This window comes from Rhizobium sp. RU36D (assembly GCF_900176345.1).
Taxonomy (GTDB): domain Bacteria; phylum Pseudomonadota; class Alphaproteobacteria; order Rhizobiales; family Rhizobiaceae; genus Allorhizobium.
Window position 1 is genome coordinate 56,968 of the sequence record NZ_FWXU01000002.1, and the last position, 56,854, is coordinate 113,821.

Consider the following 56,854-nt stretch of genomic DNA (forward strand, 5'->3'; position numbering starts at 1 on the left):
ATCGGCCTGTCAGCAAGGCGGAGGCCCGCGCGCAGACCATCCACCTCATGGAACGCGTCCGCATTCCCTCGGCGGCCAGCCGTTTCAACGAATATCCGCACCAGCTTTCCGGCGGCATGCTACAGCGGGTCATGATCGCGATGGCGCTGGCCTGCCGCCCGAAACTGCTGATCGCCGACGAACCGACCACCGCGCTTGATGTGACGGTCCAGGCCGAGATCCTGCAGTTGATCAAGATCTTGCAGGATGAAGAGAACATGGCGGTGCTGTTCATCACTCACGACATGGGTGTCGTCGCCGAAATCGCCGACCGAACGGTGGTCATGCTGCGCTCGCGCGCGCTGGAGACGGGCACGACCGAACAGATCTTCGCGCAGCCGGCCAATGCCTATACCAAGGCGCTGCTGTCTGCCGTGCCGCATCTCGGATCGATGCAGGGACGCGCCCATCCGGCCACCTTCCCGCTGACCGATACCGATACAGGTCTGGTATCGGCGGAGCGCGACATGGCCGGCAGCATTGACCGGCAAAAAGCGCCCGTTCTCGAAGTTCGCAATCTCGTCACCCGCTTCGACGTCAAGTCCGGCCTGCTCGGCCGCGTCAGTGGCCGGGTCCATGCCGTGGAAGGCGTGTCGTTTGACCTGCATGCGGGCGAAACCTTGTCGCTGGTCGGTGAATCCGGCTGCGGCAAGTCCACAACCGGCCGCTCGGTGCTGCGGCTGGTCGAGCCGGTCAGCGGCACGATCCGGATTAACGGCGTCGACTTGCGGCAAATGGACAAGCCGGCCCTGTCGCGCCAACGCCGGCATATGCAGATGATCTTCCAGGATCCATTCTCCAGTCTCAATCCGCGCATGCGCGTGGGCGAGGCCATCATGGAGCCGATGATCACCCATGGGCTGGCGAGCCGCAAGGAGGCCCGGGACAAGGCCGCGGACCTGCTGCAGCGCGTCGGACTGCAAGCCGACATGGCGCAGCGCTTTCCGCATGAGTTCTCCGGCGGCCAGCGCCAGCGCATCAGCATAGCGCGTGCGCTCAGCCTCAACCCCGAACTGATCGTCGCAGACGAGGCCGTCTCCGCGCTCGATGTCTCCGTCAAGGCGCAGGTCGTCAACCTGATGATGGAATTGCAGGAGCGGCTTGGCATCGCCTATCTCTTCATCAGCCACGACATGGCGGTGGTCGAGCGCGTCAGCCATCGGGTGGCGGTGATGTATCTTGGCGAAATCGTCGAGATCGGCACCAGGGCGCAGATCTTCGGCAATCCGCAGCATGCCTATACGCGCCGCCTGATCAGCGCCGTCCCCATTCCCGATCCCGCCCGCCGGCATCTGCGCCTCGTGCCGGAAGGGCGCGAGATCGGCAGCACGGTCCGCCCTGTCGATTATGTCGTGCCGCCGGCGCGCTATGCGGAAGCGGCACCCGGCCACCTCGTCAAGGTGGCGTGACGGACCTTGGGTTCAGAGGGTCAGCCAGCCATGGCCGCTGGCCACAAGCGCGCCCAGAATGCCGGCGCGGGTGTTTTCATTGTGGGCAACGATCGCCTCGCGCGCCTTCTCCGGATCACGGGCGCGCAATGTCGCGACGATATGATGGTGGTCGTCATTGGTCTCGGGATTGATGTCCCGCACCCTGGCGCCCATGTAGAAAAGGCGCGCACATTCCTCCAGATGGCTCATGACCAGCGCATACAGGCGCGGATTGCGCGAGCCGCGCGCAATGGCGGAATGGAATTCCTGGTTGGAATCGATGAAGGTCTTTGTGCTGACCTCCTCGCCGATGACATAGGTCACATCCGCCAGCCGGTCGAGGCCGTCCAGTTCGTCCTCGGTCAGGTTCTTCGCTGCCATCGCCGCGGCCGTGCCCTCCAGCATGCCACGTATGGCAAACAGGTCGTTCATGTCCTTGACCGTGACGGGCGTGACCCGGTAGCCGCGGCGAGGATAGGCTTCCATGAAACCCTCGACGCACAGCCTCGCCAGCGCTTCGCGGACCGGGGTCTTGCTCACCTTGAGCTGCTCGGCAAGCTCCGGCTCCGAAACCTCCGTGCCGGGCGCCATCTCGCCGGTGATGATGCGATTGCGCAGAACGGCATAGGCCTGTTCGGTCAGTGATTCCCGCTTTTCGCCCGGCGCATGCGCCCTGCTGACAATGCCTGCCTCGTTCAAAGCCAATCTCCAGTTTCGCATGCTTACTGGGCACACCGATGTTTGCACCTTATGCCAGCGACACGATGAATTCCAAGCGTCGATCGTCTCGCGTTGCGGTAGCCAACAGAGTTTTGACAGCCGCCCAGTTATGATATATTACGTAATATATTTTATGAATACAAATGGTTCGGCTGCATCGACTGCCGGCATATCGCAGGTATCGCCTTGTCTGAAATCCTCGTCATCAATCCCAACAGTTCCGTCGCCGTGACCCAGTCCATGCAGGATTGCCTCGGCCCCGTGCGGCAGGCCACGCGCCACGATATCCGCTGCATCGAACTTGCCAAGTCGCCGCCAGGTATCGAAACGGATGCCCATGTCGGTGAAGTGATCCCGAACATCCTGGAAGCCGTTGCCGCCACCGCCGCGGATGCCATCGTGCTCGCCTGCTTTTCCGATCCCGGCATTGCCGCGGTTCGCAAGGCCACGCGCCGGCCCGTCATCGGCATTGCCGAGGCAGCCTATCTGGCGGCGCTGGGGCTGGGCAGCAAATTCGGCATCGTTTCGCTGGGACAGTCCTCGATCGATCGCCACCTGCGCTATCTCAAGACGCTCGGTTTCGACGGACGCCTTGCCGGCGACCGCTCGATCGACATGACGGTCGTGCAACTCATCGCCAGCGACGTGATTGAAACGGTGGCGCGCACCGGCCGGCGCCTGCGCGACGAAGACGGTGCCGATGTCATCATACTCGGCTGCGCTGGGCTTGGCGGCTATCGCCAGGCCATGCAGGAGGCGCTCGGGCTCCCGGTCATCGATCCGGTTCAGGCCGGCGTCGCCCTGGCCTGCACCACGCTCGACCTGCGCTATGGCCCGCAGCAGCACAAGGGGATCCCGGCATGACCACCTATGACACTGTGATCCGCGGAACCCTGGTCCTGCCGGACGGCCCACAGGAAGGCGCATGGATCGCCATTCGCGAGGGCCAGATCGCTGCGATCGGCAGCGGCGAGCATCCGGCATCGGCGGCCTATTTCGATGCGGGCAGCGACCTGGTCATTCCAGGCGTGATTGATGGACAGACCCACGCCTGCAGCTATGGCGGCCTGCCGGGCATTCGCTCGACCACCCGCTCGGCGGTGGCAGGCGGGGTCACCACGATCGTGGATATGCCTTATGACAATCCGGCACCGCTCGACAGCGTCGCACGGCTGGACGCCAAGGTCGCAGCGATCGCGGAGCACGCCCATGCCAATGTGGCGCTCTATGGCACCGTCATGCCCCAGCAGTCGACGGAGGAGATCCAGGCGCTGATCGATGCCGGCATCGTGGCCTTCAAGATCTCGACCTTCGAAAGCAGCCCGACGCGCTTTCCGCGCATTTCCGCCAACCAGATCCTGGAGATCTTCGAGGTGCTGGCTGAGACGGATATTCCGCTCGGCGTGCACAATGAAGACCAGGAGATCGTCCGCGCTCGCATTGCGGCGGCCAAGGCAGCCGGTCTCAACAGCATCGAGGCCCATTCGCAGAGCCGGCCGCCGGCTGCCGAACTGGCTGCCACGGCGCAGTTCCTGGAGCTTGGCGCTGCCGCTGGCGCCCATGCGCACATTGTTCATCTGACGACCACGCGCGGTTTCGACCTCGTCGAGAATTACCTGTCGGATGGATATCGCGCCACCGGCGAACTCTGCGTCCATTACCTCTGGTTCGACCCCGAAATCGACGGTCCGGCACTGGGCGCCAGGATGAAGGTCAACCCGCCCATCCGCCCCGGACAGATCGAGGAGCTCTGGGATGATGTCGACTCGGGCCGGGTGGCCTTTGTCAGTTCAGACCATTCCAGCTGGCCGATCGACAACAAGCTGACGGACTCCATCTTCGACGCCGGCGCCGGCGTCCCGGGCCTCGAAACGCTGCTGCCGGCCTTCTTCACCGGTGCCGAAATACGCGGTTTCGATGCGGTCCAGATGACAGTCGAGCAGCTCTGCGAGAGACCCGCCAAGTTCTTCGGCTTGTGGCCGCAGAAGGGCGCCTTGCGGATCGGATCCGATGCCGACATCACCATTGTCAGGCGCGAGCGCCAGGTTTGGGATTCGGCCCAGGCGCATGACGAGCTTTGCTGGAGCCCGTTCGACGGCCGCGAATTCTCGGTCCGCGTCGCCCGCACCTATGTCGGCGGCAAACTGGCCTGGGATGGTGCTGAGATCGTCAACTCGCCTGGTGACGGGCGCTATGTGGCGCGGGGTACTTCCGCCTGGTTCTGATTGCCTGAGCCTTTTCCCTCCAAAATTTCAATTCTGCCAAGGAGCAAGACATGGCCCTGATCAATGCCCAGACATCGGGTGTTTTCGTCATCGCCTGCACACCCTTCAGGGATGACGGGGCAGTCGATACGGCGAGCATCGACAGCATGGTGGATTTCTACTTTGACAAGGGCGCCGATGGCCTGACCATTCTCGGCATGATGGGCGAAGCGCCGAAGCTGACCCAGGCCGAATCGATCGACATCACCCGCCAGACCCTGAAGCGATCCGCCGATAGGCCCGTCGTCGTCGGCGTCTCGGCGCCCGGCCTTGCGGCTTTGGGCGAGCTGACCAAGGCGGTCATGGACATGGGCGCGGCCGGCGTGATGGTGGCTCCGCCCGCCAGCCTGCGCACCGATGAGCAGATCATCACCTATTATCGCAATGTCGTGGAAACCGTAGGCCCTGACGTGCCCGTCGTACTGCAGGATTTTCCGCTGTCGACGGGGGTGCAGATTTCGTCCAAGACCCTTGGCCAGATCTTCGAGACGCATCCTGGTATCGTCATGCTCAAGCATGAGGACTGGCCGGGGCTGCAGAAGATCACCGACCTGCGCGATGCCGAGGCCAAGGGCCGCCGTCGCGTCTCCATCCTCTGCGGCAATGCCGGGGTGTTCCTGCCGGAGGAGATGCAACGCGGTGCCGATGGTGCCATGACCGGTTTTGCCTATCCCGAGATGATGGTGGATGTCTGCCGGCTGGCGAGGGAAAACCAATATGATGCAGCGCGGGATCTGTTCGATGCCTATCTGCCGCTGATGCGCTATGAACAGCAGCCGGGTCTTGGCCTGGCGGTGCGCAAATATGTGCTGGCGAAGCGCGGTGCCATTGCCAGTGCCGCCCAGCGGCGTCCGGGAGCAGCCCTTTCGCCTCTCGCCGTGGCCGAGGTCGAAACGCTGATCGCCAGGCAGGAGCGCCGGCTTGCACAAGCATAAGATCGGAAGGATCTGAGAGACATGTTGGATTTCGACAGGATCATCGAGCGGCGTGATACCGGAAGCTCCAAGTGGAGCCGGTATGGCGCCGACGTGCTGCCCATGTGGGTTGCCGACATGGACTTTCCATCCGCTCCGGAAATCTTCGACGCCATCCGCCGCCGCTTGGACCATCCCTGTCTTGGCTATGGCGTAGGCCGCGACGAACTGCGCCACCAGATCGTTTCCGACATGCAGACGAAATACGGCTGGTCGATCGAGCCCGAGGACATCGTTTTCCTGCCGGGTGTGGAACCTGGTTTCAACATGGCGCTCAAGGCGATGCTGCAGCCCGGCGATGGCGTTGTCGTTCAGACACCCGCCTATCGTCCGATGCTGAATGCGCCATCCCATTGGGACATGAAGCGCATCGACGCACCGCTGCTCGCAACGGACGACGGCTACAAGATCGACCTCAACGATTTCGACAAGAAGCTTGGGCAGGCACGCGCCTTGCTGTTCTGCAATCCCCATAACCCGACGGGCAAAGTCTTCACCCCGGATGAACTGCAGGTGATCGCCGCCCTTTGCGAGCGGAACGACACGCTGATCATCTCCGACGAGATCCATTGCGAGCTGCTTTTCGACAATCGCACGCATGTGCCGGTCGCCACACTCTCGCCCGAGATCGCCAACCGCACCATCACCCTCATGTCGGCGGCCAAGACCTATAACATCGCCGGCCTGAAGACCGCTTTCGCCATCGTTCAGAACAAGGCGATGCGGGAGCGCTTCATGGCCTCGAAACTGGGCATGGTGGACAGCGTCAATATCCTGGGACTGGAAGCAACGCTGGCCGCCTTCCGCCATGGAGAGGCGTGGAAGACGGCGATGCTGGCCTATATCCAGTCGAACCGGGACTATCTATCGCAGGAAGTTGCCAGCCGCTTTCCGGAGATCCGCCTGATCAAGGCCGAGAGTACCTTCCTTGCCTGGCTGGATTGCAGCGCCCTTGATCTCAAGCCGGACCCACAAGCGCACTTCTTGAACCACGGCAAGGTTGGCTTCAGCGCCGGCGCCGAGTTCGGAGCGGGCTATGAGAGGTTCATCCGGCTCAATTTCGGCTGCCCGCGCGCGATGTTGTCAGATGGGCTTGATCGCATAGAGCTGGCGCTTTCGAAGCGGCACGGCTGACGCCAAATGCGGCATTGCCTATCTGCTGGGATCGGCGCTGCCCTCGTTAATTCCCTGCGCGTGTTTGATCGAAAATCGGGGCGATCTCGATCAGCTTCTGGCCGTCGCTGCTCCCCTTTTCAACAATATCGAAGGCCGCGCCCAGCATGCCCGGAACATTCTGGCGCGCCATTTCAATATCGTGACCGAGAAGTGCCACGAACGGGTCCCAGTCGAAGCAGCCGATGATGGGTTGCTCTCGTTCAAAATGCGCTGATGTTTTGATCCACCGCATGACACCTTCAAGCGAGATTGTCGAATTGACAAACATGCCGCGGGGCACGCTACCTTCCCGTTCCGCCATGACGCTCAGCGCCTGGGCGGCCTTTTCCGGCGCGTAGCCGCAGGCAAGGATGTGATGCTCTTCGATCGGCACGCCCAGATCCTGATGCGCCGTGCGGAAGCCGCGGATACGTTCGGCCGTGTTGTGGTCGGTCCCGCGACCTCCGATGAAGAGCAGCGGCGCCATGATGCCGGTCTTGGCCTGATGGTTGACCAGCGTGCGGCGCGTGAGTTCGCGTGCGCCGGCGAAGTTGTCTGAGATAATCGACGTGGCCTTCGTTCCGGGAAGGTCGAGATTGAGGCTGCGCGTGCCGGCGGCAAGGCAGATGTCCGTGATGCGATCCGGATTGGTGGCGCCGGTCGAGATCAGCCATTCGACCTGATAGGACAGCATGGTCCGTGCCGCTTCCACCTCCAGCTCGGGATCGCGCAATGTGCAGGTGATGATCGGGAAGAGCCCGCGCTCGCGCGCCATGATTTCGAAGGTCTCGACGATCGAGCCGAAATAGCGGTTATCGTATTTCGGGACGATCATGCCGATGATGCGGGATTTTTCCCGGCGCAGAAGGCTCGCCTGCATGTTGACGGCATAGCCCTGCTCCTCGGCAATACGGGTGATTTTCTCCGCGAGCTGGGTGCTGATCCTGCGCTTTTTCCAGTTGCCGTTCAGGACGGCGCTGACGGCGCTTGCGGAGGTTCCTGCCAGTTCTGCCAGATCATAGATCGTCGTCTTTTTTTGCGGGCGCTGCTGATTCACTGACTTCCTCCTGAGAGACCTAACTTGACATCAAACGCGAGAAGTGGCAATTCTTGCTTCATCGATTGAGCAACGGTGCTCAATCGATGATACGGTTTGGCTGTGGAGGGTCGACCGGGAGGCATTCTGTCTGTGCCCATGTCTTGCGGCGCCGATGTGTTCGGCGACGAACGACCTCCTGCGCGCTCAATTCAGGGCGACGCGGATAGGGTGTGGCGAGTGAAGGTCCGGACGGGTTTCTCAAAGCAGATTGTTCCCATTCAAGGAGGAGAGTTAGATATGAAAATTCGTTCCATGCTGCTGGCAACTGTCGGTCTCGCCGCAATAGGGTCCGGTGCCGCCCTGGCGCAAGAGGGGGCGACCGTCGCCTTCCTGATGCCCGACCAGGCGTCGACGCGCTATGAACAGCACGACTATCCCGGTTTCAAGGCTGAGATGAGCAAGCTATGCTCGAGCTGCACCGTGATCTACCAGAACGCCAATGCTGACGTCGCGCTTCAGCAGCAGCAGTTCAACTCGGTGATCGCCCAGGGCGCCAAGGTTGTCGTGCTCGACCCCGTCGATTCGGCTGCGGCCGCGGCGCTGGTCGAAATCGCCCAGTCCCAGGGCGTCAAGGTCATCGCCTATGATCGCCCGATCCCGGACAAGGCTGCCGACTACTATGTTTCCTTCGACAACGAAGGCATCGGCCACGCCATCTCGAAGTCGCTCGTCGAGCATCTGAAGGCCAGTGGCGTTCCGGAAGGTTCCGGCGTGCTGCAGATCAACGGTTCGCCGACCGATGCAGCGGCTGGCCTCATTCGTGACGGCATCCATCGCGGCCTCAAGGACTCCGGCTACAAGACGCTGGCCGAATTCGACACGCCGGAATGGGCGCCGCCGAAGGCACAGGAATGGGCTGCCGGCCAGATCACCCGCTTCGGCGCCGAGATCAAGGGCGTGGTTGCCGCCAATGACGGCACCGGCGGTGGCGCGATCGCTGCCTTCAAAGCTGCCGGCGTGAACCCGGTCCCGCCGGTCACCGGCAATGACGCGACGATCGCTGCCCTGCAGTTGATCATCTCGGGCGACCAGTACAACACGATCTCCAAGCCCTCGGAAATCGTTGCCGCCGCTGCCGCCAATGTCGCCGTCAAGCTGCTCAAGGGCGAGACCGTCGAAGCCAAGACCACGCTCTACAACACGCCGTCCGAACTGTTCGTGCCGGCTGTCGTGACCCAGGAAAACATCAAGGCAGAAATCTTCGACAAGGGCATCCAGAAGCCTGAGGAAGTCTGCACCGGCGAATATGCCGAGGGTTGCAAGAAGCTCGGCATTATCAAGTAATGTCTCCCAAGGCGCTCGGTCGGGGCTTGCCCCGGCCGGGCGTATTCCATTTGCAAAGAAGAGCGCCGCGTCATGCAACGAAATGACATCGGTCTGCCCCCGAAGGGTACGACCATCCTGAAGCTGAGCAATGTCTCGAAGAACTTCGGTGCCGTCTCCGCACTGAGCGATATCGAGCTGGACGTGAAGGCAGGCGAGGTCGTCGCGCTGGTCGGCGACAATGGTGCCGGCAAGTCGACCCTGATCAAGGTTCTCGCCGGCGTGCACCAGCCGAGTGCCGGCCGCATCGAGTTCCTCGGCCAGGAGGTCTCGCTCGACAGCCCGAGCCGCGCGCTCGAACTGGGTATTGCGACCGTGTTCCAGGATCTGGCGCTCTGCGAAAACCTTGACGTGGTGGCCAACCTGTTTCTCGGGCATGAACTGTCGCCGTGGAACCTCGATGAGGTGGCCATGGAAGTGCGCGCCTGGACGCTTCTGCGCGAACTTGCTGCCCGCATCCCCTCGGTGCGCGAGCCGATCGCCTCGCTGTCCGGCGGCCAGCGCCAGACGGTGGCGATTGCCCGTTCGCTGCTTCTCGACCCCAAGATCATCATGCTCGACGAGCCGACGGCAGCCCTTGGCGTTGCCCAGACGGCGGAGGTGCTGAACCTCATCGAGCGGGTGCGCGAGCGCGGCCTCGGCGTGATCATCATCAGCCACAATATGGAAGACGTGCGCGCCGTTGCCGACCGCATCGTCGTGCTCCGGCTGGGCAAGAACAACGGCGTCTTCACACCTGACGCCTCCAATCAGGAACTTGTGGCGGCCATCACCGGCGCCACTGAAAATTCCGTGTCGCGCCGTGCCGGCCGCAAGAGCGGCGAGCAGGCAGCCACCGGTGGGAGCCACGCATGAGCACTGACATGTCCCCCAATTCGAAGCCTACCTCGCTTGCCCTCGATCGCAGCGACGAGCGTGTCAGCCATGCCGACGGCATCGGCGGCATGGTCCGTGCCTTCATCAGCCGCGTTCGCTCCGGCGATCTCGGCATGCTGCCGGTGGCGATCGGCCTGATCGTCATCTCGACGGTGTTCAGCATCCTGAACCCGATCTTCCTGGCGCCGAACAACCTGGTCAATCTTCTGTTCGACTGCGCGACCGTCGGCATCATCTCGCTCGGCATCGTCTGCGTGCTGATCCTTGGCGAGATCGACCTCTCGGTCGGCTCGATGAGCGGTCTCGCTTCGGCGATCATCGGGGTGCTCTGGGTCAATTCCGGCATGTCGCTGCCGCTCGCAATCGGCGCGGCGCTGGTGACCGGTGCAGCCGTCGGTGCGCTCTATGCCATGCTCTACAACAGGCTCGGCATGCCGAGCTTCGTGGCCACGCTTGCCGGCCTGCTCGCACTTCTCGGCATGCAGCTCTACATTCTCGGGCCGACCGGCAGCATCAACCTGCCCTATGCCTCGCCGCTCGTGCGCTTCGGCCAGATCCTCGTCATGCCGGACTGGCTGTCCTATCTGCTGGCGCTGGTGCCTGGCACGGTGCTGATCGTCACCGGTATCGTCATTCGCAACCGTAGGCAGTCGGTCAATCTCTCATCGCAGCCGCTCAGCAGCCTGGTGATCAAGGCCGCCGTCCTTACCCTCGTCCTCGAGGCGGCCGTCTATTATCTCAATCTCGGCCGCGGTGTGCCGTGGATGTTCGGCCTGTTCGTGGCATTGGTGGTGATCCTCAACTATGCGCTGACCAAGACCCAATGGGGCCGCTCGATGTTTGCCGTCGGTGGTAATCGCGAAGCCGCGCGCCGCTCGGGTATCAATGTCCGCCGCATCTACATGAGCGCCTTCATGCTGTGCTCGACGCTCGCCGCCCTTGGTGGCACGCTGTCGGCCGCCCGTCTCGCCTCGTCCAGCCAGCAGGCGGGTACGGGTGACGTCAACCTCAATGCGATCGCGGCAGCCGTCATCGGCGGGACCAGCCTGTTTGGTGGGCGTGGCAGTGCCTATTCCGCGCTGCTTGGCATCATCGTCATCCAGGCGATCTCGAACGGCCTGACGCTGCTCAACCTCAGCTCGTCGCTTCGCTACATGATTACCGGCGCCGTTCTTGCCATTGCCGTCATCGTCGACTCGCTTGCGCGCCGCTCGCGTGTCAGCCACGGCCGCGCCTGACAAAAGAAGACTGGAGAAAGACATGACTGAACTCATGAAGGGCAAGGTTGCCGCCATTACCGGAGCTGCCTCGGGGATCGGCCTCGAATGCGCCCGCACGCTGATTGCCGAAGGCGCGACGGTTGTCCTGATCGACCGCGCCGGGGACAAGCTTGAGACATTGTGCCGGGAGCTCGGCGAGCGCGCCAAGCCTCTGGTGGTGGATCTCTTCGACGGCCCAGCCGTCTCCGGCATGCTTCCGCGCATCCTTGAGCTCGCTGGAGGCCTCGACATTTTCCACGCCAATGCCGGTGCCTATATCGGCGGTCCGGTGGCCGAGGGCGATCCGGATGCCTGGGACCGGATGCTGAACCTCAACATCAACGCCGCTTTCCGCTCCGTGCATGCGGTGCTGCCGCACATGATCGCGCAGAGGTCGGGTGATATTCTTTTCACCAGCTCTATCGCTGGCGTCGTGCCGGTCGTCTGGGAGCCGATCTACACGGCCTCGAAATTTGCCGTCCAGGCCTTCGTGCATTCGACCCGCCGCCAGGTGGCGCAGCATGGCGTGCGTGTTGGCGCCGTCCTGCCGGGGCCGGTGGTAACCGCGCTGCTCGATGACTGGCCGAAGGCCAAGATGGAAGAAGCACTCGCCAATGGCAGCCTGATGCAGCCGAAGGAAGTGGCCGATGCCGTGCTCTTCATGCTGTCGCGCCCGCGCAACGTGACCATCCGCGACCTCGTGATCCTGCCGAACAGCGTCGATCTCTGACGCCGGCAAGATCCCACAAGCCCGCCCATAGCCAGTCGACAGCAGAGCATGAGATCATGAGCCCAGTTCAAAACTCGCCCGAGGGGGCCTCGCACTACGTCATCGGTGTCGATGTCGGGACGGGCAGCGCGCGTGCGGGTCTGTTCGACCTCAATGGCAACATGCTCTCGGTGGCCAAGCGCGACATCACGCTCCACCGCGAGGCGGGCTCGATAGTCGAGCAATCGAGCACCGAGATCTGGAATGCCGTCTGCACGATCATCCGTGAGGCCGTGCAGACAGCCGGTGTGCCGCCCGAACAGGTGGTCGGCCTCGGCTTCGATGCAACCTGCTCGCTGGTGGTGCTGGGCGAGGGTGGTGCGCCGCTTGCCGTCGGGCCTTCGGAAGAGGCCGAGCGCGACATCATCGTCTGGATGGATCACCGCGCGGTTGCGCAGGCCGAGCGCATCAACGCGATGGGCCACGACGTGTTGCGTTATGTCGGCGGTCGCATCTCGCCCGAGATGGAAACGCCGAAGATCCTGTGGCTCAAGGAAAACCGCCCGGCGACCTTCGCCGCCGCCTGGCAGTTCTTCGATCTGGCCGATTTCCTCACCTGGAAATCAACAGGCGATCTCGCCCGCTCGACCTGTACCGTGACCTGCAAATGGACCTATCTCGCCCATGAGGCGCGCTGGGACGACAGCTATTTCAAGAAGATCGGCCTTGAAGAGCTGGCGGCTGAAGGTTTTGCCCGCATCGGCACTGAGATCGTCGAGCCCGGCACGCGCCTGGGGCAGGGGCTGACGGCAGAGGCCGCCCAAGCCATGGGGCTCAAGCCCGGCACGGCCGTGGCGGCCGGCATGATCGATGCCCATGCCGGTGGCATCGGCACGGTCGGCATCGGCGGCAAGCCCGCCGAGAACCTGGCCTATGTCTTCGGCACCTCCTCCTGCACCATGACGTCGACGACCGAGCCAGTCTTCGTGCCCGGCGTCTGGGGCCCCTATTATTCGGCCATGGTACCCGGCATGTGGCTGAACGAGGGTGGCCAGAGTGCCGCGGGGGCCGCGATCGACCAGCTTCTCTCGTTTCATCCGGCTGCTGCCGGGGCGTCCGCCATGGCTCGGGCCAAGGGTCTTTCCTTGCCAGCCTTCATGGCCGAACAGGCGGCATTGAAGGTGGCGAATGCCTCGGAGACCGTCGACCTTGCGGCCGGCCTGCATGTCGTGCCGGAATTTCTCGGCAACCGTGCACCCTTCGCCGACCCGCATGCCCGTGCCGTGATCGCGGGCCTGGGCATGGAGCGGGACTTCGACAATCTCATCGCGCTCTACATCGCCGGTCTCTGCGGCATCGGTTACGGCCTTCGCCAGATCATCGAAACGCAGGCAAAATCCGGCGCCTCGGTCGAGCGGGTCGTCATCAGCGGCGGCGCGGGTGCAAGCCCGCTGGTGCGCCAGATCCTGGCCGATGCCTGCGGCAAGCAGGTCGTGGCGACCGTCGCGGACGAACCTGTCCTGCTCGGCTCGGCCATCCTCGGCAGTGTGGCGGCAGGCGTCTACCCGGATGTTCGCGACGCCATGAACGCGCTTTCCGCGATTGCTTCCGTCTATGCACCTGTTGGCGATGGCATCGCCGAAATCCACGGGAGACGTTACCAGGCCTTTCTCGGCCTCCAGGATGTATCGAGGACGATACGGGATTTCTGAAACAGCTAGGCGACCCTGACTGACCGCTGGCGTATCTGCGGCAGGCGAATACGCGATCAAGAACGTACACGCCATGCTGGGGCAAACCGTCTGCAGGCGCCCGATGGTGTCAGCGCTTGCCCTCGGTAATCAGCAGTTCCAGGGCGCGCACCGCCATCGGGTAACCCTTGGCACCAAGGCCGGCCATAACGGTGGTTGCGGTCATCGATACATAGGAGCGATGATAGATCGGCTCGCGCCGATGCACATTGCTGATGTGATATTCGATGATCGGCCCCGGAAACATCTTCAGGGCATCCAGCAGCGCCAGCGACGTGAAGGTGAAGGCGGCGGGGTTTATGATGATACCGGCGCCCTCGTCGATTGCCTCGTGCACGAGGTCGATCAGCTTTTCTTCGCTATTGGTCTGCCGGAAGACCAGGGGGCGATCGCCCGCCGCCTCCCGGCACCATGCCTCCACATCGGCCAGGGTGTCGTGACCGTAGATCTCCGGCTCGCGCTTGCCCAGCCGGTTGAGGTTGGGTCCGTTCAGCACATATATTGGCTTCAGGGTGTTGGTGTCCATCATGTCAACCCTGGTAGCCCAGCAGTCGTGGCAGCCACAGCACCACGTCAGGCACGAAGGTGATCACGATAAGGCAAACCACCATGCCTGCGAGGAAAGGCAAGGCATCGCGGATGATGTCTCGCACCGGTACGCCCGAGATGTTGGTCATGATGAACAGCAGCAGTCCATATGGCGGTGTCACCAGCCCGAGCATGATGTTGACGACGACCACGACACCGAAATGCACCAGGTCGATGCCCAGCGCCTGGGCGGTGGGAATGAAGACCGGCACGATGATCAGCAGAATGGCGGTGCCTTCGAGCACGCAGCCAAGCAACAGCAAGAGCACGTTGACAAGGATCAGAAACCCGGTCGGCGACAGATCCCAGCTCGTCAGCACGACACGCAGCGTATCGGGGATGTTTTCGATGGTGACGACATAGTTGAAGACAAGGGCACCCGCGATCAGCAGACCGATGGAGGTCGATGATTTCGCGCTCAGCAGCAGCGAGTCGTAGAAGGCGCCCCAACTGATGCTGCGATAGATGCCGATGGAAATCACCAGCGCATAGGCGGCAGCGAGTGCTGCGGCCTCGGTCGGTGTGGTCACGCCGGAATAGATGCAGCCCAGCAGCAGGACCGGCATCATCAAGGCCGGAAAGGCGCGGATCGTGATCTTCGGGATTTCCCGGACAGGAACAGGCTCTTCGATGGGGAACTTGCGGCGGCGGGCGTCATAGGCAACCTGCGCCATCTGCATGACGGCCATCAGCAGGCCCGGCACCATGCCGGCAAGGAACAGATAGCCGATGGAGGCGTCCGAGACGAGGGCATAGATGACCATCGGAATGGATGGGGGAATGATCGGGCCGATCACCGACGTTACCGCCGTGAGGGCCGCCGCGTAGCTCGCGGGGTAGCGACCGTCGCGCGTCATCATGTTCTGCATCATCCGGCCGCTTCCGGCCGCATCGGCCACCGCTGACCCTGACATGCCGGCAAAGATGATGCTCTGCACGACATTGACCTGTGCCAGACCGCCGCGGAAACGACCGACGAGCACGTTGCAGAACGCCAGCAGGCGCTCCGTCATGGAGCCGACATTCATGAATTCGGCAGCGAGGATGAAAAGCGGCACCGAGAGGATGACGTAGTTCGAATACATGCCGTTCAGAAACTGTTCGGCCACCGTGCCCATGTCTGCCCCGACAAGGTAGAGGTAGACGATGGAACCGGTCATCATCGAAAGGCCGATCGGCAGGCCCAGAAAGGCCAGCGCCGTGATGAGGACGATCGAAATCGAAAATGGACTTGTGAGATTCATACGCCTGAGCCCGCTTTGGTGGGGTCGAAGGCTTCGGGCGCCTTGCCACGGATGGCGGCGAAACCGAGCCAGAGGTAGCGGACGATCATGGCGACCGCGAAGACCACATAGATGGAATAGAGATAGTCGAAGCGGATCTTGAGATAGGCCGTGCTTTCAACCTTCATGAAGGCGACGTAGTCGATCACCGCCGGCAGCGACACACCGAAGGCGACCACCAGGGCCACCGCACAGATGATCTGCATGATCCGTCTGGCACCGGAACTGGCGCTGGCCCAGAAGAAGTCGAACCGGATCTCCTCAACTTCGCGGATGACGAAAGCCGAGCCGAACAGCACGATCCAAATCCACAAGGCAACGCTTGCCTCATGGGTCCAGCCAATCGATAGATTGAGCGCATACCGGAACAGGATCTGCAAAATGAAGATGACGAACATGCTGAAGAGCATGAATGCAATCAGGTTCTCGGCGCGGGCCCTGAGCCAGGCGCCCCACGACATTAAATTGGATTTCATCCGGTTCGCTTTCGAGAAGAGGGGCACCGCAGGCCGATCGCGTGACCAACCTGCGGCGCCGTCCCGTTGAGGGGTTAGAGACCTGCGACCTTTTCAAGGATTCCGGCAGGCCAGCTCTTTGCCAGGTCGGACGCCAGGTATTTCTCCTGGGCGAACTTGCGGAAGGCGTCGATGTCAGGCTGATAGACCTGCAAGCCGGCCGCCTTGAATTCCTCGACCAGCTTGGCTTCCTGCGCCAGGTGCTGCTCCTCGCTCCACTGCATCGCCTTGTCGGCCGCCGCCTGGATCTTGGTGCGCTGTTCGTCCGAAAGGCCCTTCCAGACCTCGCTGGAAATCGTCAGCAGGTCATAGCCGATCAGGTGGGAGGTCAGCACGATCTGTGACATCACTTCGTAGAACTTCATGTTCTTGACGTTGGGAAGCGGATTGTCCTGGCCATCAATGGCGCCGGTCTGCAGGCCCGTATAGACCTCGGCATAGGCCATGGGCACCGGATTGGCCCCGATTGCCTGGCCGAGGAACTGCCAGGCGTCGCCACCGGGCATGCGCAGCTTGACGCCGGCCAAATCGGCTGGAGTCGCGACCTTCTTGTCCAGTTTCAACCCGACCTGGCGGGCGCCGAAATAGGTGGGACCCAGAATATGGATGCCGGCCTTTTCCTCGGCCATTTTCTTGAACTCGGCGCCGACGTCGCTGGCGAAGAAGGCGCGGACATGGGCGGCATCACGGAACAGGTAGGCCGATGTCAGCACGGACCATTCCGGGATCTGCTTGGAAATATCCTGCGGGGCGATATTGCCCATCTGCAGGTTGCCGCGCTGCAGCGCTACCAGTTCGGTTCCCTGCTTGAAGAGCGTGCCGCCGTAGAAGGGTTCGACCTTGGCCGTATCCTTAAGCTCTTCCGCGAACATCTTGACCATGCCGGCGCGGATGTCCTGCTCCGAAAAGACGGCAGAAAATTTCAAGACCGGCGCATCCTGGGCGAGCGACTGGCCGGGCAGGGCGAGCGCAGCAGACACACTGGCGACCGCCAGGCAGGCGCCCATCAGGAAACGTCTCGTGAATGTGTTGGGCATTTTGATTCCTCCTCAAAACCCTGACCGCCTCCACGGACCAGGAATTCCCTCTGAATAACAGGTCAAAACCCGTCACCATCATTTTGTACTAAACGGTTCGTTTATGTCAATACATGATTAGGAAATCTGTGGAAGCTGATATCATAATTCATCTTGCATTTCATCTGGTATTTTGCATTTTACCTTACATAGGGAACGGGAGCTGAATTTTTGGATCCGCATCGCAACGGAGAGACGGTTGGGGATGTGGCATCCCGGCTGATCCGGCAGGATATCCTTGCCGGCGTTTTGGAACCCGGCGCTAAGCTTCGGCTTGAACACCTGAAGGATCGCTACGGCGTGAGCGTGCCGACGCTGCGGGAGATCCTCAGCCGACTGTCAGCCGAAGATCTTGTCATTGCCGAGGGACAGCGCGGCTTTCATGTCAGCCCCGCCACGCCGCAGGAACTGATGGAGCTTGGTGAGTTGCGCGCGCTGCTCGAATGCCACGCGGTCTCTCTCTCGTTTGCTGCGGGCGATCTGGAGTGGGAGGCCGGGGTGGTTGCCGCACACCACAAGCTGATGGCCGTCGAGGGACGACTGATCGGTGGCGACATGCAGCGCACGGCGGACTGGGTGCGCTATGACTGGGAGTTTCACCGCGCGCTGGTCTCCGCCTGCAAATCCCAGACCCTGATGAACACCTTGTCTTCCGTGTTCGACCGCTTCCTGCGCTACCATCTTCTGGCGCGCAGCTTCCGCGGGAAGGCCGTATCGGATGATCACCGCAAGCTCTTCGAATTTGCTTTGGCCCGTGACGTGGCTGGAGCAACCGCCATGCTGAAGCAGCATGTGGACCACGGCATTGCCCATGTGCTGGCAACCGGCCGCTTTAGCTAGAAGCGGCCGGTGAACTGATATCGATCAGAGGGCGTTGATGCGCTCGAGCATGCCTGCGGGCCAGGATTTGGATAGCGGCGATTCCAGATACTGCTTCTGCGCATAGGTGCGGAACGCCTCAACGTCGGGCTCATAAACCTCAAGCCCTTCGCCCTTGAAGAAGTCGATCAACTCCTTCTCCTGCTTCAGATATTCCGCGGTGCTGGAGGCGAAGGCCTTCTTGGCCAGCGAGCGCATACGCTCCTGCTCGTCCTTGGGCAGCGCATCGAAAATCTTGGAGCTCACCAGGAACATGCCGAAGCCGATATTGTGGCTGGTCAGCACGATCTGGTCCGTGACTTCGTAGAATTTCATCAGCTTGTCGTTCGGCAGGGGATTGTCCTGGCCGTCGATCGCCCCGGTCTGTAGTGCGGTATAGGTTTCGGCATAGTCCACCGCCACAGGATTGGCGCCGATTGCCTTGCCGAGGAACTGCCAGCTTTCGCCGCCGGGCATGCGCAGCTTCACGCCGGCCAAGTCCTCCGGCTTCATGATCTTCTTGTCGCCCTTCAGGTTGACCTGGCGCGCGCCGTAATAGACCGGTGCCAGAATTTCGACCTTCAGCTTCTCCCGCGCGATCTTGCGGAACTCCTCGCCGATCTCGCTGTCGAAGATCGCATTCAGGTGGTCGGGGCTGCGCACCACATAGGCAGCGCCCAGGATGTCGAATTCCGGTGCCTGCTTGGCAAGATCGGCCGGCGGCAGGATTGCCATGTCGAGATTGCCGCGCTGGATGGCGACGAGTTCGGTCCCCTGCTTGAACAGCGTCGAGTTGAAGAAGGGCTCGAATTTGTAGCCGTCACCCAGTTCCTTGGCGAAGATATTGACCAGTGCCACCGAACGGGGTGCATCCGCGGTGGTCACATCTGCAAAGCGCAGCGCTTGCTGGGCGAACGCTGCCATTGGCATTGCCGCGAATGCGACGATCGCAACACCGGCAGCAAGCAAACTACGTCTTGTCGTGGAAATCATGTCATCCTCCTCCTTGCTCCTCTTTGGAGCGTCTTCAAATTGCAAACTTGTTTTCCGGCAGGCCCTGGGCGATGCCCTGCACCGCGAACACGGAGCCTGCCAGAGGTTCCGCAGCCAGCTGTTCCGGCGACAGGAATTTCGCCGCCGTGGTTATGAACAGCGTGTCCAGCCTCTCGCCGCCGAAGCAGACGCAGGTCGGATTGGTGACCGGTAGCGGTATAATCGTGTCGATGCGGCCGTCCGGTGCGTAACGGACCACCCGTCCGCCGGCGAAAAATGCCGTCCAAAGCCCGCCATCGGCATCGAAGCAGGCGCCGTCAGGCCGATCGCCTGTCGCGGAATAGTCGGCAAACATCCGCTTGTTGGAGATCTCGCCGCTGTCAGGATCCATGTCGAACACGTAGCTCTGGTACCGCCGCGTATCGGTGAAGTGGAATCGGCGGCGATCCGGTGACATGGCAATGCCATTGGCCACGATCACATCGCCGAACAGTTTCTCGACATGGCCATCGGGATCCACCCGGTACAACCCGCCATTCGGACGATGCAGGGCATTGTCCATGGTGCCGATCCAAAGCCGTCCCCAGGCATCGACCCTGCCGTCGTTCAGCCTGTTGTCGAAACCGTGCTCGACGGTGGCAAAATGCGTGATGGAACCATCCGGATGGCGCGATACGAGGTCGGTATCCCGTGCCAAGAGGTGACCGCCGGAGCGTGTCAGCGCCTGGCTGCCCAGGAATGCGCAATCGGAAGCCGGGAATACCTGGTGATCGTCACCTGAGGCCGTCACGCTTTGCAGCTTCGGCTTTTCGATGTCCAGCCACCACAGCCGTCCGGTTTCAGGGCACCATAATGGGGTTTCTCCCAACTGGTCCTGCCCGCGCACCAGGCACTCCACCCGGCTTGCCTCGATCGTCTTGGTCGTGCCGCTCACGTTCCCCTCCCTCATGACGAACAGGCGTTCCTCGCGCCGGCCGTCAACATCAAGCGCGCGAGCGCGCTGCTTCCGTCAAAGTCTGAAAATGTGCCCGCATGCGCTCGGCGTCCGGCTCGATGCCTGTGAACAGCGCAAAGGCGCCGACCGCCTGATAGACGGCCATGCCTCCTCCATCCGCCACGCGGCAACCGCGCCGGCGGGCTTCGGCCAGCAATGCCGTCTCCAGCGGGAAATAGACGATTTCAGCCACCCACAGGTCCGGCCGCAGCAACTCGGCTGGCAGCGGCAGGCCGGGATGCTTGTCCATGCCCGTCGGCGTGGCGTGGACAAGCCCGGTCGCAGCCCCAAGTGCTGCATCCGGCGTCACGGCGCTGACGATCGAAGCCGATGGAAAGTGCCGTGCCATGCTCATGGCCAGGGTCTGCGCCCGGGCCGGATCGACGTCCACGATCGTCAATGCGCGAGCACCCAGCTTGAGAATGGCAAATGCCGTCGCCGCGCCCGCACCGCCAGCGCCCAGCTGAACGACATGGGACAGATCGGCATCGGGCAATTGCCGCCGAAAGCCCTCGGCAAACCCCCACCAATCCGTATTGTGGCCGATCCGCCGGCCATTGCGCAGGACGACGGTGTTGACCGCGCCCAAGGTTGCCGCCTCATCCGACAGCTCATCGAGGAGCGGCATGACGGTCTGCTTGCAGGGATGCGTGATGTTCAGCCCGAGGAAACCGCGCTGTTCAGCCTCTGCCAAGAGCTGCGGCAACTGCTCGACGCCGACACCAAGGACGTCGAGATCAAGCAGCTCATAATCGTAGCGGTAGCCGTGTGCCGCTCCTTCAGCCATGTGCATGGCCGGTGTCAACGATCGCTGAATGCCTGATCCGATCAAGCCAACGCGCATCAAGCTTGTGAGATGATCCATATGCTTCTCCACGCCCTGTCGAACACGGGCGTGTACTCCTCCTGCCGCGAGCTGCCGCTCTCTCCAACAGCCGCCCCATTCACTAAGGCAAGAGATATTGTACTAACTAGTTCGTGTCAATCCGATCCAGAGATGGTTCTGGATTGTCACATGAGGCGGAGGCGGTTCATGCGAAGCCCCCAAAACCATGCGGATCGCTTTTTGCCGGATCGGACAGACGACCGCGATGGCTAAGCTCACGCGGCGTCCGGCTGTTGCAGCACGAAATGCTGATCGTCGACTTGTCTGTAGACCGGTTCGGGCATTGCATATCCCAGCGGATGGACGGCTGGATCAGCGGCCTCACGCCGTGTCCAGCCCAGGCTGAGACTCTTTTCGGCAACCATCCGGCTATGCGTCAAATACCCATTTGCCGGATCTAATTGTCATCAAAGCTTCGTCTAAGCGCATTACTACCCAGGCGTCCGATAAATGTCGTTGCACGCGCGTGCAATTTCATTTTTTATTCACGTGTGGCCCGGTCTGCCGGGTCCGCACGTAGCTTGTCCGGACGCGAGTTTGAGGAGACGCATGGTCGAGCCATTTGGCTTGGTCGCGGGCGTCTGGATTTTGGCAATAAGCCGACGTCGCATGACGCGGCAACCGAGGGAGAAGACGATGAAGCGTCGCGCATTCCTGATTTCCACCGCCGGCACTGTCGCCGGCATGATGATCCTGCCGAAGCTGTCCTTTGCAGCCGAAGGCCAGATCGACTGGTACACCGGATCTGATGCCAATGTGCTCGATTTCTGGACCAATACCGTCAAGCCGGCCTTCGAGGCTGCCAATGCCGGTATCAAGCTCAACCTTGTCGATGCTGGCGACAATGCCGGTATCCAGGCCATCGCCGATCGCGCGATCGCTGCAATGCAGACCAAGACCGATCCGCAGGCCGACTACTTCGAACATGCCGACCCGCGTCTTCCGAAGGGTGCGATCGAAGCCGGCCTCTACGTCAATATGAAGGAAGCCGGCCTGTCGAACTATTCGAAGGTCAATCCGCTCGCCATCGACAGCGACTTCTCGCTGCCCTATCGCGGCAGCCAGGTGCTTCTGGCCTATGACACCACCAAGCTGTCGGCTGCGGATGCGCCGAAGACCTGGGACGCGCTCGTTGCCTGGATCAAGGCAAACCCGGGCCAGTTCGTCTATAACCGCCCCGACAAGGGTGGCTCCGGCGGCAATTTCGTCCGCCGTGCGATCCATCAGGCCAACGGCCTCGATCCCAAGGTCTTCAAGGTCGACAACTACACCGAAGCCTTCGGCAATGAGGCGCTCGGCAAGGCTTGGGAAATCCTCAAGGACATCGCACCGTCGCTTTACGACAAGGGTGCCTATTCGTCCGGCAACACCCAGTCGATCCAGTTGCTGGCCCAGGGCGTGGTCACGATGACCCCGGTCTGGTCCGACCAGGTTCTGCAGGCGATCGCCCAGGGCGTCCTGCCGGAAACGACCGGCATCGTGCAGCTTCAGGATCTCGCGCTTTGCGGCAACTTCTCGCGCGCCGTGGTTCTGAGCAACGGCAAGAACCGCGACGCGGCGCTGAAGCTGGCCGACTTCATCCTGACTGAAGAAATCCAGGGTGCCATTCTCTCCGAACTCGGCGGCTTCCCCGGCGTCAGCTGGGAATATGTCTCCGACGATCTGCGCCAGAAGTTTGCCGACATCATCCCGAAGACCATCCCGACCTTCCCCGCGGGCGCCTGGGAAGTTGCGGTCAACGATGGTTGGTATCGGAACGTGGCGCCGACCATCGACCGCAAGTCGTGAGTTCAGGCGTGACATCGTCTGCCATGTCAGCCAAGACGTCGGGCAGGGGGCTGGTTGGCCTCCTGCTCGTCGCGCTGCCGGTTTCTCTCGTCGGATGGCTTGTCATCTGGCCTATCATCAGTGCCGTCATCCGGACGGTTTGGCGAACATCGCCCGAGGGCTCGGCGGGGTTTGACCTGTCGAGCTACGTCTTCTTCTTTTCCGATGCCTATAGCCTCAATAATCTCAGCCTGACGCTCTGGACCACCGCCGTCTGCGCCCTGCTGCTGCTTGTCGTATCACTGCCGATCGCCCTCTATCTGCGTTTTGCCAGTGGGAGCATTGCCTCCTATGTGCAGGCGCTTGCAATCCTGCCGATGTTCGTCCCCTCGATCATCCTGGCCTATGCGCTGATCCGCGTTCTCGGCCCGAATGGCATGGTCGACCTGCTGCTGAATTTCGCCGGCCTGGGCAAGCTGCGCACCCCCTATCTGACGCCATGGGGGCCGGTGATCGGCCTCGTCTGGGACAATATCCCGCTGACGGTGCTGATCCTGCTGTCGGGTCTCGGATCTGTCGGCAACATGGCGATCGAGGCGGCGCGCGATGTGGGGGCCAACCGGCTTCAGGTGCTCTGGCACATCATCCTGCCGCAGATCACCAATTCCATCCTGGTCGCGCTTTCCTTTGCGGTGCTCGGCATCTTCTCGGCCTTCACGCTGCCCTATCTGCTGGGGCCTGCCTCGCCGGAAATGATGGGGCCCTTCATGCAGCGCACCTTCCGTGACCTGAATGATCCCGTCGCGGCCATCACCCAGGCAGTGATCACGTTCGGCTTCTGCATCGTGTTTGGCCTGTTCTACGTGCGCTCCGTCGCCCGCAATCAACGGAAGTGACATCCATGCGCCAATCCCTTGCCAGACTGCGTCCCATTGACGGTTTCGGTATTCTGCTGGCCCTGCTGCTTTCGGTCGTGGTCATCCTTCCGCTCCTGGTGGTCGGCGTCTGGGCCTTTACGGAGGTCTGGCGTTACCCGAACGTGATGCCACAACAGTTCGGCCTGCGCTTTTGGGCGCAGACCCTGAACCGTGCAGACGTGTGGAACGCGCTGTGGCTGAGCCTCACGCTTTCGGCCGTGGTCACGCTTGCTTCCGCCATCATCTGCCTGCCGGCCGCATATGCCTTTGCGCGCATGCGTTTCCCGGGCCGTGACCTGCTATTCTTTTCGTTTCTTGCCGGTCACGCCTTTCCGAAGTTCGGGTTGTTGGTCGCGATCGCTGCCATTTTCCTGCAACTCGACCTGATCGGCACTTTCTGGGGCGTCGCCCTGATCCAACTCGTCAACACGCTGATGTTCATGATCTGGATCCCGGTTGCAGCCTTCCAGGCTGTCGACCGACGCATGGAAGAAGCGGCTCGCGATGTCGGCGCCGGGCCGTTCCGGGTGTTCTGGTCGATCACGCTGCCCCAGGCAGCACCGACCATTGTCGCAGCGCTGCTGCTGACCTTTGTCGGCACCTTCTACGAGACGGAGGGCGCCTGGCTGATCGGCGCGCCGGGCATTCGCACCATGCCCGTGCTGATGATCAGCTTCATCAACAACCAGATGGTCATCCAGTTTGGCGCGGTCTTGTCCGTCATGCTCTGGGTACCATCCTTCATCGCACTGATGTTCGCCCGGCGGGTGATCGGCGGAAACGCCTTCGCCAGGGGGTTCGGAGGATGAGGGGCAGCAATACAGGAATGACAACATGTCGAAACTGAGCATCCGTGCGGTCTCCAAGGTCTTTGCCGGCGCGACGACCGCCGTCGACAACGTCTCCCTCGAGGTTGCGGATGGCGAGCTGGTCTGCCTGCTCGGTCCGTCCGGCTCCGGCAAATCGACCTTGCTGCGGATGGTCGGAGGCTTCGAGCAGCCGACATCGGGAACGATCGCGATCGACGACCAGGACGTGACGCGCCTGCCGCCCGAGAAGCGTCCGACGGGCATGGTGTTTCAGAGCCATGCGCTCTGGTCCCACATGAATGTTTTCAACAATCTCGCCTTCGGCCTGAAGCTGCGGGGACGCCCCAAGGACGAAATCCGCGACAGGGTCGAGGCCGTGCTCGAACTGGTGGGCTTGAAGGGCTATGGCGGGCGCATGACCAATGCGCTCTCGGGTGGCCAGCAGCAGCGTGTGGCACTCGCGCGCTCCCTGATCCTGGAACCGAAGATCCTGCTGCTGGATGAACCGTTTGCGAGTCTCGACCAGCATCTGCGCGAGCGACTTCGGGAGGAGGTCCGTGATATCCAGCTTCGGCTGAAGATCACGACTCTGTTCGTGACGCACGGTCAGGACGAGGCGCTTTCCATGGCGGATCGTGTCGTGGTCATGCGCAACGGTGCGACGGAACAGGCCGATCGGCCCGAGGTCATCTACCGCGATCCGCAGACACCCTTCGTGGCAGGCTTTATCGGCACCATGAACTTCATCGAAGGCAGGGTCGAGAAAGGCCGTTTTCTGCATGCCGACGTTGCGGTGGATCTGCCGGTGGACGACGGGCCGATCACGCTTGCCGTGCGGCCCGAGGCGCTGGATCTTCAGCCCAGCGGAACCGGCCGGGCGACCATTCATCGCGTGACCGACTTCGGTACCCACGGTCTGGTCGATCTGCATCTGTCCGATGGCGTCAGGGTAAAATCCCTGGTTCGGAGCCCGGAGCCGTTCCGGTCCGGCCAGACGGTCGACCTCAATCCCCGCGCCTTTGCCGCTTTCCGCGACAACATCAAACTCTACCGGACCGCCGATGCACACTGATCCGATTTTTGTCGACCGCAATGGTCACAGGACCCTGCTCAAATGGCACCGGGCGAGGCGAAAGGCGAGCGATCCCGAGTTTACCCCGACGCGCATTCTCGAAGCCATGCGGGTTGGCGCCAGTGTGGAGGTCGACCTTGTCGTGCATGCCGATCGGGGCTTCGCAATCTTGCATGACCTCGACCTGGATCATGGCACGACCGGATCCGGTGCTGTCTTCGAGACAACAGGAGAAGCGCTGCGCCAACTCTTCCTGCGAGGCAATGACGGCACGCCGATTGCCGACCGGGTGATGCTGCTCGAAGATCTCTGCGAACTGCTGAAGGCAAGCCCCGCCCATCCCGATGCCCTGCTGCAGCTCGACTACAAGGAAGACCTGTCGCGTCTCGCACCGGCAGTCGTCGCCAACTTCGCCGCCGCGGTTACGCCTGTGTCTCACGCGATGATCCTCTCCGGCGGGGACAGCGCTGCGGTCGCCCGGCTCGCAGCCGCAACATCAGGTCTGAAAACCGGCTACGACCCGACCTATGTCGGCGTGCTTGATGACCTGAAGTCCCAAGAGGATTTTTCGCAGTTCATCTCTGCCGCGCTGAAGACCGCGCCGGACGCGGCGATGATCTATCTCGATTACGAGCTCATCCTGGCAGCCGATGCCGCCGGTGTCGATATGGTGGCCGCCGTTCACGCTGACCGTCGTCGGGTGGATGCCTGGACCATTCGCTCCGTCAATCCCACCACGCGGCGGCAGGTCCAGCGCCTGCTGGAACTGCGCGTGGATCAAATCACGACCGATGACCCTGAAGGTCTGAATGCCGCCTTGGCGGAAGGAACTGCATGATGTCCATCAATCCAGCACATGTTCTGGCCGACATGGTTGAGGCGGCGCGGCGCGCCGGCGAATTGACGCTTGACCACTTTCACCGCCGGGAGACGCTTGAGATCGGCATCAAGGGCCCGGGTGATTTCGTCAGCATCGCCGATGAGCAATCCGAGACCTTGATCCGTGAGTATTTGCTGACGCGCTATCCCGACTGGAGCCTGAGCGGGGAAGAATTTCCGCCCGTCGAGGGCGTGGATACATCCTACCGCTTCCTCGTCGATCCGATCGATGGAACCACCAACTTTCTGAACGGCCTCGACTATACCATCACCATTTCATTACGGCAGGGTGCAGAGACCGTTTGTGGCCTCGTCTACAATCCGGTGACGAACGAGATGTTCACCGCGCAGAAGGGGCAGGGCGCCTATCTCAATGGCCGAAAGCTCGTGATGCGCGACAGCGTTGATGTCGGCCAGATGGTGGTCGGCACCGGCCTTCCAACCCCGAACCTCTCCCTGCATCCCGGCGCCTATGAAAGACTTGATGCCATCCGCGCGCCGATCGGGGCTGTCCGCGTGCTCGGCAGTGCTGCCAATTGCTGCGCCTATGTCGCCTGCGGCCGTTTCACCGGCTATTTCGAGCAGACCGGTTTCGTCGACACGGCGGCCGGTATTCTGCTCGTGGAAGAGGCCGGTGGCATCGTGACGGATTGGTGGGGTCGGGGTCCGGAGTATTTTGAAAAGTCCGGACTGCTCATCGTCGCCAACCGGGCAACCCATGCTTTCCTGCTGAGCAAACTTCGCGGCGTCGAACCGCCACAGACTTGAATCGCTACGATCCAACAGTTCTGCCCGCCGCAAGGGCGATATCGTCGCGGGTGTCAGGCTGTTGTCTGCGCCAGCATGTCCGCAATCGTCGCCACGCGGCAGACGGGCTTCAATGCTGCGATGGCCGTCTCGTGCACGTCTGCGGAAAAGGCGGCGCAGCCGTCGGACAGGACGGTCACGTCGAAATCCCGTACATGCGCGTCCCGCACCGTGGAGGCGACGCCGCCATTGGTGACGATGCCGCAGACGATCAGTTTGCGGATGTCGCACTTGCGCAGCACCCATTCCAGCCGCGTCATGTAGAAGGCGGAATAGGCGACTTTCTCGATATTGATATCGGCGGGCGCCAGGCGATCGACGAGGCTGTGCCCCCAGGAGCCGGGGACGAAATCGCCTTTCGCCAGGAAGGGCCGGAGCGCCTTCAGATGCGGCGATATCAGCGGCTCGCCGCCCTTCAGCGGCACCAGCGTGAACTGGGTCGAGATGATCCAGCTGCCGGCAGCCCGCATCTGGTCCGCAAGCGGCGCCAACCGCTCCGGCAGTTCAGCGATCTCCGCCGCGGTCTGCCCCGCCCGGCCGTAAGCGCCGTCGGGATGGAGGAAATCGTTCTGCAGATCGACGATCAGAAGCCCGGTCTGCGCGGCGGATACGGTCTCGTGCATCAGCGCCTCTCGATGATCACATTGCCAAGCTCATCGACCCGTGCCTTGAGATCCGGATCGACCAGGACTGTGGCGTCAGGCTGTTCCAGAATGGCCGGACCTTCGATCTCAGCCCCAACAGGCAGTTCGAGCCGTGCATAGATGGCCGTGTCGTGCCAGGCGCCATTGAACCAGACCGGACGGCTGCCGCGGGCGGCTTTTTCCACCGAGCATTCGGCATCGGGGGCGAGCGCCTTCAGGCTGAAATGCGGGCGACGGCCGATTGCGGCGGTTCGCAGGTTGACGATCTTGGCCTTCAAGCCCGGCAGCAGGCGGCTGAAGGAGGCCCGGTAGGCCGCATCGAAGGCCTCCTGCACGATCTGTCGGGTTACGCCCGAGGTCGCATTCGAAACCGTTACCGGCAGTGGCACCGAGACAGTATGGGTCTGGCCGACATAATGCATGTCGAGTTCGAACAGGATGTCGACGCGATCCATCTGCAGGCCGGCCTCCTCGACGATACGGCCCGCGGCCTCGGCTTCCGCCACCATGCGGGCATCGAGCACGGCCGCATCCAGTTCATCGACGGTCAGGTTTACCGTCTGCACCTGATCGTGGCGGATATCGGCAATGACGCAGCCGAGCGCCGAGGTCACGCCTGGATACCGCGGCACGAGAGCGGCCTGCAGGCCGACATCCTTGATGAGCGCCCCGGCGTGCAGCGCGCCGCCGCCGCCGAAGGGCACGGCAACGAATTTCGCCGGATCGTGTCCGCGTTCGATGGAGACGAGACGGATGGCGCCAGCCATGCGGCCGTCTGCCACGCGAACGATCGCCTCCGCCGCTTCCATCACGCCGAGGCCGCAGGGGCCCGCGACATGCTCAACGATTGCGGCCTTGGCCGCCTCGACGTCGAGCCTCGCCAGCTTGCCACCGATCGGACGCTCCGCATTGATGCGGCCCAGCACGATATTGGCGTCCGTCAGGGTCGGGCGGGTGTTGCCCTGGCCGTAGGCGACGGGGCCTGGCCGGGAACCCGCACTTTCCGGACCGACCTGCAGCAGGCCCCCGGCATCGACATGGGCGATCGATCCGCCGCCGGCACCGATCGTGGTGATCTCGATCATCGGCGTGCGCACGACGAGACCAAAATCGATCGTGGTCTGGGCCGCGAGCGAGGTCTGCCCGTCGACCACCAGGGAGACGTCGAAGGAGGTGCCGCCGAGATCGCCGGTGATGATGTTGGGATAGCCTGCGGCCTTGGAAATCGCCGCGGCCGCAATGACGCCGGCTGCCGGGCCGGACAGCGCGGTGCGGACCGGCAGCCGGCTTGCGGTCTCGGTCGACATGACGCCGCCATTCGACTGGACGATATGGAAGGGGCCGGAAAAGGCCTCGCCTTTCAGCGCATCGCGCAACTTGCCAAGATAACCTCCAACGACAGGCTGGAGATAGGCGTTGAGTGCCGTGGTCGAGGTTCGCTCGAACTCGCGGATTTCCGGCAGGATCTGCGCGGACGAGGCAAGATTGCCGTTCGGCCAGACGGAGCGCGCCGCCTCCAGCGCCGCCAGCTCGTTCACCGGGTTGGCATAGGCATTGATGAAGCAGATGGCGAGGGCCTCAGCGCCGGCCGCGAGCGCCTTCAAGGCGGCGGCGCGAACTTCGTCGGGATCAAGCGCCTCGCGCACGGTTCCATCCGCCAGCACGCGCTCGTTCACCTCGAAACGCATGTCGCGCTCGATGACGGGCGTGAAGTCGCCCCACAGGCCCCAGGTATTCAGCCGGTCGCGGCGGCGCATTTCCAACACGTCGCGAAACCCCTTGGTGGTGATCAGTGCGGTGCGCGCGCCCTTGCGCTCCAGAAGCGCATTGGTGCCGACTGTGGTGCCGTGAACGATGGAGCCGAGATCGGCAATGGCACCGAAGGATTTCAGGCCATCAATAAAGCCGACGGCCTCGTCGCCACGATTGGAGGATACCTTGGCGGTGCGGAATTTGCCGGTCGCTTCCTCGTAGTAGAACAGATCGGTGAAGGTGCCGCCGACATCCACGCCGACGACGGCGCCGTTCAGGCTCTTGATATGGCTGTTCATGCGGCTTTTCCTTCACGCAGTCTGTCGGTCGCCTTGACATCGACCTCACCGTCCTTGGTCACCTCGACGCCGTAAAGCGTGCGGGCATTCTCCCGGCTGACGAAGCCCAGCCGGATATCGCGGGCGACCCTTTCCGGCGGGCGTGTCCAGGGATTGCCGTAACCGCCGCCGCCGGGCGATTCGATGCGCACCTTCTGGCCCGCACGAACCCTGACATCCGTGACCTTGGAGGCAAGCGGCGGCGAGCGTTCGCCCTCGTCGCTCTGCCAGATGAAACGGTTGAGCCCGCCCTCCAGGCCGCCCGCGACGCCCGGTGGGGCATAGACACCGCGTTCGCCAAGCAGGAAGACATCGGCGTCGGTCAGCGTCTCGACTTCGTAGACGGAGCCGACACCGCCGCGGTGGTACCCGGCGCCTGCGGAATCCGGTCGCAGCGCCCACTGGGTGAAGACGACGGGGTACGAGGCTTCCAGGATTTCGGCCGGCGGAATCGTCGCCATGGAAATCGGGTTGTTGGCGTGGTTCAGACCATCGCTTTCCGGATTGCCGCCCAGTCCGCCGCCGAAGAAGGAGAACATCACATAGCGGGAGCCATCGCCGCGATAACCGGCAATCGACAGCGCATTGATCGTGCCGAAGGGCGCGGCCGTTGCCCGGCTCGGATCGGCCTTGGCGAGCGCTCCGAACACGACACCGATGACGCGCAGGATGGTTTCGGTGTAACCGCCGACCGGCTTTGGCGGCTTGACGCCGAGCAGGGTGGTCTCGGAGATCACAAAGGTGATCGGCCGCAGGCATCCGGCATTGGCCGGCACTGATGTGAAGACGTGCTTCAGCGCCACGTAGCAGCAGGCGGCAGCCGTGGAATAGGCGATGTTGAGCGGCCCGGCACAGGGCGCCGAGGAGCGGGAGAAATCCAGCACCATCTCGTCGCCCTTGATGGTGAGGTCGAGCGCGATGGTCAGCCGCTCCGGCGTGATGCCGTCATTGTCGAGATAGTCCTCGAAGCTGTAGGTGCCGTCCGGCAGCGCCCGGATGGCATCGCGCATCATCGCATCCGCCCGGTCGGAGAAGACGTCGAACGCCTGGGCGACTGTGTGGTCGCCATAGGCATCGAGCAGTTCCGACAGCCGCCGTTCGCCGAGATCAAGCGCGTTCAGCTGGCCGTTCAGGTCGCCGTAATTGGAGGTCGGCACACGGGAATTGGCGGCCAGGATGTCGAGGAGGTCGCGGTTCATCACGCCCTTGGACACCAGCTTGACCGGCGGGATGCGCACCCCTTCCTGGAAACTTTCGGTCGCCTTGGCGTTAAACCCGCCCGGCACATTGCCGCCGATATCCAGCCAGTGGCCGACGGAGGCGATCCAGCAATAGAGGGTTCCGCCGCGAAAGACCGGGCGCACCAGCCGGAAATCGTTTAGATGGGTGCCGCCGGCATAGGGGTCGTTGAAAAGATAGGTATCGCCGGGATTGAGGTCCCCATCCACGGCGACCTTGTCGATCACGGCCTTGACGGCAAAGGCCATGGCGCCAACGAAGATCGGCAGGCCGCGGGTGCCCTGCACCAAGGTGGCGCCGGTCTCCGCGTGATAGAGGCCGTGGCAGGCATCGCGCGCTTCGGCAATGATGGGATTGAAGGCCGAACGGTAGAGGGTGGCGTCCATTTCGTCGGCGATCTGCTCCAGACGGCCGTTCAGAATGGCGAGCGTGACCGGATCAAGAGCGCTTTTCATGCGGCGTCGTCCTTCGAATTGCCCTTGGCAGATGAAGCGTGGTCGGTCGCGTCGAACTGCTCGTAGCGACGGCCGAGATCGAGCATTTGCGGCGTACCGATGAGGTCGTTCAGCCGGCCGAAATCGAACATGCGGTTGGAGAAGGGCGTGTTGGTCCCATGCTCTTTCAGCGAGGCGTAGTAGTCCTGAGCGGTGCGGGCCAGCGCCCGCACGATGCCGCCCGGGAAGATGACGATGCTGTAGCCCATCTCTCCCAATTCCGCGGCGGAGAACATCGGCGTGTTGCCGCCCTCCACCATATTGGCCAGCAGCGGTCGGCGGCCGGCAAGGGCGGAGCTGACTGCCGTCAACTGTTCGGCGGAACGCGGCGCCTCGACGAAGAGAATGTCTGCGCCGGCTTCGGCGTAAAGGGCCGCGCGGTCGATTGCCGCTTCCAGCCCCTCGATGGCCACCGCGTCGGTCCGGGCGATGATCAGCGTATCTTCCGAAGCGCGGGCATCGACGGCCGCCTTGACCTTACCGGCCATTTCCTGGGCCGAGACGATGCTCTTATCTTGCAGGTGGCCGCAACGCTTCGGCAGCGTCTGGTCTTCCAGCTGGATGGCGCTGGCGCCGGCCCGTTCGAAGGTTTTCACCGTCCGCTGCACGTTCAGCGCATTGCCATAGCCGTTGTCGGCATCCACGATCAGCGGTGTTTCCACCCGCTGGCGGACCAGGTTTATAACATCGGCGACTTCCGTCATGGAGACGAGACCGATATCAGGTCGACCAAGCCGGGTATAGGCGATGGCGGCGCCGGAGAGATAAAGCGCCGAGAAGTCGGCATCCGTGGCAATGGACGCGGTCAGGGCGTCGAAGACGCCGGGCGCGACGATCGTTCTGCCGTCGGCGATGTAGTTTTTGAGGCTCGTCATGTCTTGTCCTTCATCGCGGGAGCGACCCTTGAGCGGGCACGATCCGGCGGATTGGTCGCGGCCGCGGTGGCCGCGACGGCATTCGATGGGGCATCCGGCGCCCGCCTGCTGACGCGCCAGGCGCTCGCCGGGCGATCAGTGGGATGGAGAGGTGGGAGAAGAGTTTGCGTCATCGCCGATCTGCCCCCTCAAAGCCCGAGATAGGCGCGCTTGAGGTCCGGATCGGCCGCGATCTCCGCCGCGGAGCCGGACATCGTCACAAGCCCGTTCTCGATGATGTAGGCGCGATGGGCGATCTCGAGCGATTGCACGACGTTCTGTTCGACCAGCATGATCGGCAAGCCATCGGCATTCAGTCGCTTCACCAGATCGAACATTTCCTCGACCAGCAGCGGCGACAGGCCGAGCGAGGGTTCGTCGAGGATCAGGAGCTTCGGTTCGGCCATCATGCCGCGGCCGATCGCCAGCATCTGCTGTTCGCCGCCGGAAAGCGTGCCAGCCATCTGCGTCATGCGCTGCCGAAGCTTCGGGAAGGTGTCGTAGACCCGTTCGATATTGCGGGCACGGCCGGCGCGTCCGCGGCGATAGCTTCCAAGCTCCAGGTTTTCCTGCACGCTCATATTGGGGAAGATCTTGCGGCCTTCCGGAACATGGATAAGGCCGGCCTCGACGGCTGCGATCGGTGATCCGCCCAGTCTCCTGCCATCGAAGGTGATGGAGCCGGAGGCGAGGGGCAGCAGACCGGACAGCGCCTTGTTGAGGGTTGTCTTGCCGACGCCATTGGCGCCCAGCACCGCGACGATCTCGCCGCTGGCGACGGAAAGATCGATACCGCGCAGCACTTCGACGCCGCCATACCCGGTGCGGATGTCTTTGACGTCAAGCATGGGCGCCTCCGAGGCTGGCCATGCGGGCCGCAGCACCCTTGCCGAGATAGGCTTCGATGACATTGGGATCATTGCAGACGGAGGCGGGTGTCCCCTCGGCAATCATCTGGCCCTGCGCCAGCACATAGACCTCTTCGCAGAGGTTCATTACGGCTTGCATCACGTGCTCGATCATGAAGATGGTCACGCCATCGTCGCGGATGGCCCGGATGACGGGGATGATGTCGCGGATCTCTGAAGGGTTAAGGCCGGCCAGGACTTCGTCCAGAAGCAGAAGCTTCGGCTCCGTCGCCAGCGCACGGGCCAGTTCCAGCCGCTTGCGCCCGGCGACCGTGAGGCTTGATGCCTGTTGCTCCAGCTCCGCGCCAAGGCCGACCCTTTCGGCGACGGCCCGGGCCTTGGCAATGGCATCATCCGTCTGCGGGTGGCGCAGATAGCTGCCGACCGTGATGTTTTCCAATACGTTCAGCCCCTGAAAGGGTTGGACGATCTGGAAGGTCCTGCTAATGCCCATCTGCGCCCGCTGATGGGGTTGCAGCCCCGTGATGTCACGATCCTGCCAGAGGACCTGTCCAGCCGTCGGCTGCAGGAAGCCGGCAATCACGGCAAAAAGCGTGGTCTTGCCCGCGCCATTCGGCCCGATCAATCCGGTGATCGATCCTTCCCGGACCGACAGTGAGGCCTGGTTGACGGCAGTCAACCCGCCGAAGCGCATGGTGATGGTTTCTGTTCGCAGCATCATATCGCGATCCTCCGGGCAAGGCGCGGCGCAAAGCGGCGCAGCAGGCCGAGCACCCCGCCGGAGGCGAAGGCGACGACGCCGATCAGCACGACGGCAAACACCATCAGGTCGATGCCGGGAATGCGGCCGGCAAAGCTCTTGGTCAACTCGCCCAGGCCATGCAGCGTGAAGGTGCCGATGAGGGGGCCGAGCACCAGCCCACGGCCGCCCACCAGCGGTGCGAGCAGCGCCTCGACCGAGATCCACACGCCAAAGCCGATATTGGCATCGATATAGAGGAAATTCTGCACATAGAGAACGCCGGCGGCAGCCGTCATGGCGCCCGAAAGGCTGATCGCCTTCAGCTTGACGGTGAGCACATCGACACCAAGGGCACGGGCGGCATCCTCATTTTCGCGCACGGCGACGAGATGCGCGCCGAAGCGCGAGCCCGATATGGCCCTGGAGATGACGAGGCCGACGAAGACGAAGGCGAGCGCCAGCCAGAGGAAAGACGCCCGGCTTTCGAACTGCATGTTGGCAAAGCCAGGATCGAGCTTGAGCAGAAGGCCGGCGGCACCGCCGGTCCATTCGGACGCATTGGCGAGGATCCGCATCAGTTCGGCGAAGGCAAGCGTGATCAAGGCAAAATAGGAACCACGAAGGCCGGCCCGAAAACTCAGGAAACCCAGCACGAAGCCGGCGGCACCACCGGCAGCCACGGCGATCACAAAGGCTACCCAGGCATTGAGGCCGAGATGGAATTGCAGCATTCCGGCCGTGTAGCAGCCGACGCCGAAGAACAGCGCATGGCCGAACGATGTCTGGCCCGCCACGCCGCCAAGGATGTTCCAGCCCTGCGCCGCGAGCGTGATGATCAGCGTCGTCACCATGAAGTTGAAGAGGGTGTTGGACGAGGAGACGAGCGGTACGACCGCGAGCGCCGCCGTGACCACGACAATTGGGATATAGCCGCTGAGCTTCATGCCTTTGCTCCGAACAGGCCGGTCGGCTTCAGGAGCAGGACCAGGATGAAGATGACGAATATGCCGATCTGGCCGAGGCTTTCGCCCAGCAGCAGACCGCTGAGGCTTTCCACCACCCCGATCAGCAGACCGCCGATCATGGCACCGGGGATGGAGCCCATGCCGCCGAGCACGACGATGGTAAAGGCGATGTTGACGAAAGCGCCGCCGACGCGTGGATTGACATAGAAGGTCGGCATCAGCAGGCCAGCGGCAACCGCCAGCGCCGCGCAGCCCAGACCGAAGGTCAGCGCATAGACATGGCCGACATCAATGCCCATCAGGCTCGCTCCGAGCTTTTCCTTGGCCACGGCGCGGATCGCCTTGCCGGCATCGGTGCGGCTCATGATGAACCAGAGGAGGGCGGTGACGATGAGCGAGCCGGCAAAGCCGACGAGGCGTGGCGAGGAAATCAGGAATGGCCCCGCTTCGACGATGGAGAAGGAGAAGTCCGAATTGATCGAGCGGGTATCCGAGCCGAAGCTCGCCAACAGCGCGTTTTCAATGAAGATCGACAGACCGAGCGTGATCAGCAGGATGTTGCCGTCGTCTCCCTTGGCTGCGGGTCCGATGATCAGTCGCTGCACGCCATAGCCGAGACCGAAGAACAGGGGGGCCAGCACGAGGATCGACAGATAGGGGTCGATGCCGCCCAGCATGTTCAGCCCCCAGACGGCGAACATGGCGCTGGCCAGGATTGCTCCATGGGCAAAGTTGATGATGTGCAACACGCCGTAGACCAGCGTCAGCCCAAGCGCGATCAGCGCATAGATCGCACCGGTCAGCAGCCCGTTGATCATCGCCTCAATGAGGATGGTAGGGGAATACATCGTCCGTCCGGAAACTTGGGTTGCAGGTGGGCAGATCCCGCCAAAACGGGATCTGCCGCGGCTTGGCAACCTTAGCCGTTGGCCGGGAACATCGGCTTGGCGTCGGCAAAATCTTCCGGATAGACGACCTTGATCTCGCCCTTCTGCACCTGCGTGGACACAGGCGCCGCACCGGTGTTCTGGCCATTGACGAACTTGGTTTCGCCATAGGGCATCAGATGGTCCTTGAAGGTCGAGGCGTTCAGCGCCTCGATGACCTTGCCGCGGTCTGCCGCACCCGCACGTTCCAGCGCATCCGCCAGCAGTGCGACGGAGGAGTAGTTGAGCGGGATGTTGTAGTTGTATGGCTTGCCGGCGGCCTCGACGCGCGCCTGGACGGCCTTCGAGCGTTCGTTGCGTGGATCGTACCAGTGATTGCAGTCCATCACGCCTTCTGCGGCTTCCGGGAACTCGGCGACGAAGCGGCGATTGGAGGCAGCCCCGTTGAGCACGGCATAGACCGCCTTCGGGCGCACGCGCTGCTGCTGCATGGTGCGGGCCAGCAGAACGGTTTCGCCGTAATAGGTGCTGGGGATGATGAGGTCAGGGTTGAGGCTGCGCAGGCGCAGCGTCACGTTGGAGAGGTCGCGCGACGGTGTCGGGACCGAGATCTGCTCCAGGATCTCGAAGCCGTATTTCGGCAGCTCGGTCGCCATCAGCTTGGCAAGGCCCGAACCGAACAGGCCATCCTCATGCACCAGCACAACGGTCTTTGCCGGCTTGCCTGCGGCCTCGTTGATCCGCACGAGATTCTGGATCGCCGCCGCCGTGCAGATGGAGAAGCCCGGCGCAAAACGGAAGGTGTTCTTCAGGCCGCGTCCGGTGATCTGGTCGGACACGCCGACATCCACCAGGTAGGGCAGGTCATAACGGGAGGCAGCCTGCGAGGCGGCGAGGCAGATCGGGCTGGCAAAGCCGCCGACAACAGCGACGACGCCTTCTTCCTGCATGCGCTCGACTTCCTGCGTGCCGGCTTCCGGATTGGAGCGGGCATCGCCGAACACCATCTCCAGCTTGGCGCCGCCCATCGACTTGATGCCGCCGGCCTTGTTGATGTCTTCGATCGCGAGTTCAGCACCCAGGCGGCCATATTCGCCATCCTGCGCCAGCGCGCCGGTCACCGGCTGAAGGATGCCGACCTTGATCGACGCAGGGCCCTGAGCCCGCAGGACAGCAGGTGCAGACAGGGTTGCAAGGGCCGCGGCACCGCCCTTGAGGATGGTTCTACGTGTCAGATTTGTCGTTAGCAGTTTCATGTGTTGTTCTCCTCTTGAGGGGTGGCCGCTTCTCGCGGGCATTCTTCTTGTCGTTATTTTCATTGGCCTCGGTCAGGCCGCGGCTGTCGGCCGCGGTCCAGCGGCGGGCGCCGCTGTCGCCTGTGCGGGCAAGTTCCATGTGGAAGGAATAGCGGTCGGGCCGGTAGAGCGCCTGCAGGTGCTCGATACCGCGGCCGGAGGCCTCGTAGACCACGCGGGTCATGGACAGCAGGGCAGCGCCGATCTCGACATCGAGGGCGGCGGCCACATCAGGGCTTGCCAGCGTCGCGCCGACGATCTGCTGCGCCTTGTCGGCCACCAGGCCGGATCGCTCCAGAAGCTCCAGCAGCGGGGTTGAGGCAAGATCGGCCTCGGAATAGGAAATGCCGATGCGCTCGGGCACATGGGTCACGAGATAGGAAAACGGCTGGCCGTCGATGAGACGCACGCGGATCGACCGCTGCAGCCGCTCGCCGGGCTCCAGCTTCAATTCCTCCGCCAGTGCCGGGGTGGCATTCACATACGAAAACGCAATCAACCGCACGCCGGTCTTGCGGCCCATTTCCACCAGATGCGTCAGAGCATTGGCGAGATCGGCCACGACAGGCATGCGTGCATGCCCGCCGCTGACGAAGGTGCCGGAGCCGGGACGGCGCTCGATCATGCCGTCGCTTGCCAGCTTGTCGAGCGCGCGCCGCACCGTGACCCTAGAAACCCGATGCTCCTGCGCCAGTTGCGGCTCGCTCGGCAGCTTGGCCGAATCCGGAACCTCGCCGCTCAGGATCTGTTCCCGAAGCAGGAGATAGAGCCGGTGGGCCTTCATGGGCTCTGCTGTGGCGGCGACTCGGGTCATCACTTGTCTTTCCTGGAAGACATTTATCTGTCCTATAAAAGATACAGATTTCTGTCTTGTCAATCGGTTTTCTGTTGGCTGGCTGTCATGATTGGTGCGCAATTGGCGCAAGCCATGGACGGGTGAGGCTATCCTGCGCTTGAAAGGCCTCAACGGCCGCGGAATGACTGAGCGTCAGGTCGATGTCGTCCCAGCCGTTCAGCAGCTTCGTGCGCCAGACGGGATCGATGCGGAACGGAATGACCAGGTTTGCAGCCCGGATCTCGCAGGTTTCGAGATCGACCCGGGCGGTGCCATCGCCGTCTTCCAGGCCGGCCAGCAGCGCCTCGCAATCGTCCTCCGAGACTGTTGCCGGCAACAGGCCGTTGTTAACAGCATTGCTGGCGAAGATATCGCCGAAGGACGGGGCGATGACGCAGGCAAAACCATAATCCGCCAGCGCATAGACCGCCGCCTCCCGCGAGGAGCCGCTGCCGAAATTGCGCCGGGTCACCAGGATCCTCGCGCCCTGCCAACGCGGCGCATTGAGCGGGCAATCCGGCTTCGGTTGGCCGTTCTCGTCGAAACGCAGGTCGTGCAGCAGGTAGTCGCCATAGCCATCGGCACGCGAGCGCTTCATGAAGCGCGCGGGGATCAGCTGATCGGTGTCGATGCCGGAAAGCGGTAGCGGACAGGCAATCGCCTCGAGATTTTTGAAGGCGTCCATTCACTGCTCTCCCGCAAGGCCGGTTTCGCGGCCCGCAAGCAGCGGGCGCATGTCGGTCAGGTGACCCGTTATGGCGGCCGCCGCGGCCATGGCCGGCGACATCAGGTGGGTGCGGCTTCCCGGCCCCTGGCGCCCGCGGAAATTCCGGTTGGTGGTGGAGGCACAACGTTCGCCTGGCGGCACCAGGTCGCCGTTCATGCCGACGCACATCGAACAGCCCGCATCGACCCATTCGAGTCCCGCATCGATGAAAATGCGGTGCAGGCCTTCCTCTTCCGCCTGCCGCTTGACGACGGCCGAACCGGGCGACACGAGGCCCGGCACGCGGGCCCGCCGTCCGGCCAGAACGGCGGCCGCTGCGCGCAGATCCTCGATGCGGCTATTGGTGCAGGAGCCGATGAAGACCCGGTCCACCGCGATCTCCGTCAGCGGCTGGCCAGGGCGGATTCCCATGTAATCAAGGGCTTCGCGCACATGGGCGGCCCGTGCCGGATCAGTCATCCGGTCCGGGTCCGGCGCGCTGGCGGTGATCGGGGCGGCATCTTCCGGACTGATGCCCCAGGTCACGATGGGTGCGATTGCGCCGGCGTCGAGCACGACTTCCCGGTCAAACACCGCGTCGTCATCGCCGCACAGCGCTGCCCAATCCTCGACCGCCTGATCGAACATCGCGCCGACAGGCGCATAGGTGCGGTCCTTCAGATAGGTGAAGGTGGTCTGGTCCGGTGCGATCATGCCGCAGCGTCCGCCGGCTTCGATGGACAGGTTGCACAACGTCAGCCGGCCTTCCATCGTGAGGGCACGGACGGCGCTGCCGGCATATTCGATCGCATGGCCAGCGGCCCCATCGGCGCCGATGGTGGCGATGATCGACAGAGCCATGTCCTTGGCAAACACGCCGGGCGGAAGCTGGCCTTCGACACGAATGCGCATGCGCTTCGGCTTCTTCTGCCACAGCGTCTGGGTCATCAGCACATGCGCAACTTCGGAGGCGCCGATGCCGAAGGCGATGGCCCCGAAAGCACCATGGGTTGCCGTGTGGCTGTCGCCACAGACGATGGTCAGTCCCGGCAGTGTCAAGCCCTGCTCAGGCCCCAGAACATGCACGATGCCCTGTGCCGGATCGGACAAGCCAAAGAGGCGAAGGTTGTGTGCTGCCGTGTTGTCCCGCAACTGGCGGATCATTTTCGCGATTGCCGGATCGATCGCGGTGAGGTCCCGCGTGCGCGTCGGCACGTAATGATCCTCGATGCCGAAGGTGAGATCCGGGCGCGAAACGCGTGCGCCCCGGGCTTTCAGCTTGTCGAAGGCGTGAAACGAGCCCTCATGCAGCAGGTGGCGATCGATGAAGAGAAGACATTGTCCGTCTTCCCGCGCTGTCACGACATGCTGATCGAACACCTTGTCGAACAGGGTCCTCGGACCCGCCTCGGTTCTAAATCCCATTCCCGTCTTCCTCGCTCGGTGCCGGAATTTAGGCATGGGCGCGGGCGGAAATCAAATGTTGTTTTAAAAATAATACAGCTTATTGTTTCTTCAAAACGGCAGATAACTGTCTGGTGCGGGGAATGGAGCCAAGCGTGTCTCAGTGTGTTCGTGTTGCGGAAAAAGCCTTCGATTATCGTGTGCCGCTTGTGGTCATCGGGGCGGGGGCGGCGGGCCTCGTGGCGGCGTTGTCTGCCCATGAGGCGGGCGAGGAGGTCCTCGTTCTGGAGCGCGATCCGCTACCGCGCGGTTCCACGGCCCTGTCGGCTGGGCTCATTCCGGCGGCTGCGACACGCTGGCAGAATGCAGCCGGCATTGTCGATACGGCAGAGCTGTTCGCGGGCGACATTCTGCGCAAGGCGCATGGGGAACCGGATGCCGTGATCGTGGATCATGTCGCGCGCAGCGCCGGACCGGTGCTCGAATGGCTGGCCGATCGTCACGGCCTGAATTTCTCGGTGATCGAAGATTTCAGTTACCCGGGTCATTCGGCGCGCCGCATGCACGGGCTTGCCTCGCGCTCCGGCGAGGAATTGATCGATGCCCTGCGCGCCGCGGCGGAGACCTGCGAGATCCCTGTCATCTGCGACGCGCATGTGACGACGCTGTTCGCCGATGATACGGACCGTGTTCTCGGTCTTGCCTTCGCGCGCCCCGATGGCAGCATCGAGGAGATCGGCTGCGATCGGCTGATCCTTGCCTGCAACGGCTATGGCGGCAATCGGGCGCTGGTGGCGCAGCACATTCCGTCGCTTTCGGACGCCACCTATTTCGGTCATGCGGGTAACCAGGGCGATGCGCTGTTGTGGGGTCAGGCACTCGGTGCGGCGACCCGCCATCTGAATGGCCATCAGGGCCACGGATCGGTCGCCCATCCCGCCGGCATCCTGATTTCCTGGGCAACGATCACCGAGGGCGGCTTCCAGGTCAACATCCGTGGTGAACGTTTCTCCAATGAAGCCAAGGGCTATTCGGAACAGGCGGCAGAGGTGCTCAAGCAGCCTGAAGGCATTGCCTGGAGCGTGTTCGACGCGCGCATTGCCGGCATCACCCGGCAGTTCGAAGATTTCCGCCGCGCCGAAGCGATGGGCGCCGTCGTCACCGCGGAAAGCCCGGCTGACCTGGCCGCCCGCATCAACGTGCCCGAAGACGGGCTTGTCAGCACCTGCGCGCAGGTGGAGGCCTGCAAGCGAGGCGAGGCGTCCGACCCCTTTGCCCGTGACTTTTCCGGCTCTCAGCCGCTGGCCGCACCCTTCTGCGCCGTGCGTGTCACCGGCGCCCTGTTCCACACCCAGGGCGGTCTGGTGATCGACACCCGCGCCCGCGTTCTGCGTCCCGATGGCAGCGCCTTGCCGAACCTCTATGCGGCAGGCGGCGCCGCCTGCGGCGTTTCCGGCAATGACGCATCGGGCTACCTCTCCGGCAACGGACTTTTGACCGCCGTCACCCTGGGCAGAACCGCTGGTGCGGCCAAAATTAACGGCGATGAGTGAGGCTAATTTGCCGGACGGATCGTCGCAAGCACGCTATGCGGCTGCAATCGCCTCGATTTCCAGCAGCCAGGCTGGATCGTAGAGGTCGGTGATGATGGTCGAGAGTGCGGGGCGATGATCGCCCAGCACTTCGAACCTGACCCTGGCATTGATGTCCCGGTCCTCATAGCGCTTGAGGAAGACCGTGACCTTGACCAGGTTGGCGACGTCCATGCCGCCAGCCTGGAGTTGGGCGATGAGGTTGGCCCAGCACAGCCGCACCTGCCCCTCGGCGTCATCCGGCACGCGTCCCTCCCGGTCGGCCGGGATCTGGCCGCTGATGAACAGCAGCCTCTGGTGGCCGCTGAGGGAAACGGCCTGCGAATAGCGTCGGTGAGCCGATTGCGGGGCGTTCTCGGCGTTGACGGTTGAGATCTTGAGGTCGGTATTCACGGCGCATTGACCTTCATCTTCTGACCCATTGGAGCGCGAACATGGCAGGCGGCCATCTGGCCTCCGCCCATGTCGACTAGGGGTGGCGGCGTGTGGCGGCAGATCTCCTCGGCCAGCGGGCAGCGCGTGACGAAGGCACAGCCCTTGGGCGGATTGGCCGGGCTCGGCAGATCCCCTGACAGCACGATGCGCTTGCGGGCCCGCTGCGCCACGGGATCGGGCAGCGGCACAGCCGAGAGCAAGGCCTCGGTATAGGGATGAACAGGCCGGGAAAACACAATGTCAGTTGGACCGGTTTCAACCAGTCTGCCGAGATACATCACCGCAACCCGATCGGCGAAGTGCCGCACGACGGAAAGGTCATGGCTGATTAACAGGTAGGACAGGCCGAAGCGGCGCTGCAATTCCAGGAGCAGGTTCAGGATCTGTGAGCGGATCGAGACATCGAGCGCCGAAACCGGCTCGTCGAGAATCAGGAGCTTGGGCCTGAGCGCCAGCGCCCGGGCGATGACGATGCGCTGCCGCTGTCCGCCGGAAAAGGCGCTGGGCTGGCGTGTCGCATGCTCCGGGTGAAGTCCGACCAGCCCGAGCAATTCGGCAACCCGCCTGTCGCGCTCTGCCTTGTCCGCACCATGGATCGCCAGCGGCTCGGCAATGCTCTCGCCGATCGACATTTTCGGGTTGAGCGCCGAGACCGGATCCTGAAACACCGTCTGGATATCGCGGGCGAGGCGCTTGCGGGTTTTCGCCTCGGTGTGTCGCACCTCCTCGCCATCGAAGAGGATGCGTCCCGATGTCGGGATCTGCATGCCGAGGATCGCGGCGCCGAAGGTCGACTTGCCGCAGCCGCTTTCGCCCACCAGGGCGACGCTCTCGCCTTCGCCGATGTCGAGGTCGACCCCGTCGACCGCCTTCACCACACGGAGGTCGCGGCCGAACAGGCCGCTGCGGATCGGGAAATGCACTTTCAGGTCGCGGATGGAGAGAAGCGGCTTCATCAGATCAGCGTCTCCACACGGTCGGAATGCCAGCAGGCGGCCTGTCCGACATCCGGACGCGGCGTAAGAGGCGGGTCCTGGCGGCTGCAATGGTCCGTCGCGAGCGGGCAGCGCGGCCGGAACCGACAGCCCTCCGGCCAGTTGCCGATATCGGGCACCGTGCCTTCGATGACCGGAAGGATCGTCTTCGGCGCACCGTCGAGCCGCGGAATGGTGGACAGCAACAGCTTGGTATAGGGGTGGCGCTGGCGTGAGAACAGCGCGTCTACCGGCGCTTCCTCGACAATGCGGCCGGAATACATGACTGCGACGCGGTCTGCCATGTCGGCCACGACGCCCATGTCGTGGGTGATCAGCAGGATCGCCGTGCCGGTCTCGTCGCGCAGCCGCTTCATCAGGTCGAGGATCTGCGCCTGGATGGTGACGTCGAGCGCCGTGGTCGGCTCGTCGGCGATCAGCAGCTTCGGCCGACAGATCAGCGCCATGGCAATCATGGCGCGCTGGCACATGCCGCCCGACAGCTCGAAGGGATGCTGCTTGTAGCGCAGATGCGGTTCGGGAATGCCGACTTCTTCCAGCATGGCGATGGCCGCCTTCTTGGCCTCCGCCGCCGAGACGCCGCGATGCACCACCAGGCTCTCCTCGATCTGGCGCCCGATGGGCATCAGCGGATTGAGGGAGGCGACCGGCTCCTGGAAGATCATGGCCAGTTCCGAGCCGCGCATGCGCCGGCGTTCTTCCTCCCGGATCTGTGCGAGATCCGTTGCGCCGAGCCGGACCGAGCCGCCATCGATGCGCGCGACCTTGGGCAGCAGTCCCATGATGGCAAACGCGGTCATCGACTTGCCGCAGCCGGATTCGCCGACCAGGGAGACGATTTCCCCCGCGCCGATCTCGATCGACACGCCGTCGACGACGGTATTGCCGCGAATGGAAACTGCGAGATTGCGCACCGAGAGGACAGGGGAGGTCATCGCTCTTCCTTCGCCGTGGCAGCCCAGGGATGGTTCGGATGGGTCATGCCGACAAACCCGTCGGTATCGCGCATGACCGCCGAAGGTATGGCGAAATTGACGGGGTAGAGCGTATCTTCCAAAATCTCGACCGGGAATTCGGCGGAGAGTCGGCTCGCGACATCGGCTCCGGCACGGGCATCGACCAGGATCGTAACGCCGCTGGCATCGATGCGCGGGCTCATGAAGGCCTGCTGTGGTGACAGGCCGAAACAGGCCATGTAGGACAGCAGTTGCACCACCGCCGGCATGATCTGCCGTCCGCCGGCCGCACCTAGCGCCAGATAGGGCATGCCATCGCGCTTGGCGATGATGGGGCACATATTGGCGAGCGGTCGCACGCCAGGCGCAATCGAATTCGGCTGGCCGGGACGCGGATCAAACCACATCACGCCGTTGTTCATCAGGAAACCGGTCTGCGGCAGAACGACCTTGGAGCCGAAGCGTGAGAGAAGGGTATTCGTCAAAGACACCATCGTTCCAGCGGAATCCACCACACTGACATGGGTCGTGCAGCTGGCGCCGCCTGCATGGCCCAGCGTCCGCAGCCGGTGCTCGGAGGCGCGGCGAAGGGCGCGGGCAAAGGCAAGCGCCGTCTTGCCGGAATGGGGATCCTCGGCCGGCAGTGTCTTGTCCAGTTCGTCAAGCGCCGCCATCATGGTCGGGCCGCCGGAAAACCCGCCCATGGCGTGGATATCAAGGCCTCGATAGGACTGATGCAGCGGTGCGCGCCAGGTGGGGTAGTAGGAGGCGAGATCCCGCGCATCGATCACGGAGCCGCCATCCTGCAGATCCGCGACCAGCTTGGCCGCCGTTTCGCCCTCGTAGAAATCACGTGCGCCGGCACGGGCCAGGCGCTCCAGCATGGCCGCCTTGGCCGGCATGGGAATATAAGCCTTGGCGCCGCGCTCCGGGGCACGCGGGGCGCGGCCATCGACCAGGAAGAGGGCCGAAGATGCCGGAAAGCGCGCCAGCCCGGCCGCATCGATCGCCAGCGCCAGAACCGTGAACCAGTCGAGCACCGCGCCGCGATGGGCATGCTCGATGGCGGGTTGCAGGGCCTCTTCCCAGCTCAAGGTCCCGAACTTGTCCAGGGCCTCGGCAAGGCCCGCTATCGTGCCGGGCGTGCAGATCGATCCGTAGCCAATGAGGTTTCGGTCATCGGCGACGGAGGGCCAGTCGAACCAGTCGCCATCGCGACCCGCCACCAGAGGGTAATCTGCCGGATCAAGACCTCGGGGCGAGACGACGTTGAAATCGAGCGTATCGACAGCGCCTTCCGCATCGGCGCGCAGCATGAAGCCGCCGCCGCCGATGCCCGACAACCACGGTTCGACAACGCTGAGGACCAGCGTGGTGACGATGGCGGCATCCACTGCATTGCCGCCGCGCGCAAGCACGCTTGCTCCTGCCTCGGCTGCCAGCCCGTTCTGACAGGCCACAAGCCCCTTGCGGCTGCGCGTCTCGCCCTTGCCTATGGTCCAGCTTTCACTCATGCCTTGGTTCCAAATCGGCGCGGCCCGATGGCCGCGGGGATTGCCGCTGCGACCGCAAAGCGCCCTTTATTGCTTGATGTCTGATGATGCTGCGCAATCTCGGCGGCCGTCGCCACCCAGGTGTCCTGCGCCCCGGCGATATCCTGCAGAAGGTCCTCCAGCAGGGCAATTCGCTGGGCGCGACCGGAGATCCAGTCATGGACCGTCAGCGTGAAGAGACCCCCGAAGCGGTGCAAGGTGCGCCACTCCGCTCTCCAGTCTTCCAGCACCATGCGACCCGATTGCATCGGAAACCGGTCGCGCCCACCGCCCTCGAACTTGAAGAAAATGGCATCGTCCACCGCCCATTGCACGGGGATCTCGGTCAGCCCGTCGATCTCATAGGGATGGTCGAAGCCGGAAAGCGAACTGTCATAGGTGAGACCGAGGCGCTTGATCTCGGCCAGCATATGCGGCGTCATCTCCCAGGCGGGCGAGCGGAAGCCCACCGGCTTCGTGCCCGTCTGTCGGACAAATAGCTCGAGGCTGGCCTCCAGCGCCCCCGTGAACTCGTCGTCAGACACCTCCGACACGATTTCATGGAAATAGCCGTGAAGGCCGATTTCGTGTCCCTGCTTGAGAAGCAGCGGCAGCATGTCGGGATGTTGCTCGGCAACATGGGCCGGCACATAGAAGCTCGCCTTGAAATCGAAGCGTGCGAATAGCTCGACCAGGCGCCAGAGGCCGGTGCGCGGTCCGAAATTGCGGATTTCATGGATGCCGAGCCGCTGGGGCGCGTCGTTGCCGAGCGACCAGAGAAGCGGGGAATTGGCATCGACATCGACGGACAGCAGCACGGCAGACCGCTTGCCCTCAGGCCAGGCATAGGCCGGAAAGGTGGACAGCGGTGCTGCGGGGTCCGGGGTGTGATCGGTCATATCGGTTCCTCGCTTTGGCCTAGAGAGCCTTCTTCTTTTCCTGGAAGACCACCCGGGTGCCGATGGAATTGCCGCCATCGACAGCCAGGGTGGCGCCCGTCACGTAGGAGGCGGCGGACGAGGAGAGATAGAGCACGGCATTGGCCACATCCTCGCTGCTCGATGCCCGGCCGAGCGGGATCGAGCCGGTGACGGTGTCCACATGCTCGTTTGTCAGTGCGCTGACCGTGCTGCCCGCGGCAAAGCCGGGTTCTACGATGTTGACGCGAATGCCGTATTCGGCGAGCTCCAGCGCAAATCCCTTGCTGAGGCGGTCAAGCGCGGTCTTGGAGGTGCAATAGGGCACGACCGTGGAGCGCATCTTGCGGGCCGCACCGGAGGAGATGTTGATGATCGAGCCCTTGACCTGATGGTCGATCATCTGCCGGGCGAAGAGTTTGGAGAGCAGGAACGGTGCGCGCAGATTGACGCCCATGATCGCGTCGAAATCCTCGATGCCGATGTCGAGCAGGAAGCCGGAGGGATAGATGCCGGCATTGTTTATGAGCACATCGGGAGCGCCCCATTTTTCACCCACCTCGGCGGCAAAGCGCGCCATGTCTTCGGCGCTCATCAGATCGGCCGGGATGCCAAGGGCCTTGCCGTCATAGGTCTTCACGGCCTCGGCCAGCACGTCTGCGCGGTGGTCCGTCAGGCAGAGTTCGGCGCCGGCATCGGCAAAGGCGCGGGCGATCCAGCCGCCGATGATGCCGCAGGCGCCTGTCACGATGACCTTGCGTCCCTTGAATTCGCTGGTGAAGTCCATTGTTGCCTACCTTGCTTTCGGATCGAGGCGATCGCGCACGTAGTCGCCGATCAGGTTGATGGAGAGAACGAGAAGAAACAGCGCCAGACCGGGGAAGGTCGCGATCCACCAGGCCGTGGCGACATAGTTGCGACCCGTCGACAGCATGGCGCCCCAGCTTGCCGTCGGCGGCTGCACGCCAAGGCCGAGGAAGGATAGGCCTGCCTCGAACAGGACCATCAGGCCGAATTCGAGAGTGGCCACCACGACCAGCGCGCCGGCGATATTGGGAAGCACGTGCCGGCCGAGCAGGCGGAACCATCCCGCACCCATGAAGCGCGACAGCCGCACATACGGCATGTTGGCGACCGACAGCGTCTGGCCATAGGCGACGCGCGCATAGCGGGGCCAGCGGGTCAACGCCAGGACGATGACCACATTGACGAGGCCAGGACCCAGCACGGCAACGGTGATGATGGCAAACAGGATGGCCGGCACCGAGAGCACGATATCGACGACGCGCATGATCAGCACTTCGACCCAGCCCCGGTATAAGGCGGCGATCATGCCGAGGATGCTGCCGATCGTGCCGGACAGGATGACCGAGGAGAAGGCGACCAGCAGCGAGACGCGCGCGCCGTGGATGAGACGGCTCAGCACATCCCGTCCAAGCTCGTCGGAACCGAGCAGGTAGGTGACGCCGCGCGAGACCGTGCCGGGTGCCTTGAGGCGCGCCAAGAGGTTCTGCGTGTTCGGATCGACAGGCGCCACCCATGGCGCTGCGAGCGCCAGGATCACCATCACAACGACAATGACGACGAAGGGCATGATGGTGAGGGGTATCAGCCGTTGTTTTGGGAGCGGGCGGGCGGTCGAGGGCAAAGCATTCATTGGCCCGATACTCCCATGCGGATACGCGGATCGATCAGGCTGTAGAGCAGATCGGCAATCAGGTTGAGGCCGATCGCGGTGACAGCGCCGAGCAGAACCACCCCTTGCACCACCATGAAATCCCGTGCGGTGATCGCCTGGATCGTCAGCTGGCCCAGGCCCGGCCAGGCGAAGACCGTCTCGACGATCACGGCCCCGGCCAAGAGATTGGCGATTTCCAGCGCTGCGACGGTGACGACCGGAATGGAGGCGTTGCGCAACAGATGCCTTGAGATGATGCGGCCCATCGGAAGGCCCTTGGCATGGCCGGTGCGGACATAATCCTTTTCCAGCTCGTCAAGCACGGCCGTGCGGGCCACGCGGGCAAAGGTTGCCAGCGAAAGCAGGCCAAGGGCGATCGACGGCATGACGATGCTCGACGCTTCGCGTGCCCCTGACGGCGGTGCCCAGCCCAGCCAGACACCGAACACCATGATCATCAGGATCGCGCTCCAGAAGGTCGGCATGGACTGGCCGGCGAGCACGATGGCGGACAGGAGGCGGGCGATCAGCCGGCCGCGACACACAGCCAGCGTCACGCCGATCGGTATTCCCAGACCGAAGGCCACGACAAGCGCGCCGCCGGCCAGCATCAGGGTATAGGGAATGCGGGTCCAGATCAGGTCGATGACCGGCACGTTCTGGACATAGCTGCGACCAAGGTCAAAGCGGATGAGATTTCCGAGGAAATCGGCATATTGCAGGATCAGCGGCTGGTCGAAGCCGAGGGCGGTGCGCATCCGGTCGATGTCGGCCTGGGTCGCATCCATCGGCACCAGCAGCAGCACGGGATCGCCCGCCAGCCGCTGCAGGAAGAAGATCAGGGTCATCACGCCGAAGACTGCGATCAACGCCTGAAAAAGCCGCTTTGCGAAAAAGATCGACACTGTGCCATCCACGAGAGGGGAATATGGAGCGGCCGGCTTGAGCCGGCCGCCGGGCTTAAAGCGTGTCGCGATCTTTCAGATCAGCTTGCCACGCTTTAAAATCCTGGTTTTCCGCATGTCGTTATCGCAAAACCGCTGCACACTTTTGCGCGACATGCTTTAAGGATCAATCCTTCCACGTCATGCGATTGAGGAACATGCTCTCATTGGCGGTCGGCTTCCATTCGAGATTGGTCGCCGCACCGTAGAGAACCGCAGCCTCATAGAGCGGCACCAGCGGCACGTCCTTCGCCACGAACTGCGAGACGGCGGTGTAGGCATCCAGACGCTGCTTTTCATCCAGCGTATTGCGTCCCTGCTCTAGCAGGGCATCGATTTCCGGATTGCGCAGCGACGACCAGCTGCTGGAGGAATGCAGCAGCGGGAAGAGGACGCCATCCACATCCTGGCAGGCGCAAGACCAGCGGCCGAAGGCAAAATTGGCCTGCTGCGCCGGTTCGCTCTGTGCCCGCTTCAGATAGGCAGCCATGTCGGTGAGCTGGATTTCCACGTCAAATCCGACATCCGTCAGCATCTGCGCCAGGGCCTGCACGATGCGCTGGTCGAACACCGGCGAGGTGGCGAAGGAGAGCTTGGTCTTGCCCGCGCCTGCCTCTTCCACGGCCTTCTTGGCGGCTTCCGGGTCGAAGGGCAGGTTTTCCAGGTTCGGCACATAGCCGAGATAGGTGTCGTTCGCCATCTGCGTTGCAGGCTTGTCGAAGCCACCGAGCAGGCCTTCCACGATGCCCTGCTTGTCGATGGCCTGGGCCACGGCCTGCCGGACCTTGGGATTGTCGAGCGGCGGCAGCGTCGGATTGAGCTTCAGGTAGGCGATGCGCTCCGTCAGGGCGCTCAGCACCTTGGCCGAGCCTGCGCCTTCCAACTGCTTGGCCTGGTCGGCATCGAGCGTCACCACCAGATCGGCATTGCCGGCCTGGAGATCGGCAAGACGCGTCGCGGCGTCAGGCACGGCGCGGAACTCGGCCTTGGGGAAGGGACCCTTGTCGCCCCAGTAGTCGTCATTGCGCACAAGCGTCACGGATGAACCGCGGTTCCAGGCCTCGAACTTGTAGGGGCCGGATCCGACGGGTGCAGCATTGAAGGCGTCGTCGCCGACCTTTTCCACCACATGCTTGGGCACCACGGACAATTTCACGAGCTGGGCAAGCAGCACGGGATAAGGCCCGTCCGTCACGACCGTTATCTCGTTTTCACCCGAGACGGCGGCGGATTTGATCTTGTTGAACTGGCTGAATTGCGGGCTCTTGAAAGCGGGATCGATGATCCGGTTGACCGAAAACGCGACGTCCTCTGCCGTCAGCGGCTGGCCGTCATGGAACTTCACGTCACTGCGCAGGGTGAAGACGATTTCGGTCGGCGACTTGTAGTCCCACTTGGTCGCGATCTGCGGCACGATCTTGCCGTCATCGTCACGGGTCAGCAGGTTGTCGAAGACATTGCGGTAGACGTAGTAGCTGTCGGGATTCCACTGCTTCTGCGGATCGAGCGACGAGGGCTCGTTGACCAGGTCGACGACGAAGAGGTCCTTGGCAGCGGCCGGCAGGGCAAGGAAGGCGGTGCTGGCGAGAGCGGCGGCAAGCAGAAGGGCGCTGGATAGTCGTCGGGAAGAGGGCATCATCAATTCGTCCTTGTCTGATCCTGGTTGGGCTTATGATCTGCGTTCGGGGTCTTCGACTTGCCGGAACTCCGGCGCCGCGTCGCGGCTGCATCCAGTACGGCGGAGGATTCCAGGAAGCGGGCCGCCAGATAGGCTTCCAGCTGGTCGATGGCGGCCGCGATATGGCGTTCGGCGCCCTCGCGGTCGCCGGCCAAGAGGCAAGCGCCGAGGGCCGCACGATCCGCACCGCGCATTTTCACGCTGCTGCGCGCCTCGAAGAAGTTCACGAGACGCGCCGACCGGTCCCAGAGGTCCATGAGCCAGCCGCTGAGGGTCGGCATGTTCAGCCTTGCTGCCAGCAGCAACAGCAGATCGCGCTCGGCACGGCGCAGGGTGGCCTGCAGATCTAGCATCGGATCGATGCGGCCATGCAGCGCTCCATACATGTCGCAAAGCCGACCGATCGTCGTGTGGTCCACGTCCGAGATTACGGCCGACGCCAGAAGCCTTTCCAGCGCCCTGCGTCCGGCCACGACCTCGCGGATTTCCGCGGCAGAGATCGGCGTTACCGACCAGCCGCTTCGGGCTGCCGACGTGACCAGTCCGCTTGATTGCAGCCGCTGCAAGGCGGTGCGAACTGCGCCGCGGCCGATGGCGAACTCATCGCACAGGCGCGCTTCGGACAGAATTTCTCCCGGCTTCAAGACGCCGTGGACGATGGCGCTTTTCAGCGTCTGCTCGGCCGACAGTCCCTTGGCCATGACGGGAGCGGGGGAAGAATAGGCATCATTGTCAAGCATTGTGAGATCTCAGAAGCGCGCGCTGACCGCCGACATGGCGATCGTTCAACGCTGTCATCCGCAGAATCGCACGGCTTGTCAAAGATTGTTCCCATCTTGGCCGGCGACTATCCCCAGCGCGCCCTTTGCAGGGCCGCCGGCGGGTTTCGCCTGTTGTCGTTCATCTTGAGAATCAGGATTGCATATTCAGATTTAAGATGTCAACTTTGCATTTAATGCACATCAATAATATAATCTGAGATGTCAGAGACGTGCATTCAAGCCCTGCCGATGCGCCCGGCAGGGTAAGAACAAGAGCGCACCAGAGGTTTGGATAATCGCCAATTAAAGGGAACAGTTATGCGACCGCACAGCCTTATTCTTGCAGGCTTCCTGCTTGCCGCGGGGAGCCTTGCCGCACCGTACCAGGCACAGGCATCAAAAGACCTTTTCGTGATCGATCTGCCGGGGGAGCCTTCTTCGCTCGATCCGCATGTCCAGTGGAACCCGGACAGCTACAATGTCTATCGCAACGTCTTTGACAATCTCGTCACCCGTGACGATGCCGGCAAGATCATTCCGCAGATTGCCACCGAATGGGAGTATCTGTCGGATACCCAGATCCGCTTCAAGATCCGCGACGACGTGGTGTTCCATGACGGCAGCAAGCTGACGGCTGAGGATGTCGCCTTCTCGGTCAAGCGGATTACCGATCCGGCCTTCGCCAGCCCGCAGCTTGGACAGTTCAACCAGATCACGGATGCCGTCGCCGACGATGCCACGACGGTGACGCTGACGACCAACGGCCCCTATCCGCCGCTTTTCGCCCAGCTCGTTAAGTTGTCGATCGTCCCGAAGGCCGTGGTCGAGAAAATGGGCAAGGATGCGTTCAACCTCGCGCCGGTGGGATCGGGCCCCTACAAGTTCGAGAGCTGGAAACGCGGCGTCGAGGTGACGCTCGCCCGCAATGACGGCTATTGGGGCGACAAGGGCGCGTTTCCGCAGGTCGTGTTCCGCGCGGTGCCGGATGCGGCGACGCGGGTCGCCAATCTCCAGGCCGGGGCGAGCGACCTCGTGACCTATCTGAACGGCGACCTCGTGGCGCAGATCCAGGCTTCCGGCAAAGGCAAGGCGCTGGTCGGCAACACCGAACGCGTCGCCTATCTCGGCATGAATGTGACCAAGCCGCCGCTCGACAAGCCGGAAGTGCGCCAGGCAATCGCCATGGCGCTGGACAAGGCCGGTATTGCCGAGGGCATTCTGGCGACCGGCGAAAAGCCGGTATCGCAGGTCGCCTCGCCTGCCCATATGGGCTGGATCGAGGGCTTGGAAGGCCCGGCTTTTGATGCCGCAAAGGCAAAGGAAATCATCTCCGCGACACCGGGCGCCGATGCGCCGCTCAAGCTCCTCACGGCGCCGGTCTATGACCAGCGCGTCGTGCAGGCGATCCAGCAGATGCTGAACGATGCCGGCATGAAAGTCGAGATCGAGATGACCGACATGCCGAACTGGCTGAAGCAGATGCAAAGCGGTCCTGATGTCATTCCCGCACTTGCCTTCAGCCGCTGGAGCTGCGGCTGCCAGGACGCCGATGGCATTCTCTACCCGCTGCTGCATTCCTCCAGCGGATGGTCCAGCGTGAAGAATCCGGAGATCGACGCCGCCCTTGATCTCGCCCGCAAGTCGCTGTCCGAGGACGAAAGACTGGCGGCCTACAAGACGGTGCATGAGATGGTCAACAAGAACAACTACATCATCCCGCTCTACCAGGCCGCCGTCGTCTACGGCGCCGCCGAACAGGTCCAGTTCACGCCGACCCCCAACGAAAGCATCTTCCTGAACCGCATTTCCTGGAAGGACTGATGCGATCCGCAGAGGCAGGCTGAACGGCCTGCCTCTCAGCTTGACGACAAAGATGGGTTTTCCGCGAGACCATATTCAGCCGTCATTCCGGCGAAGGCCGGAATCCAGCCGCGGCGCGTCTGCGCCGTGAAAAGTATTTCGTAATCAAGGACTTGATTGCGCTGGATGCCGGCTCGTCGGCTGGCATGACGGCGATGTTTTCGGCCAAAACCAACAGCAAAGACCCGGGAATGAGAGTTTGTCAGCACGCCGAGAGGCAGGCTGAGAGGCCTGCCTCTGTCCTACCTAGCCGAACAGGCAGAGACGCCCGGATCGGATCGGAGACTGTCAAACATAGACGGCGGCCAGTCCGCCGTCGATCGGCAGGTTGATGCCGCTCACCCAGCGGGCGTCGTCGGAGCACAGGAAGAGGACGGGTCCTGCGATTTCATCGGCAAGGGCCGGGCGCTTCATCTTGCCGGCGTCGGCCTGCACGCGCTCCTGGCCGAGCATTGTGACGAAATCGCCGAGGATCGGCGTGAAGACCGGACCGGGCGCCACGGAGTTCATCCGGATATCCCGCTTCATGAACAGCGCATTGCTGCGCATCATCGTCCAGACGATCAGCGCTTCCTTGAAATACTGGTAACAGGTTTCCTGCGGCACCGGAAAGTCCGATAGCCACGCTTGCCCCTCGGCAAAGCTCGTCGTGGCGGCGAGTTTTTTGTGCTGCTCGACCCGCTTGGGCCATTCCCCGCCAAGGATCGATGCAAAGTTCACGATCGAAGCGCCCTTTGGCATGCGGTCTATGAGGGATTCGGTCAGGTGGCGCAGGCCGAGATAGTTGACCCGCGCAACGAGATCCTTGTCGGCGGTGCCCGGCACGCCTGCGGCATTGATGAGCGCGTCGATCCGGGTTGGAAACTTTGAAATGGTAGCGTCGATTGCCGTGGGATTGCTGAGATCGATCTTGATGAAGCCGTCGAGGGACAGCATGGCGTCGTTGCGGTCGACGCCGATAACGCTTGCGCCACGAAAGCGGGCGAGGCGGGCCACTTCGCCGCCGATGCCCGACGAGACGCCCGTGATGACGATGGTCTTTCCTGAGAGGTTCATGCTCGTGTTTCCTTTGGAAGAGCGCGATCAGGACCGCCCGCCTTTCCGGCGAGTGGTCGTCGCGACAAGGGTTGGATCAAAGTGGATCAGAATGGATAGGGTGTTGCGGCCTTCTTCACCGAGACCCACTGCCACTGGGTGAATTCCTCGATGTCAGCCGGTCCGCCGACGCGCGTGCCATTGCCGGACTTTCCACGACCACCGAATGGCGCATATGGGCCGCCATTGATCGTCTGGTCGTTGATGTGCAGCTGCCCGACATTCAATTGGTCGCCGAGGCCCATGGCGCGCCCGAGATCGCCCGAAATCACGCCCGCGGCGAGCCCGTATTCCGATCGGTTGGCGAGATCGACGGCCTCCTCATCGGTCTTGAATGAGACGATGCAGGCGACCGGCCCGAAGATTTCCTCCTCGAAGGCCAGCATGTCGGGCTTGACGCCCGAAAGCACGGTCGCGGCGTAGAAGCGGCCATCATGTGTGCCGCCGGCGAGCAACCTCGCCCCCTTGGCCACGGCATCGTCGACGATCTTCTGTATGGTCTCGACCTGGCTATCGGAGATGATCGGGCCCAGCGCCACCTGTTGGGTGGAGGGGTCGCCGGCCGGCAGGTGCAGCGCCTTCGCAACCAGGCGTTCGGTGATGGCGGCTTCGATCTTTTCGTCGACCAGGATGAGCCCGGTGGCCATGCAGATCTGGCCCTGATGCAGGAAGGTTCCCCAGGCAGCATTGGATGCGGCCACATCAAGATCGGCGTCATCGAGAATGACAAGGGCGTTCTTGCCACCCAGTTCGAGCTGGACGCGCTTCAGGTGACGGCCGCAGATCTCGCCGACCTTTGAGCCGCCACGGGCCGAGCCGGTGAAGGATACCATGGCAATGTTCGGGTCGCTGCACAACGCTTCGCCCGCATCGGCACCGCCCGGCACGACATGCAGGACGCCCTTGGGCAAGCCGGCCTCTTCGAAGATCCGGGCGATGATGATGCCGCCTGAAATGGGCGTGCGCGGATCCGGCTTGTGCACGACGGTGTTGCCAAGCGCGATTGCAGCGGCGATCGAACGAACGGATAGAACCAGCGGAAAGTTGAACGGCGAGATCACGCCCACCACGCCATGCGGCACCCGGCGGGCATAGTTCGTGCGGTCGTCCATGCCGGGCAGGAACATGCCCGTGGGTTGGGTCGCAAGCGTGGCGGCATGCCTGATGAAGAGGGCGCCATGCTCGATCTCGATCATCGCCTTGGGATGGATGGAGCCGGATTCCTGCATAATCCAGTTGGCGAGTTCGGCGCCGTTCTGCTCAAGAATATCGGCGGCACGATTGAGGATCGCTGCGCGCTGGGCGGGCAGCGTCTTTGCCCATTCCTTTTGCGCCGCACGAGCCCGCTTGGCGGCCTCGGCGATATCGGCCGGACCACATAATCCGACGGTTGCCAGCCTATTGCCATTGGCAGGGTCGGTCACATCTAGCTTGCCGCCCAGCGTTTCCTGCCAATCCGAGATATAGGCAAGGCCGCCCCAGCGGGCGGTATCCAAAAAATTCGGCGCATGCATGTTCATGGTTCAGGGCCTCCAATTCCCTCGGTTCGAGGAGATCAGGGCAAAGCTTCGCCGTCGTGAGATCGGTCCGTTCAACCGCTCATCCAGGCTCTGCTGATGCGTCTGTCCTCCTGGCCGCCTCCTCAAGCGGCTCGGCTTCTTCGTCGCAACAGGCGTGCCAAGTTGTCGGCGGCAGATCTTCAAAGCGGAGGGCCGATCCAGGGCCATGAAAAGACAACGAGATTTTTGAGGTACTGCTTCCCGGCTCACACAGCAGACGGATTGCGAAATTCATCAAATGATGAAACGTTGAGAAAACCTAATCAATTTATGAAGGTTGACATGCCCAAGGACAAGTCTCCTACCCTCGTGTCGCTCGCCGAGGTTTCGAAGTCCACGGGCAAGATGCTGTCCAAGGGCGCGTTCAGCGAGCTTGTCACCGGCGCTTCGCCGACGCTTGCGGAACTGACCGAGGCCCTGCATTTCGCGCTCGGCGACGGGCGGATCTGGCTCAACGACCAGCGCATGGTGCTGATGCAGAGCCAGGTCTTGGGGCGCCTGCGCCAGGAGATCATCGAGGCCTTCGGCATGGAGGCCGCGAAGGGCATCTTCATGCGGGTGGGATACATGCAGGGTGTGCGCGATGCCGAGCTGATCCAGAAACGGTTCCCCAACCAGGATCTCACCCATGCGCTTGCCGCCGGGCCGCGCGTGCATACGCTGGAAGGCTTCGTCAAGGTGGAGACCAAGCAGTTCCAGTTCGACAGCGCCAAAGGCAGCTATTT

53 protein-coding genes (2 of these 53 running past the window's edge) are annotated in these 56,854 nt (G+C 62.9%); 20 read left to right on the forward strand and 33 right to left on the reverse strand.

Translation table 11 applies throughout. The features are described from left to right. Window positions 1-1,448, forward strand: partial view of an ABC transporter ATP-binding protein gene (locus B9A97_RS03205; protein WP_084363561.1) — the 3' portion only. The gene continues 355 nt to the left of window position 1, outside the view; only the last 1,448 of its 1,803 coding nucleotides appear in the window; the start codon falls outside the window, past its left edge; the stop codon is at window positions 1,446-1,448. A gap of 12 nt (window positions 1,449-1,460) precedes the next feature. On the opposite strand, the gene B9A97_RS03210 is transcribed toward B9A97_RS03205, so the two are convergent. After that, window positions 1,461-2,168, reverse strand: a complete 708-nt coding sequence (locus B9A97_RS03210) for a GntR family transcriptional regulator (RefSeq protein ID WP_244564110.1) — start codon at window positions 2,166-2,168, stop codon at window positions 1,461-1,463. Window positions 2,169-2,375: 207 nt separating this feature from the next. Between B9A97_RS03210 and B9A97_RS03215 the strand changes: the two genes are divergently transcribed. The 4 genes from B9A97_RS03215 to B9A97_RS03230 are packed head-to-tail and all read left to right on the forward strand — an operon-like array spanning window position 2,376 to window position 6,561. Further along, window positions 2,376-3,053, forward strand: a complete 678-nt coding sequence (locus tag B9A97_RS03215) for an aspartate/glutamate racemase family protein (protein WP_084363563.1) — start codon at window positions 2,376-2,378, stop codon at window positions 3,051-3,053. After that, window positions 3,050-4,414 (forward strand): dihydroorotase, encoded by a 1,365-nt coding sequence (locus tag B9A97_RS03220; protein ID WP_084363564.1) that lies wholly within the window; start codon window positions 3,050-3,052, stop codon window positions 4,412-4,414. The genes B9A97_RS03215 and B9A97_RS03220 overlap by 4 nt, the downstream gene beginning before the upstream one ends. Before the next feature lie 50 nt (window positions 4,415-4,464). After that, entirely contained in the window at window positions 4,465-5,388 is a 924-nt protein-coding gene (locus B9A97_RS03225; RefSeq protein WP_084363565.1) for a dihydrodipicolinate synthase family protein, read from the forward strand. 21 nt (window positions 5,389-5,409) lie between these two features. Then, entirely contained in the window at window positions 5,410-6,561 is a 1,152-nt protein-coding gene (locus tag B9A97_RS03230; RefSeq protein ID WP_084363566.1) for a MalY/PatB family protein, read from the forward strand. Between the two features lie 46 nt (window positions 6,562-6,607). On the opposite strand, the gene B9A97_RS03235 is transcribed toward B9A97_RS03230, so the two are convergent. Next, window positions 6,608-7,639: a LacI family DNA-binding transcriptional regulator gene (locus B9A97_RS03235; protein WP_084363567.1), complete on the reverse strand. Its 1,032-nt coding sequence runs from the start codon at window positions 7,637-7,639 to the stop codon at window positions 6,608-6,610. A 279-nt stretch (window positions 7,640-7,918) separates the two neighbouring features. Here B9A97_RS03235 and B9A97_RS03240 point away from each other — a divergent pair, with 279 nt between their 5' ends. The 5 genes from B9A97_RS03240 to B9A97_RS03260 all read left to right on the forward strand — a co-directional run bounded on the left by B9A97_RS03240 (window position 7,919) and on the right by B9A97_RS03260 (window position 13,560). Continuing rightward, complete coding sequence (locus B9A97_RS03240; RefSeq protein WP_084363568.1) at window positions 7,919-8,965, forward strand: ABC transporter substrate-binding protein; 1,047 nt, start codon at window positions 7,919-7,921, stop codon at window positions 8,963-8,965. Window positions 8,966-9,037: 72 nt separating this feature from the next. After that, a complete protein-coding gene (locus tag B9A97_RS03245; protein WP_084363569.1) occupies window positions 9,038-9,859 on the forward strand; it encodes an ATP-binding cassette domain-containing protein in 822 nt (273 codons plus the stop codon). Between the two features lie 8 nt (window positions 9,860-9,867). Then, window positions 9,868-11,118, forward strand: coding sequence for a sugar ABC transporter permease (locus B9A97_RS03250; protein WP_084363570.1), 1,251 nt, complete (start codon window positions 9,868-9,870; stop codon window positions 11,116-11,118). A 22-nt stretch (window positions 11,119-11,140) separates the two neighbouring features. After that, window positions 11,141-11,869: an SDR family oxidoreductase gene (locus B9A97_RS03255; protein ID WP_084363571.1), complete on the forward strand. Its 729-nt coding sequence runs from the start codon at window positions 11,141-11,143 to the stop codon at window positions 11,867-11,869. A gap of 56 nt (window positions 11,870-11,925) precedes the next feature. Next, a complete protein-coding gene (locus B9A97_RS03260) occupies window positions 11,926-13,560 on the forward strand; it encodes an FGGY-family carbohydrate kinase (protein ID WP_084363572.1) in 1,635 nt (544 codons plus the stop codon). A 109-nt stretch (window positions 13,561-13,669) separates the two neighbouring features. Here the strand turns inward: B9A97_RS03260 and B9A97_RS03265 are convergent, their stop codons facing one another. From B9A97_RS03265 to dctP, 4 genes are all read right to left on the reverse strand, one after another. Continuing rightward, window positions 13,670-14,128, reverse strand: a complete 459-nt coding sequence (locus B9A97_RS03265) for a type II 3-dehydroquinate dehydratase (protein WP_244564111.1) — start codon at window positions 14,126-14,128, stop codon at window positions 13,670-13,672. Window position 14,129: 1 nt separating this feature from the next. Beyond that, window positions 14,130-15,431, reverse strand: a complete 1,302-nt coding sequence (locus B9A97_RS03270) for a TRAP transporter large permease (RefSeq protein WP_084363573.1) — start codon at window positions 15,429-15,431, stop codon at window positions 14,130-14,132. Next, entirely contained in the window at window positions 15,428-15,946 is a 519-nt protein-coding gene (locus B9A97_RS03275) for a TRAP transporter small permease (protein WP_084363574.1), read from the reverse strand. Before B9A97_RS03275 ends, B9A97_RS03270 begins: the two co-directional genes overlap by 4 nt. Before the next feature lie 74 nt (window positions 15,947-16,020). Next, window positions 16,021-17,022 (reverse strand): TRAP transporter substrate-binding protein DctP, encoded by a 1,002-nt coding sequence (gene dctP / locus B9A97_RS03280; protein WP_084363575.1) that lies wholly within the window; start codon window positions 17,020-17,022, stop codon window positions 16,021-16,023. A 210-nt stretch (window positions 17,023-17,232) separates the two neighbouring features. Between dctP and B9A97_RS03285 the strand changes: the two genes are divergently transcribed. Further along, on the forward strand, window positions 17,233-17,901 hold the full coding sequence (locus B9A97_RS03285; RefSeq protein WP_084363576.1) for a GntR family transcriptional regulator: 669 nt from the start codon (window positions 17,233-17,235) through the stop codon (window positions 17,899-17,901). A gap of 24 nt (window positions 17,902-17,925) precedes the next feature. Here the strand turns inward: B9A97_RS03285 and B9A97_RS03290 are convergent, their stop codons facing one another. The 3 genes from B9A97_RS03290 to B9A97_RS03300 are packed head-to-tail and all read right to left on the reverse strand — an operon-like array spanning window position 17,926 to window position 20,771. Next, complete coding sequence (locus tag B9A97_RS03290; protein WP_084363577.1) at window positions 17,926-18,912, reverse strand: sialic acid TRAP transporter substrate-binding protein SiaP; 987 nt, start codon at window positions 18,910-18,912, stop codon at window positions 17,926-17,928. A 34-nt stretch (window positions 18,913-18,946) separates the two neighbouring features. Beyond that, complete coding sequence (locus B9A97_RS03295) at window positions 18,947-19,846, reverse strand: SMP-30/gluconolactonase/LRE family protein (RefSeq protein ID WP_244564112.1); 900 nt, start codon at window positions 19,844-19,846, stop codon at window positions 18,947-18,949. A gap of 49 nt (window positions 19,847-19,895) precedes the next feature. Then, complete coding sequence (locus B9A97_RS03300) at window positions 19,896-20,771, reverse strand: shikimate dehydrogenase (RefSeq protein ID WP_084363579.1); 876 nt, start codon at window positions 20,769-20,771, stop codon at window positions 19,896-19,898. A 657-nt stretch (window positions 20,772-21,428) separates the two neighbouring features. On the opposite strand from B9A97_RS03300, the gene B9A97_RS03305 reads away from it, so the two are divergent. From B9A97_RS03305 to B9A97_RS03330, 6 genes are read left to right on the forward strand one after another with little or no spacing between them, the layout of a single operon-like run. Continuing rightward, window positions 21,429-22,580: an extracellular solute-binding protein gene (locus B9A97_RS03305; protein ID WP_084363580.1), complete on the forward strand. Its 1,152-nt coding sequence runs from the start codon at window positions 21,429-21,431 to the stop codon at window positions 22,578-22,580. 23 nt (window positions 22,581-22,603) lie between these two features. Further along, complete coding sequence (locus B9A97_RS03310) at window positions 22,604-23,455, forward strand: ABC transporter permease (protein ID WP_084363581.1); 852 nt, start codon at window positions 22,604-22,606, stop codon at window positions 23,453-23,455. A 5-nt stretch (window positions 23,456-23,460) separates the two neighbouring features. Then, entirely contained in the window at window positions 23,461-24,285 is an 825-nt protein-coding gene (locus tag B9A97_RS03315) for an ABC transporter permease (protein ID WP_084363582.1), read from the forward strand. A gap of 25 nt (window positions 24,286-24,310) precedes the next feature. Then, entirely contained in the window at window positions 24,311-25,357 is a 1,047-nt protein-coding gene (locus B9A97_RS03320) for an ABC transporter ATP-binding protein (protein WP_084363583.1), read from the forward strand. Beyond that, window positions 25,347-26,195 (forward strand): glycerophosphodiester phosphodiesterase, encoded by an 849-nt coding sequence (locus tag B9A97_RS03325; protein ID WP_084363584.1) that lies wholly within the window; start codon window positions 25,347-25,349, stop codon window positions 26,193-26,195. The genes B9A97_RS03320 and B9A97_RS03325 overlap by 11 nt, the downstream gene beginning before the upstream one ends. Beyond that, window positions 26,192-27,004: an inositol monophosphatase family protein gene (locus B9A97_RS03330; protein ID WP_244564113.1), complete on the forward strand. Its 813-nt coding sequence runs from the start codon at window positions 26,192-26,194 to the stop codon at window positions 27,002-27,004. Before B9A97_RS03325 ends, B9A97_RS03330 begins: the two co-directional genes overlap by 4 nt. 53 nt (window positions 27,005-27,057) lie before the next feature. On the opposite strand, the gene B9A97_RS03335 is transcribed toward B9A97_RS03330, so the two are convergent. The 12 genes from B9A97_RS03335 to leuC all read right to left on the reverse strand — a co-directional run bounded on the left by B9A97_RS03335 (window position 27,058) and on the right by leuC (window position 40,148). After that, window positions 27,058-27,666, reverse strand: a complete 609-nt coding sequence (locus tag B9A97_RS03335; RefSeq protein ID WP_084363586.1) for a cysteine hydrolase family protein — start codon at window positions 27,664-27,666, stop codon at window positions 27,058-27,060. Then, window positions 27,666-29,738 carry a hydantoinase/oxoprolinase family protein gene (locus B9A97_RS03340; protein ID WP_084363587.1) on the reverse strand — a complete coding sequence of 691 codons (2,073 nt, stop codon included), beginning with the start codon at window positions 29,736-29,738 and terminating at the stop codon, window positions 27,666-27,668. The genes B9A97_RS03335 and B9A97_RS03340 overlap by 1 nt, the downstream gene beginning before the upstream one ends. Next, entirely contained in the window at window positions 29,735-31,471 is a 1,737-nt protein-coding gene (locus B9A97_RS03345; protein WP_084363588.1) for a hydantoinase B/oxoprolinase family protein, read from the reverse strand. The genes B9A97_RS03340 and B9A97_RS03345 overlap by 4 nt, the downstream gene beginning before the upstream one ends. Beyond that, window positions 31,468-32,385 carry an isocitrate lyase/PEP mutase family protein gene (locus tag B9A97_RS03350; RefSeq protein WP_084363589.1) on the reverse strand — a complete coding sequence of 306 codons (918 nt, stop codon included), beginning with the start codon at window positions 32,383-32,385 and terminating at the stop codon, window positions 31,468-31,470. Before B9A97_RS03350 ends, B9A97_RS03345 begins: the two co-directional genes overlap by 4 nt. 188 nt (window positions 32,386-32,573) lie before the next feature. Beyond that, entirely contained in the window at window positions 32,574-33,272 is a 699-nt protein-coding gene (locus B9A97_RS03355; RefSeq protein WP_084363590.1) for an ABC transporter ATP-binding protein, read from the reverse strand. Beyond that, on the reverse strand, window positions 33,265-34,011 hold the full coding sequence (locus B9A97_RS03360) for an ABC transporter ATP-binding protein (RefSeq protein ID WP_084363812.1): 747 nt from the start codon (window positions 34,009-34,011) through the stop codon (window positions 33,265-33,267). Before B9A97_RS03360 ends, B9A97_RS03355 begins: the two co-directional genes overlap by 8 nt. Further along, window positions 34,011-34,979 carry a branched-chain amino acid ABC transporter permease gene (locus B9A97_RS03365; protein WP_084363591.1) on the reverse strand — a complete coding sequence of 323 codons (969 nt, stop codon included), beginning with the start codon at window positions 34,977-34,979 and terminating at the stop codon, window positions 34,011-34,013. Before B9A97_RS03365 ends, B9A97_RS03360 begins: the two co-directional genes overlap by 1 nt. Beyond that, window positions 34,976-35,848 carry a branched-chain amino acid ABC transporter permease gene (locus tag B9A97_RS03370; RefSeq protein WP_084363592.1) on the reverse strand — a complete coding sequence of 291 codons (873 nt, stop codon included), beginning with the start codon at window positions 35,846-35,848 and terminating at the stop codon, window positions 34,976-34,978. Before B9A97_RS03370 ends, B9A97_RS03365 begins: the two co-directional genes overlap by 4 nt. A 71-nt stretch (window positions 35,849-35,919) precedes the next feature. Then, complete coding sequence (locus B9A97_RS03375; protein ID WP_084363593.1) at window positions 35,920-37,143, reverse strand: ABC transporter substrate-binding protein; 1,224 nt, start codon at window positions 37,141-37,143, stop codon at window positions 35,920-35,922. Beyond that, entirely contained in the window at window positions 37,112-37,996 is an 885-nt protein-coding gene (locus tag B9A97_RS03380; RefSeq protein ID WP_143530310.1) for a GntR family transcriptional regulator, read from the reverse strand. The genes B9A97_RS03375 and B9A97_RS03380 overlap by 32 nt, the downstream gene beginning before the upstream one ends. A gap of 85 nt (window positions 37,997-38,081) precedes the next feature. Beyond that, window positions 38,082-38,702 (reverse strand): 3-isopropylmalate dehydratase small subunit, encoded by a 621-nt coding sequence (gene leuD, locus B9A97_RS03385; protein WP_084363594.1) that lies wholly within the window; start codon window positions 38,700-38,702, stop codon window positions 38,082-38,084. Next, window positions 38,703-40,148 (reverse strand): 3-isopropylmalate dehydratase large subunit, encoded by a 1,446-nt coding sequence (leuC, locus tag B9A97_RS03390; RefSeq protein WP_143530311.1) that lies wholly within the window; start codon window positions 40,146-40,148, stop codon window positions 38,703-38,705. It lies immediately after the preceding gene. A gap of 134 nt (window positions 40,149-40,282) precedes the next feature. Here leuC and B9A97_RS03395 point away from each other — a divergent pair, with 134 nt between their 5' ends. Beyond that, complete coding sequence (locus B9A97_RS03395; RefSeq protein WP_244564114.1) at window positions 40,283-41,680, forward strand: FAD-dependent oxidoreductase; 1,398 nt, start codon at window positions 40,283-40,285, stop codon at window positions 41,678-41,680. Between the two features lie 33 nt (window positions 41,681-41,713). Here B9A97_RS03395 and B9A97_RS03400 read toward each other — a convergent pair whose 3' ends face one another. The 10 genes from B9A97_RS03400 to B9A97_RS03445 all read right to left on the reverse strand — a co-directional run bounded on the left by B9A97_RS03400 (window position 41,714) and on the right by B9A97_RS03445 (window position 51,594). After that, window positions 41,714-42,112, reverse strand: a complete 399-nt coding sequence (locus B9A97_RS03400) for a RidA family protein (protein WP_244564115.1) — start codon at window positions 42,110-42,112, stop codon at window positions 41,714-41,716. Further along, window positions 42,109-43,110, reverse strand: coding sequence for an ABC transporter ATP-binding protein (locus B9A97_RS03405; RefSeq protein ID WP_084363597.1), 1,002 nt, complete (start codon window positions 43,108-43,110; stop codon window positions 42,109-42,111). Before B9A97_RS03405 ends, B9A97_RS03400 begins: the two co-directional genes overlap by 4 nt. Then, complete coding sequence (locus tag B9A97_RS03410) at window positions 43,110-44,084, reverse strand: ABC transporter ATP-binding protein (protein WP_084363598.1); 975 nt, start codon at window positions 44,082-44,084, stop codon at window positions 43,110-43,112. Before B9A97_RS03410 ends, B9A97_RS03405 begins: the two co-directional genes overlap by 1 nt. Continuing rightward, window positions 44,081-45,619 (reverse strand): gamma-glutamyltransferase family protein, encoded by a 1,539-nt coding sequence (locus B9A97_RS03415; RefSeq protein ID WP_084363599.1) that lies wholly within the window; start codon window positions 45,617-45,619, stop codon window positions 44,081-44,083. Before B9A97_RS03415 ends, B9A97_RS03410 begins: the two co-directional genes overlap by 4 nt. Further along, window positions 45,616-46,536 carry a polysaccharide deacetylase family protein gene (locus B9A97_RS03420; protein WP_084363600.1) on the reverse strand — a complete coding sequence of 307 codons (921 nt, stop codon included), beginning with the start codon at window positions 46,534-46,536 and terminating at the stop codon, window positions 45,616-45,618. The genes B9A97_RS03415 and B9A97_RS03420 overlap by 4 nt, the downstream gene beginning before the upstream one ends. A gap of 19 nt (window positions 46,537-46,555) precedes the next feature. Beyond that, entirely contained in the window at window positions 46,556-47,341 is a 786-nt protein-coding gene (locus tag B9A97_RS03425) for an SDR family NAD(P)-dependent oxidoreductase (RefSeq protein ID WP_084363601.1), read from the reverse strand. Window positions 47,342-47,347: 6 nt separating this feature from the next. Continuing rightward, window positions 47,348-48,211: an ABC transporter permease gene (locus tag B9A97_RS03430; RefSeq protein WP_084363602.1), complete on the reverse strand. Its 864-nt coding sequence runs from the start codon at window positions 48,209-48,211 to the stop codon at window positions 47,348-47,350. Then, window positions 48,208-49,137, reverse strand: coding sequence for an ABC transporter permease (locus B9A97_RS03435; protein ID WP_143530312.1), 930 nt, complete (start codon window positions 49,135-49,137; stop codon window positions 48,208-48,210). The genes B9A97_RS03430 and B9A97_RS03435 overlap by 4 nt, the downstream gene beginning before the upstream one ends. Window positions 49,138-49,303: 166 nt before the next feature. Next, complete coding sequence (locus B9A97_RS03440) at window positions 49,304-50,815, reverse strand: ABC transporter substrate-binding protein (protein WP_084363603.1); 1,512 nt, start codon at window positions 50,813-50,815, stop codon at window positions 49,304-49,306. Then, window positions 50,815-51,594, reverse strand: coding sequence for a GntR family transcriptional regulator (locus B9A97_RS03445; protein WP_084363604.1), 780 nt, complete (start codon window positions 51,592-51,594; stop codon window positions 50,815-50,817). The genes B9A97_RS03440 and B9A97_RS03445 overlap by 1 nt, the downstream gene beginning before the upstream one ends. A gap of 339 nt (window positions 51,595-51,933) precedes the next feature. Between B9A97_RS03445 and B9A97_RS03450 the strand changes: the two genes are divergently transcribed. After that, the gene (locus B9A97_RS03450; RefSeq protein ID WP_084363605.1) at window positions 51,934-53,436 is read left to right on the forward strand and encodes an ABC transporter substrate-binding protein; all 1,503 of its coding nucleotides are present in this window, start codon (window positions 51,934-51,936) and stop codon (window positions 53,434-53,436) included. 327 nt (window positions 53,437-53,763) lie between these two features. On the opposite strand, the gene B9A97_RS03455 is transcribed toward B9A97_RS03450, so the two are convergent. Further along, entirely contained in the window at window positions 53,764-54,531 is a 768-nt protein-coding gene (locus B9A97_RS03455) for a coniferyl-alcohol dehydrogenase (protein ID WP_084363606.1), read from the reverse strand. Between the two features lie 86 nt (window positions 54,532-54,617). Continuing rightward, complete coding sequence (locus tag B9A97_RS03460; RefSeq protein ID WP_084363607.1) at window positions 54,618-56,090, reverse strand: benzaldehyde dehydrogenase; 1,473 nt, start codon at window positions 56,088-56,090, stop codon at window positions 54,618-54,620. A gap of 321 nt (window positions 56,091-56,411) precedes the next feature. Between B9A97_RS03460 and B9A97_RS03465 the strand changes: the two genes are divergently transcribed. Then, window positions 56,412-56,854, forward strand: partial view of a sigma-54-dependent Fis family transcriptional regulator gene (locus B9A97_RS03465; RefSeq protein WP_084363815.1) — the 5' portion only. 1,345 nt of this gene lie beyond the right edge of the window; only the first 443 of its 1,788 coding nucleotides appear in the window; its start codon is at window positions 56,412-56,414; the stop codon falls past the right edge of the window.

Excerpts from the sequence above, each read along its gene's own strand:
- B9A97_RS03260 (WP_084363572.1), top strand. The coding sequence starts at position 11,926 with ATGAGCCCAGTTCAAAACTCGCCCGAGGGGGCCTCGCACTACGTCATC.
- B9A97_RS03330 (WP_244564113.1), top strand. The coding sequence starts at position 26,192 with ATGATGTCCATCAATCCAGCACATGTTCTGGCCGACATGGTTGAGGCG.
- leuD (WP_084363594.1), bottom strand. The coding sequence starts at position 38,702 with ATGGACGCCTTCAAAAATCTCGAGGCGATTGCCTGTCCGCTACCGCTT.
- B9A97_RS03225 (WP_084363565.1), top strand. The coding sequence starts at position 4,465 with ATGGCCCTGATCAATGCCCAGACATCGGGTGTTTTCGTCATCGCCTGC.
- B9A97_RS03335 (WP_084363586.1), bottom strand. The coding sequence starts at position 27,666 with ATGCACGAGACCGTATCCGCCGCGCAGACCGGGCTTCTGATCGTCGAT.
- B9A97_RS03310 (WP_084363581.1), top strand. The coding sequence starts at position 22,604 with ATGTCAGCCAAGACGTCGGGCAGGGGGCTGGTTGGCCTCCTGCTCGTC.
- B9A97_RS03320 (WP_084363583.1), top strand. The coding sequence starts at position 24,311 with ATGTCGAAACTGAGCATCCGTGCGGTCTCCAAGGTCTTTGCCGGCGCG.
- B9A97_RS03305 (WP_084363580.1), top strand. The coding sequence starts at position 21,429 with ATGAAGCGTCGCGCATTCCTGATTTCCACCGCCGGCACTGTCGCCGGC.
- B9A97_RS03340 (WP_084363587.1), bottom strand. The coding sequence starts at position 29,738 with ATGAACAGCCATATCAAGAGCCTGAACGGCGCCGTCGTCGGCGTGGAT.
- B9A97_RS03415 (WP_084363599.1), bottom strand. The coding sequence starts at position 45,619 with ATGAGTGAAAGCTGGACCATAGGCAAGGGCGAGACGCGCAGCCGCAAG.
- B9A97_RS03290 (WP_084363577.1), bottom strand. The coding sequence starts at position 18,912 with ATGATTTCCACGACAAGACGTAGTTTGCTTGCTGCCGGTGTTGCGATC.
- B9A97_RS03270 (WP_084363573.1), bottom strand. The coding sequence starts at position 15,431 with ATGAATCTCACAAGTCCATTTTCGATTTCGATCGTCCTCATCACGGCG.
- B9A97_RS03370 (WP_084363592.1), bottom strand. The coding sequence starts at position 35,848 with ATGTATTCCCCTACCATCCTCATTGAGGCGATGATCAACGGGCTGCTG.
- B9A97_RS03440 (WP_084363603.1), bottom strand. The coding sequence starts at position 50,815 with ATGATGCCCTCTTCCCGACGACTATCCAGCGCCCTTCTGCTTGCCGCC.
- B9A97_RS03365 (WP_084363591.1), bottom strand. The coding sequence starts at position 34,979 with ATGAAGCTCAGCGGCTATATCCCAATTGTCGTGGTCACGGCGGCGCTC.
- B9A97_RS03430 (WP_084363602.1), bottom strand. The coding sequence starts at position 48,211 with ATGAATGCTTTGCCCTCGACCGCCCGCCCGCTCCCAAAACAACGGCTG.
- B9A97_RS03250 (WP_084363570.1), top strand. The coding sequence starts at position 9,868 with ATGTCCCCCAATTCGAAGCCTACCTCGCTTGCCCTCGATCGCAGCGAC.
- B9A97_RS03240 (WP_084363568.1), top strand. The coding sequence starts at position 7,919 with ATGAAAATTCGTTCCATGCTGCTGGCAACTGTCGGTCTCGCCGCAATA.
- B9A97_RS03375 (WP_084363593.1), bottom strand. The coding sequence starts at position 37,143 with ATGAAACTGCTAACGACAAATCTGACACGTAGAACCATCCTCAAGGGC.
- B9A97_RS03460 (WP_084363607.1), bottom strand. The coding sequence starts at position 56,090 with ATGAACATGCATGCGCCGAATTTTTTGGATACCGCCCGCTGGGGCGGC.
- B9A97_RS03425 (WP_084363601.1), bottom strand. The coding sequence starts at position 47,341 with ATGGACTTCACCAGCGAATTCAAGGGACGCAAGGTCATCGTGACAGGC.
- B9A97_RS03230 (WP_084363566.1), top strand. The coding sequence starts at position 5,410 with ATGTTGGATTTCGACAGGATCATCGAGCGGCGTGATACCGGAAGCTCC.
- B9A97_RS03245 (WP_084363569.1), top strand. The coding sequence starts at position 9,038 with ATGCAACGAAATGACATCGGTCTGCCCCCGAAGGGTACGACCATCCTG.
- B9A97_RS03450 (WP_084363605.1), top strand. The coding sequence starts at position 51,934 with ATGCGACCGCACAGCCTTATTCTTGCAGGCTTCCTGCTTGCCGCGGGG.
- B9A97_RS03420 (WP_084363600.1), bottom strand. The coding sequence starts at position 46,536 with ATGACCGATCACACCCCGGACCCCGCAGCACCGCTGTCCACCTTTCCG.
- B9A97_RS03315 (WP_084363582.1), top strand. The coding sequence starts at position 23,461 with ATGCGCCAATCCCTTGCCAGACTGCGTCCCATTGACGGTTTCGGTATT.
- B9A97_RS03275 (WP_084363574.1), bottom strand. The coding sequence starts at position 15,946 with ATGAAATCCAATTTAATGTCGTGGGGCGCCTGGCTCAGGGCCCGCGCC.
- B9A97_RS03405 (WP_084363597.1), bottom strand. The coding sequence starts at position 43,110 with ATGAAGCCGCTTCTCTCCATCCGCGACCTGAAAGTGCATTTCCCGATC.
- B9A97_RS03220 (WP_084363564.1), top strand. The coding sequence starts at position 3,050 with ATGACCACCTATGACACTGTGATCCGCGGAACCCTGGTCCTGCCGGAC.
- leuC (WP_143530311.1), bottom strand. The coding sequence starts at position 40,148 with ATGGGATTTAGAACCGAGGCGGGTCCGAGGACCCTGTTCGACAAGGTG.
- B9A97_RS03255 (WP_084363571.1), top strand. The coding sequence starts at position 11,141 with ATGACTGAACTCATGAAGGGCAAGGTTGCCGCCATTACCGGAGCTGCC.
- B9A97_RS03410 (WP_084363598.1), bottom strand. The coding sequence starts at position 44,084 with ATGACCTCCCCTGTCCTCTCGGTGCGCAATCTCGCAGTTTCCATTCGC.
- B9A97_RS03325 (WP_084363584.1), top strand. The coding sequence starts at position 25,347 with ATGCACACTGATCCGATTTTTGTCGACCGCAATGGTCACAGGACCCTG.
- B9A97_RS03445 (WP_084363604.1), bottom strand. The coding sequence starts at position 51,594 with ATGCTTGACAATGATGCCTATTCTTCCCCCGCTCCCGTCATGGCCAAG.
- B9A97_RS03265 (WP_244564111.1), bottom strand. The coding sequence starts at position 14,128 with ATGATGGACACCAACACCCTGAAGCCAATATATGTGCTGAACGGACCC.
- B9A97_RS03360 (WP_084363812.1), bottom strand. The coding sequence starts at position 34,011 with ATGCTGCGAACAGAAACCATCACCATGCGCTTCGGCGGGTTGACTGCC.
- B9A97_RS03345 (WP_084363588.1), bottom strand. The coding sequence starts at position 31,471 with ATGAAAAGCGCTCTTGATCCGGTCACGCTCGCCATTCTGAACGGCCGT.
- B9A97_RS03300 (WP_084363579.1), bottom strand. The coding sequence starts at position 20,771 with ATGGATCATCTCACAAGCTTGATGCGCGTTGGCTTGATCGGATCAGGC.
- B9A97_RS03455 (WP_084363606.1), bottom strand. The coding sequence starts at position 54,531 with ATGAACCTCTCAGGAAAGACCATCGTCATCACGGGCGTCTCGTCGGGC.
- B9A97_RS03380 (WP_143530310.1), bottom strand. The coding sequence starts at position 37,996 with ATGACCCGAGTCGCCGCCACAGCAGAGCCCATGAAGGCCCACCGGCTC.
- B9A97_RS03355 (WP_084363590.1), bottom strand. The coding sequence starts at position 33,272 with ATGCTTGACGTCAAAGACATCCGCACCGGGTATGGCGGCGTCGAAGTG.
- dctP (WP_084363575.1), bottom strand. The coding sequence starts at position 17,022 with ATGCCCAACACATTCACGAGACGTTTCCTGATGGGCGCCTGCCTGGCG.
- B9A97_RS03350 (WP_084363589.1), bottom strand. The coding sequence starts at position 32,385 with ATGACGAGCCTCAAAAACTACATCGCCGACGGCAGAACGATCGTCGCG.